The sequence below is a fragment of the Cellulomonas sp. P5_C5 genome (assembly GCF_054049655.1).
Map to the genome: position 1 here is coordinate 1 of NZ_JBFULY010000007.1, position 57671 is coordinate 57671.

At 73.7% G+C, this 57671-nt stretch carries 39 protein-coding genes (1 of these 39 running past the window's edge); 24 read left to right on the top strand and 15 right to left on the bottom strand.

Annotation, left to right across the window (positions count from 1 at the left end; translation table 11 throughout):
* The 3 genes from ACXJKF_RS08215 to ACXJKF_RS08225 all read right to left on the bottom strand — a co-directional run.
* Positions 1–1280, bottom strand: a 1280-nt coding sequence (locus ACXJKF_RS08215) for a helicase-related protein (protein WP_456787248.1), incomplete at its 3' end; no start/stop codon positions are given.
* 17 nt (positions 1281–1297) lie between these two features.
* Entirely contained in the window at positions 1298–2149 is an 852-nt protein-coding gene (locus ACXJKF_RS08220) for a hypothetical protein (RefSeq protein ID WP_456787249.1), read from the bottom strand.
* Positions 2146–3558: a glutamate decarboxylase gene (locus tag ACXJKF_RS08225; protein WP_456787250.1), complete on the bottom strand. Its 1413-nt coding sequence runs from the start codon at positions 3556–3558 to the stop codon at positions 2146–2148. Before ACXJKF_RS08225 ends, ACXJKF_RS08220 begins: the two co-directional genes overlap by 4 nt.
* A 115-nt stretch (positions 3559–3673) precedes the next feature.
* Between ACXJKF_RS08225 and ACXJKF_RS08230 the strand changes: the two genes are divergently transcribed.
* From ACXJKF_RS08230 to ACXJKF_RS08250, 5 genes are all read left to right on the top strand, one after another.
* A complete protein-coding gene (locus ACXJKF_RS08230; RefSeq protein WP_456787251.1) occupies positions 3674–4435 on the top strand; it encodes a hypothetical protein in 762 nt (253 codons plus the stop codon).
* 81 nt (positions 4436–4516) lie between these two features.
* Positions 4517–5974 (top strand): SDR family NAD(P)-dependent oxidoreductase, encoded by a 1458-nt coding sequence (locus tag ACXJKF_RS08235; RefSeq protein ID WP_456787252.1) that lies wholly within the window; start codon positions 4517–4519, stop codon positions 5972–5974.
* 42 nt (positions 5975–6016) lie between these two features.
* Complete coding sequence (locus ACXJKF_RS08240; RefSeq protein WP_456787253.1) at positions 6017–6808, top strand: transglutaminase-like domain-containing protein; 792 nt, start codon at positions 6017–6019, stop codon at positions 6806–6808.
* Between the two features lie 25 nt (positions 6809–6833).
* Positions 6834–7556, top strand: coding sequence for an ion channel (locus ACXJKF_RS08245; RefSeq protein ID WP_456787254.1), 723 nt, complete (start codon positions 6834–6836; stop codon positions 7554–7556).
* A 74-nt stretch (positions 7557–7630) separates the two neighbouring features.
* The gene (locus ACXJKF_RS08250; RefSeq protein ID WP_456787255.1) at positions 7631–10255 is read left to right on the top strand and encodes a hypothetical protein; all 2625 of its coding nucleotides are present in this window, start codon (positions 7631–7633) and stop codon (positions 10253–10255) included.
* On the opposite strand, the gene ACXJKF_RS08255 is transcribed toward ACXJKF_RS08250, so the two are convergent.
* The 3 genes from ACXJKF_RS08255 to ACXJKF_RS08265 all read right to left on the bottom strand — a co-directional run bounded on the left by ACXJKF_RS08255 (position 10192) and on the right by ACXJKF_RS08265 (position 14897).
* On the bottom strand, positions 10192–11541 hold the full coding sequence (locus ACXJKF_RS08255) for a DUF6421 family protein (protein WP_456787371.1): 1350 nt from the start codon (positions 11539–11541) through the stop codon (positions 10192–10194). The two genes, ACXJKF_RS08250 and ACXJKF_RS08255, sit on opposite strands and share 64 nt — an antisense overlap.
* A gap of 564 nt (positions 11542–12105) precedes the next feature.
* Positions 12106–13509: an Hsp70 family protein gene (locus tag ACXJKF_RS08260; protein ID WP_456787256.1), complete on the bottom strand. Its 1404-nt coding sequence runs from the start codon at positions 13507–13509 to the stop codon at positions 12106–12108.
* Positions 13506–14897, bottom strand: coding sequence for a COG1470 family protein (locus ACXJKF_RS08265; protein WP_456787257.1), 1392 nt, complete (start codon positions 14895–14897; stop codon positions 13506–13508). The genes ACXJKF_RS08260 and ACXJKF_RS08265 overlap by 4 nt, the downstream gene beginning before the upstream one ends.
* A 116-nt stretch (positions 14898–15013) precedes the next feature.
* Between ACXJKF_RS08265 and ACXJKF_RS08270 the strand changes: the two genes are divergently transcribed.
* From ACXJKF_RS08270 to ACXJKF_RS08285, 4 genes are read left to right on the top strand one after another with little or no spacing between them, the layout of a single operon-like run.
* Complete coding sequence (locus tag ACXJKF_RS08270; protein WP_456787258.1) at positions 15014–16003, top strand: AAA family ATPase; 990 nt, start codon at positions 15014–15016, stop codon at positions 16001–16003.
* 3 nt (positions 16004–16006) lie between these two features.
* Entirely contained in the window at positions 16007–17149 is a 1143-nt protein-coding gene (locus tag ACXJKF_RS08275; protein ID WP_456787259.1) for a DUF58 domain-containing protein, read from the top strand.
* 40 nt (positions 17150–17189) lie between these two features.
* Positions 17190–19496: a DUF3488 and transglutaminase-like domain-containing protein gene (locus tag ACXJKF_RS08280; RefSeq protein ID WP_456787260.1), complete on the top strand. Its 2307-nt coding sequence runs from the start codon at positions 17190–17192 to the stop codon at positions 19494–19496.
* A 3-nt stretch (positions 19497–19499) separates the two neighbouring features.
* Positions 19500–21971, top strand: coding sequence for a hypothetical protein (locus ACXJKF_RS08285; RefSeq protein ID WP_456787261.1), 2472 nt, complete (start codon positions 19500–19502; stop codon positions 21969–21971).
* An 18-nt stretch (positions 21972–21989) separates the two neighbouring features.
* Here the strand turns inward: ACXJKF_RS08285 and ACXJKF_RS08290 are convergent, their stop codons facing one another.
* The 3 genes from ACXJKF_RS08290 to ACXJKF_RS08300 are packed head-to-tail and all read right to left on the bottom strand — an operon-like array spanning position 21990 to position 27948.
* A complete protein-coding gene (locus ACXJKF_RS08290; RefSeq protein ID WP_456787262.1) occupies positions 21990–24620 on the bottom strand; it encodes a PASTA domain-containing protein in 2631 nt (876 codons plus the stop codon).
* Between the two features lie 59 nt (positions 24621–24679).
* Entirely contained in the window at positions 24680–26146 is a 1467-nt protein-coding gene (locus ACXJKF_RS08295) for a dynamin family protein (protein ID WP_456787263.1), read from the bottom strand.
* A complete protein-coding gene (locus tag ACXJKF_RS08300) occupies positions 26143–27948 on the bottom strand; it encodes a dynamin family protein (protein ID WP_456787264.1) in 1806 nt (601 codons plus the stop codon). The genes ACXJKF_RS08295 and ACXJKF_RS08300 overlap by 4 nt, the downstream gene beginning before the upstream one ends.
* 98 nt (positions 27949–28046) lie before the next feature.
* On the opposite strand from ACXJKF_RS08300, the gene ACXJKF_RS08305 reads away from it, so the two are divergent.
* Entirely contained in the window at positions 28047–28730 is a 684-nt protein-coding gene (locus ACXJKF_RS08305; RefSeq protein WP_456787265.1) for a response regulator transcription factor, read from the top strand.
* Here ACXJKF_RS08305 and ACXJKF_RS08310 read toward each other — a convergent pair whose 3' ends face one another.
* A complete protein-coding gene (locus tag ACXJKF_RS08310; RefSeq protein ID WP_456787266.1) occupies positions 28731–30092 on the bottom strand; it encodes an NlpC/P60 family protein in 1362 nt (453 codons plus the stop codon).
* A 124-nt stretch (positions 30093–30216) separates the two neighbouring features.
* Here ACXJKF_RS08310 and ACXJKF_RS08315 point away from each other — a divergent pair, with 124 nt between their 5' ends.
* The gene (locus tag ACXJKF_RS08315) at positions 30217–30780 is read left to right on the top strand and encodes a DUF4255 domain-containing protein (protein WP_456787267.1); all 564 of its coding nucleotides are present in this window, start codon (positions 30217–30219) and stop codon (positions 30778–30780) included.
* A 3-nt stretch (positions 30781–30783) separates the two neighbouring features.
* Here ACXJKF_RS08315 and ACXJKF_RS08320 read toward each other — a convergent pair whose 3' ends face one another.
* The 4 genes from ACXJKF_RS08320 to ACXJKF_RS08335 all read right to left on the bottom strand — a co-directional run bounded on the left by ACXJKF_RS08320 (position 30784) and on the right by ACXJKF_RS08335 (position 40525).
* On the bottom strand, positions 30784–34686 hold the full coding sequence (locus tag ACXJKF_RS08320) for an eCIS core domain-containing protein (protein WP_456787268.1): 3903 nt from the start codon (positions 34684–34686) through the stop codon (positions 30784–30786).
* Between the two features lie 4 nt (positions 34687–34690).
* Positions 34691–34816: a hypothetical protein gene (locus ACXJKF_RS08325; RefSeq protein WP_456787269.1), complete on the bottom strand. Its 126-nt coding sequence runs from the start codon at positions 34814–34816 to the stop codon at positions 34691–34693.
* A 68-nt stretch (positions 34817–34884) separates the two neighbouring features.
* Positions 34885–38589 carry an eCIS core domain-containing protein gene (locus ACXJKF_RS08330; RefSeq protein WP_456787270.1) on the bottom strand — a complete coding sequence of 1235 codons (3705 nt, stop codon included), beginning with the start codon at positions 38587–38589 and terminating at the stop codon, positions 34885–34887.
* Positions 38590–38593: 4 nt separating this feature from the next.
* A complete protein-coding gene (locus ACXJKF_RS08335; protein ID WP_456787271.1) occupies positions 38594–40525 on the bottom strand; it encodes an ATP-binding protein in 1932 nt (643 codons plus the stop codon).
* A gap of 171 nt (positions 40526–40696) precedes the next feature.
* On the opposite strand from ACXJKF_RS08335, the gene ACXJKF_RS08340 reads away from it, so the two are divergent.
* The 11 genes from ACXJKF_RS08340 (at position 40697) to ACXJKF_RS08390 (ending at position 52287) form a co-directional block, all read left to right on the top strand.
* Positions 40697–42262: a phage tail sheath family protein gene (locus ACXJKF_RS08340; protein ID WP_456787272.1), complete on the top strand. Its 1566-nt coding sequence runs from the start codon at positions 40697–40699 to the stop codon at positions 42260–42262.
* Between the two features lie 27 nt (positions 42263–42289).
* Positions 42290–42730 carry a phage tail protein gene (locus tag ACXJKF_RS08345; protein ID WP_055914089.1) on the top strand — a complete coding sequence of 147 codons (441 nt, stop codon included), beginning with the start codon at positions 42290–42292 and terminating at the stop codon, positions 42728–42730.
* Positions 42731–42737: 7 nt separating this feature from the next.
* Complete coding sequence (locus ACXJKF_RS08350; RefSeq protein WP_456787273.1) at positions 42738–43142, top strand: hypothetical protein; 405 nt, start codon at positions 42738–42740, stop codon at positions 43140–43142.
* A gap of 2074 nt (positions 43143–45216) precedes the next feature.
* Positions 45217–46062, top strand: a complete 846-nt coding sequence (locus ACXJKF_RS08355) for a hypothetical protein (protein WP_456787274.1) — start codon at positions 45217–45219, stop codon at positions 46060–46062.
* Positions 46063–46075: 13 nt separating this feature from the next.
* Positions 46076–46540, top strand: coding sequence for a phage tail protein (locus ACXJKF_RS08360; protein WP_456787275.1), 465 nt, complete (start codon positions 46076–46078; stop codon positions 46538–46540).
* The gene (locus tag ACXJKF_RS08365) at positions 46537–47217 is read left to right on the top strand and encodes a CIS tube protein (RefSeq protein WP_456787276.1); all 681 of its coding nucleotides are present in this window, start codon (positions 46537–46539) and stop codon (positions 47215–47217) included. Before ACXJKF_RS08360 ends, ACXJKF_RS08365 begins: the two co-directional genes overlap by 4 nt.
* Entirely contained in the window at positions 47214–48932 is a 1719-nt protein-coding gene (locus ACXJKF_RS08370; protein ID WP_456787277.1) for a VgrG-related protein, read from the top strand. Before ACXJKF_RS08365 ends, ACXJKF_RS08370 begins: the two co-directional genes overlap by 4 nt.
* An 11-nt stretch (positions 48933–48943) precedes the next feature.
* The gene (locus ACXJKF_RS08375; RefSeq protein WP_456787278.1) at positions 48944–49336 is read left to right on the top strand and encodes a PAAR domain-containing protein; all 393 of its coding nucleotides are present in this window, start codon (positions 48944–48946) and stop codon (positions 49334–49336) included.
* A gap of 19 nt (positions 49337–49355) precedes the next feature.
* Positions 49356–49775, top strand: a complete 420-nt coding sequence (locus ACXJKF_RS08380; protein WP_456787279.1) for a GPW/gp25 family protein — start codon at positions 49356–49358, stop codon at positions 49773–49775.
* Positions 49772–51739 carry a putative baseplate assembly protein gene (locus ACXJKF_RS08385; protein ID WP_456787280.1) on the top strand — a complete coding sequence of 656 codons (1968 nt, stop codon included), beginning with the start codon at positions 49772–49774 and terminating at the stop codon, positions 51737–51739. The genes ACXJKF_RS08380 and ACXJKF_RS08385 overlap by 4 nt, the downstream gene beginning before the upstream one ends.
* Positions 51740–51747: 8 nt before the next feature.
* Positions 51748–52287 (top strand): hypothetical protein, encoded by a 540-nt coding sequence (locus ACXJKF_RS08390; RefSeq protein ID WP_456787281.1) that lies wholly within the window; start codon positions 51748–51750, stop codon positions 52285–52287.
* On the opposite strand, the gene ACXJKF_RS08395 is transcribed toward ACXJKF_RS08390, so the two are convergent.
* Positions 52241–55177, bottom strand: a complete 2937-nt coding sequence (locus ACXJKF_RS08395; protein WP_456787282.1) for a BTAD domain-containing putative transcriptional regulator — start codon at positions 55175–55177, stop codon at positions 52241–52243. The genes ACXJKF_RS08390 and ACXJKF_RS08395 overlap by 47 nt on opposite strands.
* Before the next feature lie 487 nt (positions 55178–55664).
* On the opposite strand from ACXJKF_RS08395, the gene ACXJKF_RS08400 reads away from it, so the two are divergent.
* Positions 55665–56261, top strand: a complete 597-nt coding sequence (locus ACXJKF_RS08400) for a hypothetical protein (RefSeq protein WP_456787283.1) — start codon at positions 55665–55667, stop codon at positions 56259–56261.
* Positions 56262–56836: 575 nt separating this feature from the next.
* On the top strand, positions 56837–57671 hold the 5' portion of the coding sequence (locus ACXJKF_RS08405) for a hypothetical protein (protein ID WP_456787284.1). The gene runs 413 nt beyond the window's last position; 835 of the gene's 1248 nt are visible here — the first part of the coding sequence; its start codon is at positions 56837–56839; its stop codon lies off the right edge, out of view.

Sequence of the window (57671 nt, forward strand, 5' to 3'; positions counted from 1 at the left end):
CGCTCGGTCGGGTGCCCGTCGGCGTCGACGGCACCGAGCGCGGCGAGCGTCGCGTGCGCCGCCGCCATGGCCGCGGCGGGTGGCCGGTCGAGCAGGGCGAGCCCCAGACCGTCCGGGCTCCCCCAGCACGCCAGCTCGAGCGCGAACGCCGTGAGGTCCGCCGTGAGGATCTCCGGCTGCGGGTGCGCGACCAGCCGCGCGTGGTCGTGCGCGGACCAGCAGCGGTACACCGCCCCGGGCCCTTCACGCCCCGCGCGGCCCGCACGCTGCTCCGCGGACGCACGGCTCACCCCGACGGTCACCAGCCCGGCGAGCCCGCGGCGGTGGTCGGTGCGCGGCTCGCGCGAGAGTCCCCCGTCGACCACCAGCCGGACGCCCGGCACCGTCAGCGACGACTCCGCGACCGCCGTCGAGACCACGACCCGGCGCCGTGCACCGGCGGCGAGCGCGAGGTCCTGCGCATGCGTGGGCAGCCGACCGTGCAGCGGCCGGACGTCGGCGCTGCCGAGACCCGCGAGCCGGCGCACCACCCCGTCGACCTCCCCGGCACCCGGGACGAACACCAGGACGTCGCCGGTCCGCTCGTCGAGCGCGCGGCGCACGGTCGCCGCCACGTGGTCGAGGAACGCCGGGGTCACGCCGCGCTCGTCGGTCCGTGCGGTGCGCGCGGGCGCGGGGCACCAGACCTCCTCGACGGGGAACAGTGCACCCGGGACGGCGACGACCGGCGCGGGTCCCGTACCGCCGAGCAGCGCCGCCGTGCGCTCGGCCTCGACGGTCGCGGACATCGCGACCACGGCGAGGTCGTCGCGCAGGTGGGCCCGGACGTCCACCAGCAGGGCCAGGGCGAGGTCGTCGACGAGGTGCCGCTCGTGCACCTCGTCGAGGACCACCGCCGCGACCCCCGGCAGCTCCGGGTCGCGCTGCAGGCGCCGCAGGAGCACCCCGGTGGTGACCACCTCGACGCGGGTCGCTCCGCTCACCACGCTCTCCCCGCGGACGGAGAACCCGACGCTGCGCCCGAGGGGCTCGCCCAGCAGGTGGGCAAGCCGACGGGCCGCCGCGCGTGCTGCGATCCGGCGCGGCTGGGTGACCACCACCCGCCCGGGGAGCGTCGCGGCGACCGCCGGCGGCACCAGGGTCGTCTTCCCCGTGCCGGGGGGTGCCTGCACCACGACGACACCCCGTGCCCGGAGGGCGGCCACGACGTCGCCCAGCCCGGCACGCACCGGGAGGTCGGGCGGGTGGGCGAGGAGCCGGGCGATCGGGTCGTCGTGCACGCCCGCATTCTGCGCGGTCAGGTCGACGATCGCTCCTTCGCCGACTCCACGGGCAGCAGGGCGGCGCCGACGAGGAAGCACACCGCGCCGACGAACGTGCCGAGGTTCACCAGCTCGAGGTTGGCCAGCTCGTCGGTGGACCGCACGTACCGGGCCGCGACCGCCGAGATCCCGAACGCGACCGAGCCGAGCAGGTTGAGCGCGGCGATCCGCCACCCCGTCGAGCGGTCCGACCGCGGCAGGACGCCCCGGTTCACCTCGGCGTAGGCGAACCAGCTGGCGACGAGGAAGCAGATCGACCCCAGCACGTCCGGCGCCCAGACCAGGTGCCGCGCCTGCTCTGTGGTCAGGTCCGCCTGGGTCGCCGAGTACGTGCTGATGTTGAAGAAGACCGTCCCCACCAGCTGGACGAGCACCGCCCAGAAGTCGATCCGGCGTGGCTTCCAGCCCACCAGCGACGCGAGCCGGCTCGGCCGAGCGGACTCCGCGAGCACCCCGCCGGGTGCCCGCAGGGTCTCGTGGAACTGCAGGTAGCCGGCCGACGTGAAGAAGATCGACCCGACGAAGAACGTGCCCGCGACGACCGCCGGGTCGAGCGCGTCGAAGTACAGCGGGACCGACCCGAGGGCGAAGCAGAGCGACCCGATCGCGAACAGGCTCCCGATCCACCAGCTCATGGCGCTGGCACGGCCACCCTCGGCGCGCACGCCCGCGAGCCGCAGCCCGAGGCCCTTGCGGTGCCGCCGCGAGCTCCACTCGACCTCGCTGCCGTCCGGGCGCACGAGCACCGCGTGCGTGACGAAGCCGAGCGGGCCGTGGGTGTGCAGGACCCGCCAGCCCGCGGGCAGGTCCGGGACGGTCGAGGTCACTGGTGCAGGCCGGTGCGCGCCTTGCTCTTCGCCGCGGCGTGCGCGGGTGACGTCCACACGTCGGGCTTGGCGGTGGGGCGCTGCACGGGTTGCTCCGCGACCAGCGCGTCCCAGGCGGCCATCAGGTCGCGCAGGAGCAGCTCGACCATCATGCGGCTCAGGTCGAGCCGGACGACCACGCGCAGCAGGTGCACCGCGTCCGCGTCGGGCGGCAGGCTGTACGCCGGCACGATCCAGCCGTCCTCGCGCAGCCGCGCGGACAGGTGGTAGACGTCGAAGCCCGGGTCCCCCTTGATCGAGAAGGTGACCACCGGCTCCGCCAGGCCGGGGTTGAGGATCTCGAACCGGCCGCTCGCCTCGAGGCTCTCGTTGAGGAACCGGGCGTTGGCGAGCATCGTCTCGACGATCGAGGTGTACCCGCTGCGCCCGAGCCGAAGGAAGTTGTACATCTGCGCCTGGATCATGGCCGACCCGCGCGAGAAGTTGAACGTGTAGGTCGGCTGCGCTCCGCCGAGGTAGTTCACGCTGAAGACGAGGTCCTCCGGGAGCTTCGAGGCGTCCCGGAAGATCAGCCAGCCCACGCCCGGGTAGACGAGCCCGTACTTGTGCCCGGAGACGTTGATCGACGCCACCTGCTCGAGCCGGAAGTCCCAGCGCAGGTCGGGCTCCGCGAACGGGGCGATGAACGCACCGCTGGCGCCGTCGACGTGCAGCGGGATGTCCCACCCCTTCTCGGCCTTGACCCGCACCAGGAGGTCGTTGATCTCCTCGATGGGATCGGCCTCACCGATGTGGGTGGTCCCGAGCACCGCGCCGACCGCGATCGTGTTCTCGTCGATCTGGCCCTCGACGTCGTCGGCGTCGAGCACGAACCGGTCCGCCTTCATCGGGATCTTGCGCATCTCGACGTCGAAGTAGTTGGCGAACTTGTCCCACACCACGTGGGTCTCGGCACCGAAGACCACGTTGGGCCGGTCCGTCGGCAGCCCCGCAGCCTGCCGCCGGTCGCGCCACGCGCGCTTGTGGGCGAGCAGGCCGAGCATGATCGCCTCGGAGGACCCGATGGTGGCCACGCCCACGACAGCCGTGGAGTCGGGGGCGTTGAAGAGGTCGCCCAGCATGTGCACGCAGGCTTCCTCGATCAGCGACGCCGCCGGGTACTCCTCGTGGTCGATGTGGTTCTTGCGGAGCGTGTCGTGGATGAGCTTCTCCGCCTGCGGCTCCATCCACGTGGTGACGAACGACGCGAGGTTGAGCGTCTCCCGTCCGTCGAGCATGAGGCCGGTGTGGATGAGCTCGTAGGCTTCGTCCGGCTCCAGGCCGTGGGCGGGGAACGTCCCGCGGTCGACGTGCTCGCGGAAGCTGGGCCGGCCGTGGATCGGGCCGAACGGGTCGGACGTCTCGCTCACCTGTGCTCCTCCAGTTCATCGGTCCGGAGCTGGCTGACTGCCTCCCCCGGCACGCACCTGCGCGTCGAACGTAGCGCGGTCCGTCCCGAAATGTCCCGCGGGTAGGGTCCGTCGTATGGGCTGGTACGACGCGACCTTCGTCCAGACCGGTCGCTCACCCGCGCTGTGGGCGCTGGTCGGGTTCCTCGTGACGTTCGCCCTGGTGCGGACTGTCACGCGACGGATCCACGCCCGCCAGGACGCACGCGCCGACACCTCCGGCCCCGTCAAGGACGTCTACATCGCCGGGGTCCACGTCCACCACCAGGTGTGGGGCATCCTCCTCGTCCTCGTCTCGGGGCTCCTGACGTTCCGGTTCCGGCCGGAGTCGCCGTGGATCGACGTGCTCGCCCTGCTGTTCGGCGCCGGTGCCGCGCTCACGCTCGACGAGTTCGCGCTGTGGTTCCACCTCGACGACGTGTACTGGTCCACCGAGGGCCGCAAGTCGATCGACGCGGTCATGGTCGGCGGGGCCCTGGGCGGCGCCGTCCTACTCGGCGTCTCCCCGATCGGCAGCACGAACGAGGAGAACCTCCCCGCGTGGCTGTACTCGGCCATCGTCGCGATCCACATGGCCTTCGCGTTGGTCAGCGTGCTCAAGGGCAAGCTCGCGACCGCGATCATCGGCGTCGTCGTCCCGGTCCTGGCCGTGGTCGGTGCCGTCCGCCTCGCCAAGCCCGCGTCGTACTGGGCGCGCCGGCGGTACCGCGGTGACAAGCTGGGACGCGCGCAGCGGCGTTACGGCGCGGCGTACCAGGCCCGGCACGACCGTCTGCGCGACGTCCTGGGCGGCGCCCCCTCCCCCCGGTCCGCAGGGTCCGAGGTGGCCGACGGGTAGGATCGGGCGATCCCCGCCTGCCTGGCTCTCGCGCTCCCCTGCCCGTCAGCCACTCCCTGACGACCAGCTAGGACCCGCACGATGACCGCCCTCACCACCACGCCTCCGACGCTCGACGGCGTCGACCCCGCTGAGCTCGACGTGTTCCTGCGGGTCGCGGACCAGATCAGCCGGCTCCCGTCGGACCACCCGCACCTGGCCCTGGCCCGGCGCGCGACGTCGGCGCTGTTCAAGGCCGCCAAGAAGCAGCGCCGCGCCGAGAAGCGGGACGCCATCAGCGCCGCTGACCGCGCGGTCATCCACGCCACGGCCACCGGCAGCCCGGGCCGCATCGACGACGAGACCCAGGGCATCCCCCTGGTCTCCAGCGCGCAGGGCGCCACGGCCGGCACGCTGCTCAAGGCCCGGCCCTGCTACATCTGCAAGGAGCCGTACGTCGAGGTCGACGCGTTCTACCACCAGCTCTGCCCCGCGTGCGCGCGGCTGAACCACGCCAAGCGCGACGCCCGCACGGACCTGACCGGCAAGCGCGCACTGCTCACGGGCGGGCGCGCGAAGATCGGCATGTACATCGCGCTGCGGCTCCTGCGGGACGGCGCGACGACGACGATCACCACCCGGTTCCCCCGCGACGCCGCCCGTCGCTTCGCCGCGATGCCGGACAGCGCCGACTGGCTGGACCGGCTGAGCATCGTCGGCATCGACCTGCGCGACCCGGCCCAGGTGGTCGCGCTCGCGGACTCGGTGGCCGCGCAGGGTCCGCTCGACATCCTCATCAACAACGCAGCGCAGACCGTCCGCCGCTCCCCCGGCGCGTACACGCACCTGGCCGACGCCGAGCTGGAGCCCTTGCCGGACCGTCCGCTGCCGCAGATCACGACGTTCGGCCGCACCAGCAGCAGCGCGCACCCCGTCGCGCTCGCCGGGTCCGTCACCGAGCTGACGAGCGTGGCGGCAGGCGTCGCGACGCTGGCGCTCACCGCCGAGCACGCCTCGCTGGAGCGGCTCGTGGCCGGCACCGCGATCGACGCGGGCGGCCTGGTCCCCGACACGGCGGAGACCAACAGCTGGGTGCACACGGTCGACCAGGTGGACCCCATGGAGCTGCTCGAGGTCCAGCTGTGCAACCAGACGGCGCCGTTCATCCTGGTCAGCCGCCTGCGCGGGGCCATGAACGCACGCGAAGGCGCCCGCGCGTACGTCGTCAACGTCTCCGCGATGGAGGGCGTCTTCTCGCGCGGCTACAAGGGTCCCGGCCACCCGCACACCAACATGGCCAAGGCGGCGCTCAACATGCTGACCCGCACCAGCGCCACGGAGCTGGCCGGCGACGGCATCCTCATGACCAGCGTCGACACGGGCTGGATCACCGACGAGCGCCCCCACCCGACCAAGGTCCGGCTGGCCGAGGAGGGCTTCCACGCGCCGCTCGACCTGGTCGACGGTGCGGCGCGCGTGTACGACCCGATCGTGCGCGGCGAGGCCGGCGAGGACCTGTACGGCTGCTTCCTCAAGGACTACGTCCGTTCTGCCTGGTAGTCCCCAGAGGCGCGCTGCACATCCGTGCACCACGATGGGCCCGTGCATCGCGACCTCAGTGCCCACCTGTCCCTGAACGTCACCTCGCCGGCGACGCTCGCCTTCGAGCTCGCCGTGTCCACCCAGCTCGTCGCGGACGAGTCGCTGCGGATCACCCTGGACGGCTCGCCGGTCCGCGTCGAGGAGGTCCCCGACCACCACGGGACACGGCTGCACGTCGTCCGTGCGGACGTCGGCCGCCTCGTCCTGGACTACTCGGCGTCCGTCTCCGGCCGGGCCGCGCCGGTGGGCTCCGACGAGGCCGACCTGCTGCGCTACCTGCGGCCGAGCCGCTACTGCGAGTCGGACACGCTCGGCCCCACCGCGTACGCCGAGTTCGCGGGCCTGCGCGGGTTCGACCTGCTGTCCGCCGTCAGCTCCTGGGTCGGCTCCCGCCTCTCCTACGTCCCGGGGTCGAGCCTGCCCACCGACGGTGCGGTGCAGACGCTCCTGGGACGCGAGGGCGTGTGCCGCGACTACGCGCACCTCGTGATCGCCCTCCTGCGCGCCCTGGACGTGCCCGCGCGGCTCGTGTCCGTCTACGCCCCCGGGCTCTCCCCGATGGACTTCCACGCCGTCGCAGAGGCCCACCTCGACGGCCAGTGGTACGTCGTCGACGCGACGACCCTGGCGCCGCGCACGAGCCTGGTGCGGATCGCGACCGGGCGCGACGCGTCGGACACCGCGTTCCTCAACGTGCACCACGGGTACGCCGACCTCGACGAGCTCGAGGTGACCGCGGTGGCGGACGTCCTGCCGGACGACGACGTGCGGGACCTGGTCACGCTCGGTTGAGACGCGCGCTGCTAGCCTCCGGATCGTGACAGAACCGGACGAGACAGGCACGGCGGCCCCGCCCCGTCGCCGCTCCTTCCTCGCCCGCCGGACGGGCACCGACGACTTCGGGATCGTCCTGTCCCTGCTGGTCACGGCGTACGTCGCCTTCGCCCTGAGCGCTGCCCGGTGGGTCGAGATCATCGTCTTCGTGCTCTACCTGTTCACGCTCGGTCTGGCGGTGCGGACCTCCCGCCCGATGCCGCACCAGAAGCGGTTCGTCCGCATCGTGCTCGTCGTCTCGGCGGTCGTCTCGGTGCTGGCGCTCGTCACCCTCCCCGCGGCCGCGGCCGACGGGGTGCTCGACGCGGTGGTCTGCGTGATCCTCATGACTGCGCTGGTCGTGATCCTCGACCGCATCCTGCGCCGGACCGCCGTGACCGTGCAGTCGCTCGCCGGTGCGCTGAGCGCCTACCTGATCATCGGGATGTTCTTCGCGAGCCTGTTCGGCGTCATGGACGCGCTCACCCCGGGGCCGTTCTTCGCGGGCGGCCAGGAGGCGAACTCCCGCTCCTTCCAGTACTTCTCCTACACGACGCTGACCACGCTCGGGTACGGCGACTACACCGCGGCGCTGTTCCCGGGACGGAGCATCGCCACGTTCGAGGCGCTCGTGGGGCAGGTGTTCCTCGCGGTCCTGGTCGCCCGGCTGGTGGCAGCGTTCCACGGCCGCTCGGAGGCGATCATCCCGGAGCGCACCGACGACTGACGTCTCGCGCGTATCTGCCCGCGCGGCGCCGTCCCCTCTCCAGCAGAGCGACCACCCGTGGACCAGGAGGCACCGTGTCGACACCGTCGGGATCCGCCGGGCTGGTGCCCGTACCCGTCGAGCTCGGAGGGCTCACGGAGATCCGCGTGCACGGGGTCGGCGGCACGAGCCCCGAGTCCCTGCTCGGCGACCAGACGCCGACGCGCGTCGCCGGTGACCGCGTCGCCGGCTTCTACCGGACCTCGGACGCCGCCGGGCGTCATCGCGAGGCGTACTCGTGGGGCGGCCTGACCTCGCGCAGCCGCGCGCGTGCGCTCTGGGCGCTCCTGCTGCCGTCGATGCTGGCGAACATGGGCGGGTGGATGGCCCGCCGCTGGGTGACGTCCGGCGCGGAGGAGGTCGAGCGCCCCCCGACGCTGTGGGTGTTCCGGTGGTTCGCGCGGCTGACCGCGCTGGCCCTCACGCTCAGCACCGCCGCGATGGTCACGTACCTCGCCCTCGACGTCCTCGCGTACCAGTGGGGCCGCACCGGGCCGGTCCCCGAGCCGGAGCAGACCGCCGGGGTGCCGAGCGGCATCGCGCACTGGTGGGCCCAGACCGTCGAGACGTGGACGTCGGTCGACCGTCCGGGCAACCGCATCGTGCTCGGCGCCCTCGCCGCCGTCCTGGTGGCGCTCGTGTTCGCGGTCCTCGCACGCCACTCCCGGTCGTCGTACGAGAGCGTCGTCCCGCCGACCCCGATCAGCGCGGAGCCCGGCGCACCCGACGTCACCACCACCACCCCGCCGCCGCCGTCGGTCCGGTGCGCAGCCGCCCTCGACGGGGGCCTGCGCGCCGCCGACTTCTGGGCGGGCCTCGAGTGGCACAAGTTCCTGTCCCGGATCCACCTGACCGCCTGCCTCGGGGTCGTGGCCCTCATGCTCGGCTGGTCGACGTGGGCCCTCGGGGAGGGCACCGGCGCGGGGTCCTTCGGGCAGGTGGCCACCGTGGCCGCGGTCGCCGCGCTGGTCCTCCTCATGGGCCTGCTCGCGTTCGACGACGCGCAGCCGGACCTGGGCTGGATCGCGCTGACGCTCACCACCGCCGCGCTGGTCCTGGCGGGGATCGCGGCGGTCATGCTGCCGACAGGCCCCGGTCCGGAGGGGATGCTGCCCGGCGCCCGCCCGGCACTCAACGTCGTCTGGGGGGTCAGCCTCGCCCTCCTGGCCCCGCTCGCCGCGCAGCAGTCGTTGGCGTGGCTCTACCGGTTGTGGCAGGCGCGCACCCTGCGCCGGGCCGACCAGCCGGTGCCGCGGCTCAGCACCTTCCCGTGGGCGGGGCCGTTCGTCATGAACACGATCGCGATGGTCGTCGCGAACACCGTGCTGCTGTCCGCCATCGTCTACGTGGCCGGCGTCGTCGGCACGATCGACTGGGGGTTCGGCCCGGACGCGGGCACCGGCGCAGCACCCGGCACCATCTACGTCCCCCCGGCCATCGGCTCGCTCGCGTCGATCCTCTCGCTCGGGCTGATCCTGCTGGTGCTCCTGTTCGGGGTCACGTTCGTCGTGGTGCTCCGACGCCGGAGCCGGCGGAACGCCCCGGCGGTCGAGGCGGACCTGCGCGCGCAGTACGCCGAGGCGGGCATCCCCTCCGTCGAGCCCGGCGCGGCCGCCGGGACGGAGGCGGCGTGGTGGCGCTCCGCGTTCGATCCCCCGCTGTGGGGCGTTCGCGGGCGGCAGCGCCAGGGCCGGCCGACACCCTGGGTGCACAAGGTCGCGACCATGCGGTTCGTCGGCGACCACTCGCGCGCCGTCGCCGTGCTGTTCGTCGCGCTCGCCGTCTGCGCGGCGGTCGGGCTCGCGCTCTTCCTCAACGAGGTGCTGCTCCAGCACCGGGAGCCGCCGATGTTCTTCGTCGAGGTCGGCACCAAGGTCGCGGTCGCCTTCCCGCCGCTGTACGTCCTGGTGCTGACCCTCGCGTGGCGCAACGAGCGCTGGCGCCGCGTCCTGGGCTCGCTCTTCGACGTGGGGACGTTCTTCCCACGGTCGTTCCACCCGTTCGCCCCTCCCGCGTACGCCGAGCGCGCCGTGCCCGAGCTGACGCGCCGGATCTGGCGCCTGCACGACAACGGCGGCCGGGTCGTGGTGTCCGCCCACTCCCAGGGCAGCGTCATCGCCGCCGCCGCGCTCGGGCGCACGTCGGGCCGGGCGGGGCAGGAGCCGGCCATCGGGGTGGTCACCTTCGGGTCGCCCCTGGGCAAGCTCTACCGCTGGGCGTTCCCCGCCCTGTTCAGCGACGGGTTCCTCGCCGGGATCACCGACGACCGTGCGGGCATCGGACCGGTGCTGTGGCGCAACGTGTACTACGCGACCGACTACATCGGGGGCGACGTGCGCTCAGGCAGCTCGACGATCTCCGACGGCGTCGACGTCGAGCTCGTCGACCCGCCGACGCACCGCTACGTCGTCGACCAGCCCCTGCCGCGCGTCCTGAGCCACACGGGGTACTGGTACGACGACGCGTTCTGGCGGGAGATCGACGAGATGTGCAGCCTGACCCTGTCCACGGGCGGCCCGCGGCCGGGCTCGGACGTCGACGGCGGCGGGATGGACCCGGTGCCGCCGGACCCCACACTGTCGGGGAGCTACCGCAGTCAGGCGGTGATCCCGCTCGTCGACGCCACGACGTCCCCGATCTTGCGGGACAGCGCCTCGTAGAACATCGACAGCGGGAACTCGTCGTCCAGCACCGCGTCGGTGAAGCCCTTGGGCGGACCGTCCAGCGGCAGGTCGCCGCGGGCCCACGCCGACGCGGGGTGCGGGGTCACGGTGCTGGACACCAGCGCGTACGCGGCCAGCCAGTGCGCGGTCTTCGGCCGGTCGATGGAGCGCCAGTAGAGCTGCTCGATCTGCTCGGCGAGCGCGATCACCGCGTCGGGCACCTGCGGCCAGTCGATCGTCAGGCGCGAGTCCGTCCAGTGCAGGACGTGGTGCTGGTGCAGCCACGCGAACAACAGCTGTCCGCCGAGGCCGTCGTAGTTGCGCACGCGCGTGCCCGTCACGGGGAACCGGAACAGGCGGTCGAACAGGATCGCGTACTGCACGTACCGTGCGTGCGGGACGCCGTCGCCCTCCAGCCGCACCGCCGCGCGGAACGCCGTCAGGTCGCAGCGCAGCTCCTCCAGGGAGTACAGGAAGAACGGCATCCGCTGCTTGATCATGAACGGGTCGAACGGCAGGTCGCCGCGCATGTGGGTGCGGTCGTGGACCAGGTCCCACAGGACGAAGGTCTCCTCGGCGAGCCGCTGGTCGTCCAGGAGCCGGGCGGCATCCGGGGGCAGCGCGAGCCGCGTCGTGTCCGCCGCGGCGCGCACGACCCTGCGGAACCGGGCGGCCTCGCGGTCCGCGAAGATCGCGCCCCACGTGAACGTCGGCACCTCGCGCACGGCGACCGTCTCCGGGAACAGCACCGCGGAGTTGGTGTCGTAGCCGGGCGTGAAGTCGAGGAAGGTCACGGGGACGAACAACGCGTTGCTGAACTGCTCCGCCTCGAGCTGCGCCACCAGGTCCGGCCAGCGCACCTGGAGCAGCACGGCCTCGAGCCGCCGGTCGGTGCTGCCGTTCTGCGTGTACATGGGGAACAGGACCAGGTGGGCCAGCCCGTCGACGCGCTGGCGCTGCGGCTGGAACGCGACGAGCGAGTCGAGAAAGTCCGGTACTCCGAAGCCGGTCTCCGACCAGCGCGTCAGGTCCTTGCCGACGGCCGTCAGGTAGTCCTCGTCGTGTGGCAGGGCGGGCGTGAGCTCGTCGACGGACCGCGTGATCGCGTGCGCCAGCTCCCGGGCACGGGGGTGCTGCTCGCTGTCCGGGACCGACCCGTCCTTGACCTGGAGAGCCTGGAGCTCGGTGACGTCGCGCTTCAACCGGGTCCACGCCGGGTGCGACACGAGCTCGTCGTGGCGATCGTCGGTCGCGGCGGCCGGAGCCGGGCGGGCCGCCCAGATCGCGGCGTTGAGCAGCACCTCCGGGTCAGCGAGCGCGTCGACGCCGAGCACCAGGAGGCGGCCGTCCCCGTCGCGCAGCCCGGCGCCCACCGTCCGGCCGACCGCCTGGCTCCCGGTGGCAGTCCGCAGGAGCGGCACGGCGGGGCCGGCGACCTCGAGGGTCGCGCCCACGGGCAGCACCGCGTCCGTCGTCCACGCGAGGAGGTCGTCGGCCGTGACGTCGGCGGGTACGAGCCCGCTCGGCGGCGCGGACGCCGCGTGCGCGGTGATGCCGTGGTCGGCGAGCAGCCGTGCGGTCTCCGGCGTCTCGGTCCCCGTCGCGAGCACGACGACACCGGTCTGCGCGGTGAACCGCGTCGGTGCCGTGCCCGGCAGGACGAGGACCAGGTCGGGGTCGTCGTCGGGTCCGACGAGGACAAGCCCGTGGAGCTCCAGGTGGGCCCGGTGGGCGGGCGGCAGATCACCTGTCGCGTGGACGGTCGGGAACAGCCTCATGCGTGATCTCACCATTCGGACGGCAGCGTTACTGCACGGTACGTTTCGCGCGCCGCCCGGTCAACGATCTCAGGGGCGCAACAACGTCAGCGCGCTCAGCCCGGCGATCAGCGCCACCGCGACCCCGACGACCACCAGGGCAGCGCGCAGCCCGCGCCGGCTGTCGCCCGTCCACCGGGCCTCGAGCGTGTCCTTCGACGTCAGGTAGCGCAGCGCCAGCCGCGTGCCGGGGGCGGGGGCGACGACGTCGTCGACCGGTGCGGTGATCCCGAGCGCGCGCGGGTCGGCCTGCACCGTCGCGGCCGCACCGTCGTCGCTCCTCGCGAGCAGGTGGCTGAGGTCCTCGACCGGCGGAGCCTGTGCCGGGCCGGGCGCAGGCGTGATGATCGGGGCGTCCACCGGCAGCTCCAGCCGGCTCGCCGCCGTCAGCGCCGCACCCAGGCACACCGCGTACTTCGGGTGCGCGTCGACCACGACCGGGACACCGAGCTCGGCCGCGATGAGCTCGGACACCAGCGGGATCCGGCTCGACCCGCCCGTGAGCAGGACCGCGTCCAGGTCGGCCGGCGCCAAGCCTGCGGACTCGATGGTGCGCGCCAGGGTGTCGATCGTCCGCAGCACGTCGATCCGGATGGCCCCCTCCAGCTCCGCCCGGGTGATCCGCACCTCGCGCGTGATCCCCGGGAGGATGACCGGGATCGTCGCCTCCACGTCCTGCGACAGCGTCTCCTTGGCCAGCACCGCCGCCTCGCGCACCGCCGCCAGCCCGTGCCGGACGGCCGGCTCCTCCACGTCGAGCGACGTCCACGCGCGGCCGAGGGTCGTCGCGACGTGGTTCATCACCACCTGGTCGACGTCCTGCCCGCCGATGTGCTCGTCCCCGCCGGGCTCACCGCGCAGCTCGTAGCCGTCCGCCGTCTTCTCGACGACCGCGGCGTCGAACGTGCCGCCACCGAAGTCGTACACGGCGACGACCGCGCCCGTCGGCACGCGACGCAGCGCCGCGTAGTGCACCGCGGCGGCCACCGGCTCCGCGAGCAGCCCGACGTCCGTCATGCTCGCCTCGCCGGCCGCCGCGACGAGCAGGTCACGACGGAGGTCTCCCCACGCCGCCGGGCAGGTCAGCGTCACGTGCGCCGCGGGCCCGCCCTCGCGGGCGGTCACCGTCTCGACCACCCAGCGCAGCAGCGTGCCGGTCAGCACCTCGGGCGCGAAGCTCTCGTCGCCGAGCAGGAGGCCCGTCGGGTCGCCCATGCGCCGCTTGAACCCGCGGCCCAGCCGCTCGGGCTCCAGCACGCCCCGGCGCACCGCCGCGTCCCCGACCAGGAGGGAACCGTCCGCCCGCAGCAGCACCGCCGACGGGATGGTGTCCGTCCGGTCCCCCAGCGCCACCGTCGCGGCCCGGCCGTCGCGCCAGACCGCGGCGGCCGTGTACGCCGTGCCGACGTCGATCCCGAGCGTGTACGAGCTCACGACGCCCCCTTCTGCCAGATGCACTGGCTCGCGACCGACCGGAACGTGTCGCACTGGGCCTTCGCGGCCAGCTCGTCCGGGAGGCCCTCGGTGAACACGACCCAGTTGGGCACACCGTTGGCGCCCTCGAGGAACGCGGCCGAGTCGGCGCTGCTCTTGAGCTGCACCCCGAGCGCACCCGCCAGCTGGAGCTGCGCGACCAGTGCGTCGGCCGCCCCCGCGTTGGCGGCGTCGTCCTGCGGGAAGTTGCCCCAGCGCACGTACCAGCCCTGCGGTTCGAACGGCGCTCCCGCCTGTCCTGCCGCCGGGGCGGACTCCGTCGGCTCGGGCGTCTCCGTCGGAGCCACCTCCGCGGGGGGCACGACGACGCACTCCTCCTTGCCGAAGCTGCCCGGCACGTCGCCGGCGAGGGCGCGCACCCGGAAGCAGTGCTCGCCCTCCGTCAGCTCCTCCCAGCGGAACGAGGTCTCGCCCGAGTCGTCGACGGGTTCGCTCGACGTCCCCGAGACGCCCTGCATCCACTCCTCGATCCCGTACCCGGTGGCGTACGGGCTCTTGAGCCACACGACCCGCACCTCTCCCGGTCCCACGACCTCGAGCGCCTCGACCTCCACCGGCGGCGGCGTGCCGGCCCGGAGCGCCTCCGCGCCGCCCTGCCCGCGCAGCCACAGGTACCCGAGCACGCCCGCGACGACGAGCAGGAGGGCCAGCACCACCCAGAGCTTGCGAACCACCGCGCGCTGCTCGAACGTGCCGGGCAGCTCTCCGACCCGGTCGGAGCGGCTCACCCGGTAGGTCACCGTGAACGCGTGCGGCACCGGCTTGCCGAGCAGCTTCGGGTTGCGTGCCTGGACCGCGAGGTACGCCGGCACCGTCCGCCCCGCGGGCACCTCGACGACCTGCGGCGCCAGCCCGAAGCGGAGCAGCTCCGCCGCGTCGGCGACCTCCAGGGTCACCGTGAGGTCGGTCGTGCCGGTGTTCCGCAGCTCGACGCGGAACCGGCCCGCGCGGGCACCCTTGGGCCCGTCGCCGCGCAGCCGCACGTCGAGGCCCTGGACCGGGCTGACCACGACGTCACCCTCGACCACCGCGGCGACGTCACGGTTCTCGAGCGAGACGCACCGCACGCCGAACGGGATCGTGCCCACCGGCGCGGCCGGCGCGGGTGGCGGCCGGAACACGATCTCGACGGTCTGCTCCTCGGACTCCCCCGGCAGCACCGAGACGTGCTGCGGGACCACGGTCGACCAGCGGGAGGCCTCACCGAGGACCTCGACGCGGTACTGGGCCACGATGTCGCCGACGTTGCGGACCGTCACGCGCGTGCGCACCTGGCCGCCGGGGTCGGTGGCGAGCGTGTCCTGGGCAAGGACGAGCACGGGGTCCACGACGGGGCCTCCTCCCGATCGGGCAGCGCGCGGCGTATCTCTGGGACGGGTCCCGTCTCTACTATCAACGTACGGATTGTCCCAGTTGTGAATACACGACCGTATCGGGGGATGTCGTGGATCGTGAGGTCGAGGACGGGACGTCGGCGGGCAGGGCTGCCTGGTTCGCCGACCGGTTCGACGCACTGGCGGCGAACGTCGAGTCGTTCATCAAGGGCAAGAGCGACGTCGTGCGGATGGCGCTGATCTGCATGCTCGCCGAGGGGCACCTGCTCCTCGAGGACGTCCCCGGCACCGGGAAGACGTCGCTGGCCAAGGCGATGTCGCAGTCGATCGACGGGTCGATGCGCCGGATCCAGTTCACGCCCGACCTCCTGCCGTCGGACGTCACGGGGGTCCAGGTCTACGACTCGGGCAAGCGCGAGTTCGTGTTCCACCCCGGCGCGGTGTTCGCCAACATCGTGCTCGGTGACGAGATCAACCGCGCCTCGCCCAAGACCCAGTCGGCGCTGCTCGAGGTGATGGCCGAGCGGCAGGTGACGATCGACTCGATCCCGTACCTGGTGCCCCGCCCGTTCATCGTCATCGCCACGCAGAACCCCGTCGAGCAGGGCGGCACCTACGACCTGCCCGAGGCCGAGCTGGACCGGTTCATGATGCGCGCCACGCTGGGCTACCCGGACCACGACTCGGAGATCCAGGTGGTCACCAACGTGACGGCCGGCCGGTCCACCGACGAGCTCCAGGCGGTGATGAGCACCGCGGACCTGCAGCAGATGAACCAGATCGCCTCGTCCGTGCACCTCGCGCCCGCGGTGCTGGCGTACATCGTCACCATCACGGCCTCGACCCGGACGCTGCCCGAGCTGCGGCTCGGGATCAGCCCGCGCGGCACCATCGCGGTGGCCAAGGCCGCCCAGGCGTTCGCCGCCGCCCAGGGCCGCTCGTTCGTGACCGCCGACGACGCGAAGGCCGTCCTGCCGTACGTGCTGCCGCACCGGATGATCCTGCGGCCCGAGGCCGAGCTCCAGGGACGGACGGCGCGCGAGCTGCTCGAGACGCTCGTCGCCTCCGTGCCCGTGCCCCAGGTGCGAGCCGGGGTGTGAGCCGTGATCACCGCGTCGGGCAGAGGGGTCGCGATCGCGGGGGTCCTGCTCCTGCTCGCCGGGTGGTGGCTGGACTACCCGGAGCTGGTCGCCGTCGGGCTCGCGTGCGTCCTGGCCCTCGCGATCTCCGCACTGTGGATGGTCTACCGGCCGTCGCTGGACGCCGTCCGCGAGATCCAGCCGCTGCGCGTCCAGGAGGGTGAGCTCGCCCGCGGCGTCGTCACGCTGACCAACACCGCTCGCCGCCGCAGCCCGCCGGTCCTCGCGCTCGAGCGGTTCGGGACGCGGACGATCACGCTGCCGCTGCCCAGCCTCGCGCCAGGCGCGTCGCACGCATCGACGTATCCCCTGCCCACCGACCGGCGCGGGGTGTTCCCCGTCGGCCCCCTGTCGATCGGGCACACCGACCCGCTGCGCCTCCTGCGCATCTCCCACGACTTCCCGTCCACCGGTGCGCTGACGGTGTATCCCCTGCTGCACGCGGTCTCCGTCCTGCCGAGCGGGCGGTCGCAGGACTCCGAGGGTCCGACGTCGTCGAGCGCACCGCGCGGGGGGATCGCGTTCCACAGCCTGCGCGAGTACGAGCCCGGCGACGACCACCGGCTCATCCACGCCAAGGCCAGCGCACGGACCGGCGTCCTGATGGTCCGCCACAACGTCGTCCCGCAGGAGCCCCGCCTGATGATCGTGCTCGACACGTCGGCCGACCCCTACGACGCCCAGAGCTTCGAGGAGGCGGTCCGCGTCGCCGCGTCGCTCGCCGTGGCCGCCGTCGACGGGCGCTTCCCGCTCGCCCTGCACACGACGGGCGGTGCGGGGGTCGTCGTCGACCGCACGCGCGACCGCAGCGAGGTGCTCGACCTGCTCGCCCGCGTCGAGCCCTCCGGTGACGACCCGGGGCTCGCGGCCCTGCTGCGGCTCACGCCGCGGGAGGAAGGCGTCTCGCTCGGCGTCGTCACCGGGCAGCCGTCACCCGAGCAGCGCGCCGCCGTGTCGCGGGTGCGGGGCCGCTTCCAGATGGTGTCGGTCGCCCAGCTGGGCGAACGGTTCGGTCGGCGGGCCGCCCCGCTCGAGGGGGCGCTCGTCGTGAACGTCGCCACGAGCGAGGACTTCGCCGAGGCCTGGAACTCGCAGATCAGGGGCTGACGTGGCGGACGGGGGGCGATGGAGGGCGACCGCCGGGGTCGTGCTCGAGCTGGTGCTCGGCACGCTGGCGGTGGCCGTCGCGTGCCTCGCGTTCGGCCCGTACTTCGCCGTCACGACGTGGCTGCCGGTGACGATCGGCGCCGTGCTCGTCGGCGTCGCGCTGGCCGCCGCCGGTGCGGTGTGGCACTGGCCGGCCTGGACGCTCGCGCCCGTCGGCCTGGTCGGGCTCTACCTCTACGCGCTGCTCACGCTCCAGCCGTGGCCACCCGACCCGGTCACCGCCGCGCAGGACCTGCTGTCCGGGTGGGACCGCATGCTCACCGTCGCCCTGCCGGCCGACCCGGAGCCACCGGTGCTCGCCCTGCCGGTGGCGGCCGGTCTTGTCGCGTCGTACCTGGTGGGCGTGCTGGTCCTGCGGACGTCCGTGGTCGTCACCCTGTGCCTGCCGCCTCTCGGGGTCTTCGTCCTCGCGCTCACGGTCACCGCCGCGCGTCAGGAGACGCAGCTCGGCGTGACCGTCGCGCTCCTGGCGTGCCTGGCCCTCCTCGTGCTCGTGCGTGCCAACCGGCCCGACCCCGCGGCGGTGGTGAGCCGCGACGCGACGGCCAAGCAGCGGCGGGAGCAGGCGCTGGACGACGCCGTCGGTGCGGACGGCGTCGCCGCGCGGCGCACGTCGGCGGTCGGCCGCGTGCTGCTGGGCGTGCCCGGGGTAGCGCTCGTCATCGTCGCCGCGACCGCCGGGGCCCTCGTCCTGCCCCTGGCCGACGGCTCTGACCGCGCGGACCCGCGCGACTCCCACGAGCCCGACGTCCAGGTCACCGTCGGCCTCTCCCCGCTGGTCGAGCTCAAGCCACAGCTGGTCGGCGAGCCCACGCCCCTCTACCAGGTGACCGTCGAGGGAACACCCCGGACACCGGTGGACCGCATCCGGCTCGCGGCCCTGGACACGTTCGACGGCGCGCTGTGGAGCCAGTCCGGCACGTTCGTCCTGGCCGGCACGCAGCTGCCGCACGCGGAGGAGCCCTCGACGGGCGCGGAGACGGTCGCGCTCGACATCTCGGTCCTCACGCCACGCAGCCCGTACCTCCCGGTCGTCGGGCAGCCCCGGTCGCTGACCGGCACGGCGGCCGCCATCGACGAGGCGAGCGGGTCGCTGGTCCGGGCGGACGCCGACGACAGCCTCACGGGAGCCGTCTCGTACACGCTCACGGCCGACGTCGCCGGCAGGGCCGGCATCGACACGGCCGCGCCACCCAAGGTCGCACCGGCGCTGCTCGCGCTGCCCGACGAGCCGACGTGGGTGGCGAGCGAGGCGCGTGCCGCGCAGGCCGACTGGGTGACGCCGTGGACGCAGCTCAAGAGCCTCGAGGAGTCGCTGCGCAAACGGAGCACCAACCCCGATGCCCTCCCCGGGCACTCGTACGGCGCGGTCGAGCGCGTCCTCGTCGGTCCCGATGCCGTGCCGGGCAACGCGGAGCAGTACGCGTCCGCGTTCGCCATCCTCGCGCGCGCGATGCAGTACCCCAGCCGGGTCGCCGTGGGCTACCTGCTCCAGGAGGACGACCGCGTCGGCGACACGTACACCGTGCAGTCGACGGACGTCCACGCCTGGCCCGAGGTCCTGCTCGACGGGTACGGCTGGGTCGCGTTCGACCCCACGGACACGGCGAACGTGGCCGCCGCGCAGACACCTCAGGACCCCGACGAGCCGATCCTGCCGCAGGACGCCGGCGCCGCCCAGCCCGCGCAGCCGGACACCTCGGAGCTCGACGAGGCCACCGAGGTCCCCGGCGGGACCCTCGCCACCGTCGTGCGTGGCACCGCGTACCTGGTCGCCGCGCTCGTCCTGGCGGCGCTCCTGGCCCTCGCCGGGATCCTGGTGGCGAAGGCTGTGCGCCGGAACGCGCGACGGCGCCGGGGCAGCCCGGCTCAGCAGGTCGGTGCGGCGTGGCGCGAGACGAGCGACCGGCTGCGCGAGATCGGCGCGCCCACCCCGCCGACGTGGACCGCGATCGAGCTGGCCCACTGGGCCGCCCAGCGCGAGGCTGCGACCGGCGGCACCGAGCTGATGGAGCTCGCCCGTCTGGCCACCGCCACGGTCTACTCGCCCTTCGAGCCCAGCCCCGGCGTCGCGGCGCAGGCCTGGGAGCTCGAGCAGAGCATCCGAACCTCGATCTCCCACGGTCTGCCGCTCGTGGTGCGCTGGCGCGCGGCGCTGGACCCGCGCCCGCTGCTCGATCCCCAGGGCCGCTGGGCACGCCGGACGCCGGCGCCGACGCTGCACCCGCTGCAGCCCGAGGCACCGGTCGCCGAGCCCGTGGCCGCCGGCCGATCCCACGAGGGCTGAGCCGTGCTGCGCGACACCCGCCCGCGACGGCACCCCCGCACCCGGAGCGCACTCACGGTGCTCGTCGCGTGCGCCGTCGTCGCCGCACCCGTGGGCCTCGCGCTCCGCCTCGGCCAGGACGCCCCGCTCGACGCACCGCGCCAGGTGGCGGGGCGCGCCTGGGTCGCGTCGCCCGAGCAGGGCACGGTCTCGTTGCTCGACGGTCCGTCCCGGGAGATCGTCGTCTCCCTCCCCGCGCCCGGCAGCCTCGCGGGGGACGAGCTCGCCGTGACCCAGAGCGGCTCCTCCGCGTACGTCGTCGACCGCACGCTGGGCACTGGCGCGCGGATCGACGGGGCGACGTTCGAGGCCGGCGCCGCCGCCCGGCTCGCAGCGCCCGGCGGCCGGCCGCTGGTGCTCGAGGGCGGCGGCGCGGTCTACGTGCTCGACCCCGAGCGGCGCACCGCGGCACGCGTCGACCCCGAGACGCTCGAGGTGCGCACGGAGCTCTCGCTCGCCGCCGAGCCGGGAGACGGGCAGTCCGTCGTGGACGACGACGGCCGGCTCTGGGTCGTCGACGCGACCACCGGGGACCTCACGTGGTTCGACCGCACCAAGCACGTCGACAAGGTCGGGCTGCCGCAGGCGCAGCTCGTCCTCGTCGAGGGTCACGCCGTCCTCGTGGACGTCGAGGGCGGGCGCGTCGTCCAGCTGGGCTCCGACGGGCCCACCGGACGCTGGTCGTGCGTCGGGCAGTGGGACGGGTCCCCCGCGAGGATCCTCGGGTCGGCCACCTCCGACCAGGTGTACTCCGCCGTGCCGGCGAACGGCACGCTCGTCGTGGCGACGGTCGGCAGGGACGACTGCGCGGCGTCCATCGAGATCGCCGAGCCGGGCACCGCCGACTTCGGCCCCCTCGCCCAGGACGGCCGGTACGTCTTCGTGCCCGACCGCACGACGGGGCGCACGGCGGTCGTCGACACGTCCCTGGGCCGGCAGGTGGCCGACCTCCCGCTGGCCGGGCCCGGCAGCCGCATCGAGCTGACGTCGAAGGACGGGATCGTCTTCTACAACGACCTGGACTCCGAGGTGTCCGGCGTGATCTCGCTCGACGGCGACACCTGGTCCTCCACCGAGGTGCAGAAGTTCGACCCGAGCACGGACGAGGGCGTCGCGACCCTCGGGGACTCCGCCGGCAGCGACGACGCGCGGCAGGGCGACGGGACCGCAACGACCGACTGGGCCGCCGTGGCCCCGCAGCGCGACGGCCGCACGGCCCCGTCGGCACCGTCGAGCGCCGTCGAGGGCGGACCGCAGATCGACGGCGTGAGCGTGCGGCCGGACCCGGCGGTGCTCGGCCAGCCGGTGCGACTGGTCCCGGACGTGCGCGGTGCTGTGGGGACCAGCTGGTCGTGGACGATCACCGCCGCCGACGGCACCGTCGTGTGGACCTCCGAGCAGCCCGGCCCGGTCGAGCTGACCCTGCAGGGCACGGAACCCGCGTCGTACACGCTGGTGCTCGAGATCGTGGACTCGGCGGGCCACCACGCGATCAGCAGGAAGGCGATCGACACGGTGCTCGTGCCGACCCCGCACATCGAGGACTTCCTCGTCGACGACACGACACCCGGCACGAGCGAGATCATCCACATCGCGGCCGTCGAGTCCGGCCTGCCGGCGGGCGAGGCGACGTGGTCCTGGAGCGTCACCCACGCGGAGCAGGGGCTCCTGTTCGCCAAGGACCTCCCGCCGGGCGCGCCGTTCCCGGTGCGGTTCCCGGAAGCAGGCGACTACCAGGTCAACCTCACCGTGAAGAGCGGCGGGCTCGAGGACCCCGCGAGCGTGCCGATCGTCGTCGCCGACCGCTGCACCCCGGCGCTGACCGGGCGCCGGTTCATCGACCTTCGCCGGGACGGCACCGGGACGTTCAACGTGACCGCCGACGACTGCTTCGTCGACTCGACGGTCACGCTCGAGCTGCCCCCGTGGCTCGCCGCCGACGCCACGGACCTCGACGTCCTTGCAGGCCCCATCGAGACGGTGGACGGCCTCGAGCACACGACCGACGCGGCACCGGTCCCGGTCGCGGTCCGCGTGACGGGCACTCCCCCGTCGGACGGCGTCGTCACCGGGGCGGTCACCCTGGTGCTCGGTGACCGGCGGGTCCCCGTCGACGTCCGCGTCAACACGCCGCCGGCGTGGACGGCGGACCCGGTCTGCACGCGTGACGAGGACACCGGCCGGGTCACGGTGACCGCGGCGCTCGCCGATGCCGACGCCGGCTCGATCGACGTCCGCCTGACGCTCGACGGCGCGCCGGGAGGCCCGGAGGGTGGGTACCGGATGCTGCCCACCAGCACCCGGGGCGAGTACTCGCTCGTCGTGCCGAGGTCCGTGGACCTCGCGGCGGTGTCCGGCGCGTCGATCCTGCCGACCGACCGGTTCGGGGCGGCCGCGGAGGCCCGACCGGTCGACCTCGCGGCGTGCACGTCCTGAACGGGCGACGGGAACACGTCAGGGCGAGATCGTCGGCGCGAGCCAGACGGCCCAGTCCTGCGCCGAGGTCGCCCCCGCGTCCACCCTCAGCACGATCGTTCGTGCCCCGGCGACGGGCGAGAGGTCGACGTCGATCGCGCGGAGCACCCCGTCAGCGCTCGTGTCACTCACCGCGTACACCTCGACCTCTGTCCCGCTCGGCAGCACCCCGCCCACCCGGAACGTCGCGTCGCCCGCCGAGGCTGCCATGAAGCCCACCGTCGCCCGGAACCGGTCGCCCGCGAGGATCGGTGCGTCGAGCGTGTACCGGCCCTCGATCCACCCGTCCGCCACCCAGTCGGGGTGGGTCTCCAGGGCGAGCGACGTGCTCCCGTCCTCGAGCGCTGCCGCGGACCGCTCGATCACGAAGCCACGGTCGTCGCCGTCGCTCCCGTTGAAGACCAGGTCGCCGGCGCCGCTCGCCCAGGAGGCGCCCGGCGCGCGCTCGTGCAGGTCGACCGGCGGGTTCGGCCCACCCGAGACCACGACCTCGACGGTGTCCCCCACGACGGCGGACCCGCCCGCGCTCGGGTCGCTCCGCAGCACCAGCCCGGCCTCCACGTTGCTCGCCTCGGTCGAGGTGGTGACCCCGAGACCGGCGCGCGCCAGGGTCGCCGTGGCCTCGTCGACCGACACGCCGACCACGTCGGGCACCTGTGTCGAGGTGGCGATCTCGATCGTGGCCTCGTCGACCGAGCCCTTGTACCGGACGCGCAACGTCACCGTGTAGCGCGACGGGCTGGGCACGGTGGTGACGAACGGCTCGGCGGCCGAGCGGACGGTCGGGTTCACCACGACCTCGCCGGTGCCCGTGTCCGCGATGGACCAGGTCCACGTCGCACGCGACCCGACCACGGCCTCGGACGCCGTGCAGGTGATGGCCTCGTCCGGTGCCGGGTGCTCGGGGGTGCAGGCGAGGTCGGCGACGTCGGGCGTGCTGGCCGGGTCCGCCACCAGCTCGATCGTCGTGCTGGACGACGCCGTCCCCGTGGGCCCGACGAGCACGAGCTCGACGGAGTGCACCCCGAGACACTCGCTGGACAACGGCCCGAGCGGGGTGTCGAAGAGCTCCCCGTCCGGCAGCTCGGCCATCGCCGTCGTCTGGGTGAACTCGCAGTCCTGGGCGCGCACGGTCACGGCCCAGTGCGCCCCGCTCGTGTTCGCGACGGGTGCGGTCAGCCGCGTGACACCGTCGGCACCGAGGACCGCAGGGGTCGCCGTCAGCGTGCCGACGGCCAGCTCACCGGGGGCCGGCGGCGGACCCGGCTCGGCACCGGGGTCGGACCTCTTCGGCACGGCAGCGGTCGGCGCGGTCGGGGCCGCGCTCGCCTCGGCCGTCGGTGCGGCCGAGGGCTTGACGGGCTCGGGGGTCGGCTCGGGCGGTGTCGCTGTCTCGGTCGGTGCCGCGGACGCCTCGGGCGCTCCGAGGGCCGGTGCGCCGGGTACGGACCCCGCCCCCGGCCCGGTGGGCGTCTCGACCGTCACCGGCTGCCCGGTGGTGGGGTCGTACTTGTCGATCGCCGGGCCCTGGACCCAGGTGCCGTCCGTGAACGTGAGCACACCGCTGACGTGCGAGTCGAGGTCGTTGTAGAACACCAGCCCGTCCTTGGCGACGAGCTGCACGTCGTTGCCCGGCGGCGTCAGCGGGAACGCGACCAGCCTCGTGTCGGTCCGGGTGTCGACGACGGTGGTCGTCCCGTCGGTGCGGTTCGGCACGAACAGGTACGCACCGCTCTGCGCGAGCGCGCCGAAGTCGTTGGTCCCGGGCTCCGCGACGGACACGACCCGCGAGCAGTCGTCCCGGCCCACGGCGGCGACGACGACGGTCCCGGTGCTCGGCACAGCCGCGTACACCTCGGGACGGGTGTGCGAGCCGAGCGCCCGGACCTGGTCCTCCGGGCGCACGTCGAGGCAGCCCCACTCCCCGACCCCGCCACGGTCGACCGCGGCGACCCGGCGGTGGGCCACGTCGACGACGGCCGGACCACCCTCCACGAGGACGAGGACGCTCTCCGGGTCGACACCGGCGATCACCCCCTGCCGGGAGCCGTCGACCCAGGTGAGCCCGCCGCCGCCCGAGTCGACCACCCACAGCGTGCCCTCGTCGTCGACCACCGCCTGCTCCGGCCCCGGCTGCGCCGCGAGGGACAGCGTCTCGCCCGTCCGCAGGGTCGTGGGGTCGAGGCGTGTCGCGGTGCGCTGCGCCGCGTCGACCACGAACACCGCGTCGCCGCCGGTCAGCACCGTCGTCCCGCCGCCGGGCGTCCCGAGCAGGAACGGCGGTGTCGCCTCGTACGTGGCCCCGTCCACGCGGGTGACGGTCCCGGCAGCGACGTCGGTCACGTAGGCGGCCGCTCCCGCCTGGGTGACGTCGAGCGCGCCGACGGGGACGGCCACCCGCAGCGATGCGGCGACCTCCTGGGAGGAGCCGTCGATCAGGCTCAGCAGACCCTGGTCCGGTGAGGAGATCCACACGGTGCCGGTCTCCTGGTGCAGCTCGCCCACCGGGTTGCCCTGGCCCGCGACCCCGACGAGCAGCAGCGGGACGGCCACGGCCACGGACCCGACGACGGCTGCGGCGCTCGGCCGGCGACCGCGGAAGAGTGGCAACCCGATCGCCTCCCCCCGTCGGCGCGACCCGCCTCCTAGTGCACACCCCTGACGGCGGTTCAGGGAAGGCTGGCGGCCGGCATGCCCGCGACGATGCCCTCACAGCTGCGGGCGACCAGCTCGGCCGTGCGGCGCAGATCCGGTGTGGCGAGCGGGCTCGCGGCCCGGCGGTGCCAGCGTCGCAGCGCCTCGATGGCCGCGGCGCGCACTTCCTCGTCCGGCACCGCCGGGTCCAGTCCCAGGCGTTCGTGCGGCGTGTCCCCGTCCACGCCCAGCAGCCGCTCGGCGTCGAGCGCTGCCGCATCGTCGCCGAGCTGGAGCTCGCCCGTGCGCAGGTCGTCCAGGAGCCGGAGCTCGACGAGCTCGTGCGCGGACGCGAGCACCTCCTCGACCCGTCGGCGCAGGACACCGGCGGCCTCGACGGGCCTCGCTGCGAGCGCCGCCTCGACGGTCCGGACCGCGCGACGCATCTTGAGGACGGTCGCGCGGGCGACGAACCGTTCGAGGAGCAGCCCGCGGACGTCCTCCAGCCCGCTGAGCCTGCGCAGCGCCCCCGCGAGCGTGGCCGCGTCCGCGGCGGACCCGAGCCGGACCAGGCTGACGCAGAGCCGGACGCCGAAGAGCCCGAGCACCTCGAGCAGCTCGGCACGCACCTCCCGCGACGGCCCGTGCTCCGGCAGGGCGTCCAGGAGCCGGTCGGCCGACAGGAGCAGCGACGTCGGTGCGGCGGCCAGGGTGGCGACGGCCGCGTGCTGACGTTCCTGCAGGCCCGTCGACGCCAGGGCGAGGAGGCCCGAGACGGACACGACGGTCTGGACCAGCGAGCGCACGCGCGGATCGGCCGAGTAGGTCTGGGCGATCCGGGCGGCCACCTCGAGCGAGTCCTCACGACCGCCGGCGATCTCGTCGGCCCGCGAGAGGATGCCGACCGCGTTGACCGGGGACACCCCTGCCTCCTGCTCGTCGCTCATCGACTGCAGGAAGCCGACGTCGGCCGTGTGCAGGTGACGCATCAGGTAGAGCACCGCGTCGGCGCCGGAGCCGTCGTCCAGCAGGAACGTGTCGGTGCGTGCGGACACCTCACGCCGCACGGACCCGATGCCGGGCGTGTCGACGAGCGTGAGCCGTTCCAGGCGCCGGTTCGGGGTCTCGACGACCAGCTGCGCGACGCCGTCCGCCGCCAGGTCGCCCAGCTCGATCCTGGTCTGCCCGCCCACCCGCAGGAAGGGCACCTGCACGGGCTCGGCGTCGAACGGGTAGGCCCACGCGCGGGTGGCCGGTCCGTTGACGTAGCTGGTGACGATCCGGGTGCACTCCGTGGCGTCGGTGGCGGCCAGCCGCTCACCGACCAGCGCGTTGAGCAGGGTGGACTTGCCGGCCTTCACCCGTCCGGCGAAGGCCACCCGGAGCGGTCCGTCCCAGCCGTCGAGCACGTCCTGGAGCCCGTCGGCCTCCGGCAGGCCGCGGTACGCCTCGCACGCGTCGGTGAGCAGCCTGCGCACGGCCGTCGTCGTCGCGGTGCTCATGCCGCGACCGGGAGCCGTGCTGTGAGCAGGGCACCGACCTCGCGCTGCAGGCCCCGCAGGACCTCGAGCTCCCGGTCCAGCTCGGCGCGACGGACGGTGCGTGCCTCGTCGCCGCCCGTCAGCGCCGTAGAGAGCGACTCGACGGACCGGTTGGCGGTGGTGAACAGCTCGGCGGCCCGGGCGCTGAACGTCTCGCGCAGCCGACGCTGCAGGCGCCGGACGGCGTCGCGGGTGTCCTTGCGGGCCGCGATGTCGATCTCCTCGAGGTAGGCCGCCACGGCCCGGTCGGTGTCCGCTCGCAACGCGCGCAGCTGTGCCTTCTGGGCGCTCTGCCAGGACTTGCCGGCCAGGACGGTGGACAGCACGAGCGCGGCGGGCAGGACCACCGGGAACGCCAGCCCGAGCACCAGGCCGGCGGCGTGCGTGATCATCGCGCCGGCCGACCCGCCGCGCAGCGCGACCAGGCCCATGTCGAGGCGCGACACGGACTGGGAGCCGGCGGACGCGAACGCGACCTCGCGCACCGGGCCGGCCTCCTCCGTCCCGAGGTCCAGGCCTCGCCGCAGGTCCCGGGCCGCCGACCCGAACTGGTCAGCAACGGCGTCCGCCACCTGGTCGGCCTGGGCGCGGACCACGTTCTGGTGGTCGAGCATCAGCTCCGTGGTTCGCTGCTGGAGCCATGGGCCCAGGTCCGCCGCCAGCCGCGCGGGAGCCATCTGCGCGATCCGCTCGGACGCCTCCCGCCGCAGGGCGCGGATGCGCACCGTGAGGTCGAGCTCGACCTCCGCGCCCACGTCCGCCATCCGGTCGAACAGCACCTGCTGCCAGCGCGAGCTGGCGCTGCGCAGGTCCGCGGCCTGCTCCCGCGCGCGCGTCCACGCCTGGCGCTGCTCCTGCGACGCCGCGTCGGCGTCGAGGGCACGCCGCTGCGCGGTCACCTCGGCGACGAGCTGGCCGACCACGCTCGCTCCGACGGCCGCGGCCGACGCACCACCCGACCCCGAGACCCGCGCGTGCTCGGCGACCAGCCGGGCCGTCAGCTGCGGGTACCCCGACTCGAGCAGCAGGTCCCGGTCGCGCTCCCGCAGACCATGGTGGCGCAGGGGCGCGGACAGCGGCAGCAGGTCGACGTCCAGCCCGGCTGCACGCAGGTGCTCCGTGTCGACGTCGAGGATGCGGCGCCACTGGGGGTACAGGTCGATCCGCGTGACGGCGCCGATGACGACCGGACAGAGCGCGGACGCCTGGGCGAGGAACTCGATCTCCGCAGCACCCAGCTCGGCGCCCGCGTCGGTGACGAACACGAGCACGTCCGCCACGGCCAGCGCGCGCAGTGCGACGCCGGCGTGCGACGACGCCAGCCCGCCGCTGATCCCCGGGGTGTCGACGAGCACGAGCCCGCCCGCGAGGAGCTCCCGGGGCAGCCGGATCTCGAGCGCGCGCGCGGCCGGACCGCCGTGCCCGGTGGCGACGGTGTCGAGCTCCGCGGCCGGCACGGCCGACCCGCGGGCCGACCCAGGGCTCTCCTCCTCGAGCACGTGCGCCTCGAGGCGCTCGCCGTACCGCACGTAGGTGGGCACCGCGGTGGCGACGTCGGCGTCGGTCGCGCACACCCGGGCACCGAGCAGGGCGTTGACCAGCGAGCTCTTGCCCTTCTTGAACTCCCCGCAGACGACGACGCGGCAGGCGGGGTCCGCCAGGCGGACCTGGGCGAGCTCGACGCGCTCGCGCAGGTCGGCCCGGTCGTGCCGCTGCGCGGCCTGGGCGATCGCCGCAAGCACGTGCTCCACGTCGCCCCCCATCTCCGCATTGTCCCTGCTCAGCCCCCCGCCGGGAAGCCGACGGGACGCGTTGAGTTCTCGTTGAGCGGTTGTTGAGCCCTGCTGGGCACGCTGTCCGGGTGACGACGACGACGATGCGGCGGCCGACGACGACCGGGCTCTCTGCGTTCACCGAGCCCGTGCCCCGGGTGCGGCTGAGGATCGGCGTCCAGGGCGGCGACTCGCTGACGCGCGCCGGCCTGCGGTCCATGCTCGGCGAGCTGCACGACCTGGAGGCCGCCGGGAGCGACGGGCACGTGGACATCGGGCTCGTGGTCCTCGACGCGGTCACCCCCCAGGGCATCGCGGCCCTGCACCAGCTGAGCGCCGTCGCCGGGGTCCGGGTCGTGGTGCTGCTGGGCGACGTCAGCACGGAGGCGGTCGCGCTGGCCGTCCAGGCCGGTGCGGTGGGGCTGCTGCGTCGGCGGGAGGTGACCGCGGACAGCCTCGGGCACCTGCTGCGGTCGGTCGCGGCGGGCGAGGCCGTCATCCCGCCGGACCTCCTGGCGGCGCTGATGCCACGGCAAGGTGCGGCTGGTCCGACGGCGACGGCTCCGCGCCTGCTGGCGATGGCGACGCTGACCGACCGGGAGCGCGATGTCCTGCGGATGCTCGGGGACGGGTCGGACACCCGGGAGATCGCGCGGGCGATGAGCTACTCGGAGCGCACCGTGAAGACGATCATCCAGGACATCACCCGGCGGTTCGGCCTGCGCAACCGCTCGCACGCCGTCGCGTACGCGGTGCGCCAGGGGCTGATCTGACTAACCGACGATGTCGTCGACCGTCCCGCCTGCGGGCGCCACGAGCGGGTTGCTCAGCGGGTCCGCGAGGTCGTAGCCGGCGCCGTACTCGGCCTTGTCGGTGAACCCGTCGGCGTCGGAGTCGGTGCCGAACGGATCGGACCGGAGCACGTGCTCCAGGCTGTCGTCGAGGGTGTCGCCGTCGCTGTCGAGCCCGCCGGGCGCGACGCCGTCGAGCGTCCCGTCGCTGTTCGAGTCCGCCGCGAGCGGGTTCGTGCCGAGCCCGAGCTCGGTGGAGTCGCCGATCGCGTCGCCGTCCGAGTCGGCCGTCGCCGCGCCGGTCCCGGTGACGAGCATCTCGTAGCCGTCGGAGATGCCGTCCCCGTCGCTGTCGACCAGGAACACGTCGAGCCCGAGCTTGGCCTCCAGGACGTCGGTGATGCCGTCGCCGTCGGTGTCGAGCCCTGGGTCCACCGGAGTCTGCGCCCCGGCGACTGCCGTGCCGTCGGAGATGCCGGGGATCACGGCCGCGAACTGGAACCGTCGCTCGCTCGCCTCGCCGAACAGGACGCCCTTGGTGGGGTTCATCGCCTCGATGGTCCGGCCGTCGCCCATGCTGATCGCGACGTGCGCGTTCCCGGGCCTGCCGCTCTCGCCGGGCTGGGGCTCCCACGGGAAGTTGAAAAGGAGCGCGCCGGGGGTGTCGATCGCCTCGTCGACGGGCACGACGAGACCGAGCTCCTTGAGCTCCAGGTACTGCTTCCAGGACGCGTGCGGCAGGTCGACGCCGACCCGGCCCGCCGCCCAGCTCACCAGGCCCGAGCAGTCGAACGTGTCAGGGTCGGCGTCGTCGACGTCGACGTTCGCCCCGAAGACGTAGGTGTCCCCCGCCTGCGCGGTCGCGGCGTCGAGGAACTGCTGCAGCGCGTCGCTCTGGTGCCACTCCTCGACGACGGCCCCGCCACCGCCGGCGCCGCCCGCAGGTGTCACGTCGCCGTAGCCGTCGGTGCCCACCCACGACCCGCCGACCGGGTCGCCGTTGAGCTGCGCCGCCACCTCGGCCTCCGTGCGGTAGCTCAGGTAGCGCGCACCGGCGCCGCCGTGCGTGACCGTCCAGGGCGAGATGTCCGCGCCGCCGCCCGACACGTCGAACGCGGCCTTCGCGTTGGCCAGCGGGTCCGAGAGGTCCACACCCTGCAGGTCCGGGTGCGCGGCGACGTTGATCTGCCACAGTCCCCGCGAGTCCTCGCCCACCGGGTTGTGGGCGCCCGTCTCCCCGCCGGACTCCGCCAGGGCGATCGCTGTCATGGTCGCGGCCTCGTCGGGCTCGAACCCGGCGAGGCGGGCGAACCTGTAGATCTCCCGCGCCTCCAGAACGCTCACCCGTCCAGGCTAGGCCGGTCCCCCGGAGGAGTGAACGGCCGTCGCGGGTGGTCTTGCCTGCCCCTTCGGGCACCTCCCGCCTCCGGTGGTGCCCCCCGACGGGTGCCCGGCGGACGATGGAGCGATGATCTCCGACGTCGACGCGGCCCTCAGCGCGCTGCTGCGCGAGGAGGTCCTGCGCGGGCAGAGCGCCGACATCGCGTTCGACGCGCCCACCACCGAGTGGGCCGCCCGTCGCAACGGTCCCGTCGTCGACGTGTTCATGTACGACATCCGCGAGGACGTCGAGCGCCGCGACGCCGCCGCCCAGCCCGTGCGCGACCACCGCGGCCGGATCACCGGCCACCGGCCCGGTCCGCGGTACTTCCGGCTCTCCTACCTGCTGACCGCCTGGACCAGCCGGCCCGAGGACGAGCACCACCTGCTCGGGCAGATGCTGGAGAACCTCGTGCGGTTCGACCGCATCCCCACGGCGCACCTGTCGGGACGGCTGGCCGACGAGCAGGTCGTCCTGCAGGTGGCGCTGCCGCCCGGCGAGGACCGGTCGCTGACCGACCTGTGGAGCGCGCTCGGCGGGGAGATGAAGCCATCGCTGGACGTCGTGCTCATCGCGCCCCTGCAGCCCGCCAAGGAGTTCGTCGCCGGGCCGCCCGTGCGCGAGCGGGACCTGCGGGTCGTGGAGCGCTGACGGTCAGACGTCGAACGAGGCCTGCAGCGCATTGAGCACCATCTGGCGGATGGCGTCCTTCTGCTGCTGCGCCGCGTCCGCGACGGCGGCGTCCCCGGGCACGTGATCGGCCTCGGCACGCCGCTGGCCCCAGGTGGCGCCTCGCCCGCGGACGGCGTCCGGGTCGGTCTGCGCCCAGTCGGCGCGGACCGCCGTCGTGGTCCGGCTGACGGCTGCAGCGACGTCGCCGTCGAGGCGGGCGAACATGGCGTCGACCACGCCTTCGAGCAGACCCGGCCGCACGAACCTCGGACCGTACGGTTCCTCGTCCTCGACGGGTCCGCTGGGTGACGAGCGGCTCAGGTCGCGCGCGATCACCAGCGCGTCCACGAGCTCCCGGGACGCCCGGACCGCCGACGCCCGGGCGGGTGCCAGGATCGCGTTGTCGTCCGGGGTCTTGATGCGGGCGGCGTTGAAGTAGATGACGATCGTCGCCTGGTTCCGGTCCTCGATCTCGCCGCGGATGGTGGGCAGGAGCCGGAGCTGGCGCCACATCTCCCGGCCGAGCGAGAACGGCAGGATGTGCTCGGCCTCGCCCTGCCAGACCGGGTCGTCGCTCGTCAGCGACGCGTGCGTGGGCCGGATCCGCGGCGCCTGGTCCCCGTAGGGCGCGATGTCGCCGATCCCCGGGGCGCTCGCGCCGGGGTTGCCGCCGCTGAGGGTGCGCGCGAAGTCCAGGAGCCGCTGGACGGCGGTGACGAGCTCGCGCCGGGTCAGGCTCAGGTTCTCCGTCGGCCGCGGCAGCGTGTTGTCCGCCCGGTAGGCCGACCACGCCTGCCGAGCCGCGACGAACGCCGCCTTCCTGGTGTCGTAGTCGGTGATGAGCGCCGTCAGGGCGGCCGACGTGGGCGCCATCGCCTGCAACGGCGTGGGCACGCTGTGCATCACGAGGGCGTGGTCGGCGCCGTCGTCCTTGATCGTGTGGTCGGCGCCGTCCACGGTCACGTGCTCGTCGACGGCGACGTCGGCGAAGTCGGCCTCGGCCGGCAGCTCCACCGGCTCCTCGGCACCCCCACCGGCACCGGTCAGGGCGTCCAGCGCTGCCCGCCCGAGCGCCATCGCCTGGTCGAACAGCCAGTCGAGCGCCTGGTCCACCAGCTCGCGCAGGCCGACGATGATCTCCTGCACCTTCTCGGGCACGTTGCCCAGGCCCACCTGGTTGGCCAGGAACCCGATCGCGACCGGCACCGCGCTGGCCAGCCCTCGTTCGAGCATCGCGGCGCCCGGCGCGACGTCGCCGCGTGCGACGGACGCGATCGTGGACACGTACTGGTCCACGATCTCGAGCAGCTCGTGCAGGTAGTCGATCGCGGACTGGACGGCGTTGAAGAACGCGACCGTGCCGTTGATGACGGCCATGACACCCGTCGGGTCGAGCATGGAGAGCAGCCGGGTGACCACGCGGTCGACGATCTCCCGCATGATCCAGTCCTTGGCGGTGGTCAGGATCGTGTCCCACAGGTTGCTCAGCTGGCCCTGGATGAACTCCCAGACCGCGGTGATGCCGCGCTCCTGCACGTCCTTGATGAACGTCCACGCCCCGCTGAGCTGGTCCAGCGCACCCCGGATCTGCGCGACGCGCTCGGGCCCGATCCGCTCACCCAGCTTGGTCCAGAGGGTCTCGGTGGTCACGCCCAGCACCTGGATGACGAGCGTGATGATGTTCTCGACCGACAACGACGTCGGCGGCTCGATGCCCAGGCCGCGCAGCCCGCGGAACAGCCAGCCGCTCAGGCCCTCGAGCAGGTACGTCGCGATGTTGCCGAAGAAGCCCTCGAACCCGGTCTTCATGGCGCGGACGACGTTCTTGAGGAAGCCGACCGGGTCGTTCTTGATGTCCTCGATGGCGGCGGTGGCGTTGGCGATGATGTTCCCGAGCAGCTCCGACGGGAAGTTCATCAGCTCGAGGATCAGCCGGACGACCACCTGGATCACGACGCTGACGAACTCGGCGATCCGGTTCAGCGGGTCGCCGAACGCCGCGACGATCCGGTCGAACGTCTCGATCGGCGACAGCAGGCTCTCCAGGGACACCGTGTTCCAGATGCCCAGGAACGTGCCGGTGATCAGGTCCCAGGAGATGTTCAGCCGCGTCATCGCCGACTCGATCGTCGCGGCCGCGTCGCCGATCACCCCCGACTCCGCCAGCTCGTCGTACATCGCCTCGCCGCCGGGCAGCAGCGTGATGAACCCCTTGATGAGGTTCTCCGCGGTGCGCGGGACCGCCTCGTCGGTGAACGGGTTCCTCTCGAGGATCACCGTGAGCAGGTGGAAGCCGGGGACCTTGTGCGCGTGCTCGCTGGCCCACCCCAGGAGCGACTTCTTCACCAGGTCGAGCACCTCGACCAGGATCGTGGAGGCGAACGCGCCGACGTCCTGCAGGAGCGTGAACGCGCGGTCGGCCAGCGACGTGATGTTCTCGATGAGGTTCGGCAGGTTCGCCGGGCTGATCGCCGCCCACGCGTCGGCGAACAGTGCGCCCGTGCGGCTCAGCAGGTCGGTGAACACCGCCCACTGCTGGTCCAGCCAGTCGGCCGTCTTCTGCAGCGTGCCGCGCTCGGTCATCTGCGCGAGCACCTCGTCGCGCCCCGCGAGCCGGAGGAAGTCCCCGAGGATCTCGACGGTCGGTGCGCTCACGTCCTCGTCGCGCAGCGGGTCGTGGTGGAACACCTTCTTGGCGAGGTTCCAGTACGGCGCGATCTCGGGGCGCTGCAGGAGCGGCTCGGCGACGTCCGCCGCGACCTCCCGGACCTTGGCGATGACGGCGTCGATGACGTCCGAGACGAACGCGCGGATGTCGGCGACGATCGCGTCGACGTACCGCTCGACGATGGCGACGTTGCCGTCGATCCCCTCGGTGATCCCCATCTCGTCCCATGCGGCCGAGATGTCGTGCCCGATCCGGGACAGCGTGAGGTTGTGGGCCGCGAGCGCGTCCATGAGGAGCGTGACGATGTCGCCGAGGACGTCGATGGTCTGCAGGAGCGGTCCGACGGCGGCACCGAACGGTCCGAACGTCAGGAGCTTCTCGACGAACTCCGTGCGGCTGACGGTGGCGGGCTCGTCGGTGAGCGGGTCCTTGCCGGTGATGACGGTCAGCAGGGTGTAGCCGGGGATCTCCTGGGCGGCCGACGTGACGCCGTCGATGATCCAGTCGGGGATGAGGTCGGTGACCTCGAGGTCCCGGTAGACCGCCACGGCCTGCTGCTGCACGACGTGGGTCGCCTCGTGCGCCATGAGCTCGAGGTCCGCGGACGACTCCCCCTCGCCGAGGAAGATGTCCGCGCCGACCGTGAACGCCCTGGCGTGCAGCTCCGCGGCGGCGGCGCCGACCTCGGGACCCTGGTGCACCCGGACGGCGCCGAGGTCCGCGCCGAGGTGCGGCTCGACCTTCGACTGCACGGAGGGGTCCATCGGTGCGCCGGCACCGGGGCTCGCGATCAGCGAGGAGACGGCGGTGGACACCTCGACGTCTCCGCCGGCGGCGATGTCGGACGCGGGTGCGGGCGCGTCCTCGCGCGCGACGACCGCACGCGCGGGACGGTCCGGGTCCGGCTCAACGCTGCGAGCTGGTGACGGTGGTGGTCGGCCGTGCGCCACCCGCGAGGCGAGCGCCTCGGCCTCGCGCTCGGCGGTGTCGTGGGGGTGCGAGACCGCGAGCGTCGAGCGTGCGAGCCGGTTGCCACCCGGGCCGACGAAGTTCGCCCGTGCGGCCGGTGGGGCGTCTCCTCCTCCACGCGCCAGTCGCGCGGTGCCGGAGTTCGATGTGGGCACCCCGCCACGGACGGCGGCCGACGGCGGGTTCCGGGTGCGCCTCGCCTCGGCCGGTTCCCGGGTCAGCGCGTCCCGCGTCAGCGTCGCCGGCATGGGGTCAGCGGCCCGCGCGAACGACGTCGACGTCCTGCGCGGACGCGCTCACGGACCGCATGCCCAGGGCGCCGTCGGGACCGGACCCGACAGGGTCGCCCCTCTCCCGCGTGCCCCGCGCGACGCTCACCCGTCCAGGCTAGGCGCGCCCGTCGCGTTCGTGCCTGCCTCTTGGGGCATGCCGACCGCTGGCACTGCTCATCCCCCGGCCGCTCTCTGCGCCTTCCTCCGGTCGGCAGCCATCTTCTCGATCTGCTTCGCCTGCTCGACTGCTGCCGCCTTGATCTCCGCCCTCGTCGGACTGATCGCGCCGCCACGGACGTCCTTGTTCACCTTGGTCGCAGGCTCATTCGTCGCGAGATCGACCTTCTTGTCACCAGCCTCAGCGATGACTGCCTTGTTCGTTCGAGTAACGGCATCGTCGACGTACGACTCGAAGATCGCTTCCGCCGCGCGGACCCCGTTGACGCGGGCGAGCTCGTTCTTGAGGTCTGCCCTAGCTGAGTGGTCGGTCTGCGTCTTCGCCTCGGCTGCGCGTTCGTAGATCATGATCGTGATCATCGAGTTGTACTCCTGGTCCGTGGTGAACGGCACCTCGTACCACTCGAAGAACGTCGTGATGAACATGTCTGGGACCACGTGCTCGGCCTCGAGCTCCCAGTAGGGCATGTACTTCGCCTGGCCGCTCTGCGGCTGCCACCCGCGTTCCTGGGCATTCCAGGTCGCCTTGATGGCGATGTTCGGGGCGTGACCGATCACTCCGAGCTGGTTCCAGATCTCCGGGTGCTTCTTCAGCAGCGCTTTCAACTTCTTGACCGCCTTGCGGACGGCTGTGTTCCGCGCCTTCTTGGTCTGCTCCTTGGCGTATTCCGCGGTGATCTTCTGGACCAGCTCCTTCGCGTCTGCGGTCGCCTCCGCGACCTTCTGCTTGTTGTTCGAGGCCACCATGACCTCGCCACCCTCGATCGAGATCATGTGCTGCTCGTTCTCGACCTCGAACCCGCCCTCGAACTCCGCGTCACCGAGGCCGTCGTCCTCGTCGTCCTCGTCTCCACCCAGCCCGAGCGCGTCCAGCGCCGCCTTGCCCAGCGAGATCGCCTTGTCCAGGAGCCAGTCGATGGCCTCGTCGATCTTGAGGCGCAGCCCGATGACGATCTCCTTGACCTTCTCGGGCAGGTCGCCGACGCCGGCCTGGTTGGCGAGGAACCCGATGGCGACGGGCACGGCGTTGGCCAGGCCCCGCTCGAGCATCGCGGCGCCGGGGCCGACGTCGCCCTTCGCGATGGACGCGACGGTCGAGACGTAGGAGTCGATGAGCTCGAGCAGCTCGCGGGCGTAGTCGAGGACGGACTGGATGCCGTTGAAGATCGCCTGGGCGCTGCGGACGACCGCCATGATCCCGGTGGGGTCGAGCATGGACAGGACCTTGGCGACGGCCTTGTCGATGATCTCCGACATGAGCCACTGCTTCGCGGCGTCGAAGATGAGGTCCCACAGGTTGCTGAGCTGCTCGCTGATCTTGTCCCAGATCGCTGCCATGCCGCGTTCCTGGATGTCCTTGATGAACGCGAACGCCTCGCCGGCGAGCTCGATGGCGGCGCGGATCTTGGCGACCTTGTCCTCGCCGATCTTCGCGCCGAGCTTGGCCCACAGGGACTCGACGGTGACGCCGGAGACCTGGATCACGAGGGTGATCGCCGCCTGGAGGGTCAGCTCCGCGGGGGGTTCGATGCCGAGGGTGCGCAGTCCCCGGAACATCCAGTCCGAGAGGCCCTTGAGCAGGTAGCCGGCGATCTTGTCGAAGAAGGCGCTGAACCCGCGCTTCATTGCCTCGAGGACGTTGATGAGGAACGCGACGGGGTCCTTCTTGATGTCGTCGATCGCGGCCATCGCGTTGTCGATGATCCGGCCGAGCAGCTCGGGCGGGAAGTTCATCAGCCGCAGGATCAGCTCGACGACCACCCGGATCACGACGGCGGCGAACGTGATGATGCGGTCGAGCGGGTCGCCGAACTTGGCCAGGATCTCGTCGAACGTGGCGAGCGGGGTCAGCAGCTTGTCGAGCGTGACGAGGTTCCAGACGCCCTGGAAGGTGTCAGTGATGAGCTGCCAGGAGATGTTGAGCTCGGTCATCGCGGACTCGATGCGCCCGGCCGCGTCGGCGATGACACCGGACTCCGCGAGCTTCGCGTACATGGCGTCGCCGCCCGGCAGCAGCAGGATGAACCCCTTGATGAGGTTCTCCGCGGTGCGCGGGACCGCCACCTCGGTGAACGGGTCCTTCTCCAGCAGGACGGTCAGCAGCTCGTACCCGGGGAGCTTCTTCGCGTAGCCGGAGAGCCACTCGAGCAGCGACTTCTTGACCAGGTCGAGGATCGTCAGCAGCACGTCCTGGGCGAAGTCGCCGACCTTGTGCACGATGGCGACGGCCTCGTCCGCGAGCGCGGGGAGCGTGTCGAGCAGGTTCGGCAGGTTGCTCGGCGTGAGCGCGGCCTTCGCCTTCTCCAGCAGTGCGCCGACGTCGCCGACGAGGCTGAGGAACTGCCCGATCTTGCTGTCGACCCACTCGGCCGTCTGCGGGAGGATCTTGCGTTCCTCCATCTGGGCGAGGACCTTCTCCTGCCCGGCGACCTTGAGGAAGTCGGTGATGATCTCGAGCGTCGTCGCGTTGACCTGCTCACCGGTGAGCGGGTTCTGGTGCAGCACCTTGATGGCGAGGTTCCACCACGGGGCGACGGTCGGGCGTTCGAGGAGGGGCGTGACGGCGGCGGCGATGACCTCGCGCACCTTGGCCAGGACGGCGTCCTTGACCTCCTCGACGAAGGCCGTGATGTCGCTGACGATGCCGTTGACGTACCGGCGGATGATCGCGAGGTTCTCGTCGTCGCTCTTGCGGATCCCGACCTCGTCCCAGGCGGCGCCGATGTCGTGCTCCAGGCGGGCGAGCGTGAGGTTGTGGGCGGCGAGGCCGTCGCGCAGGAGGGTGACGATGTCGCCGAGCACGTCGACGGCCTGCAGCACGGGGCCGATCGCGGCGGCGAAGGGTCCGAACGAGAGGAGCTTCTCGACGAAGGCCTGCGCCCCGCCGGTCACGGGCTCGTCGGTGATCGGGTCCTTGCCCAGGAGCAGCGCGACGATGGAGTACCCGGGGATCGCCCGGATGGCGTCGAGCACGACGTCCGGTACGACGTCGGCGACACCGAACCGCATGACATCCGCCCGGTAGACCCCGACGGCCTGCTGCTGCACCACGTGCGTGGCCTCGTGCGCCATGAGCTCGAGGTCGGCGGGCGACTCCCCCTCACCGAGGAAGATGTCCGCGCCGACGGTGAACGCGCGCGCCTGGAGCTCCGAGGCGGCGCCACCGACCTCGGGCCCCTGGTGCACCCGGACGGTGCTGAGGTCGGCGCCGAGGTGCGGCTGGACCTTCGCCTGCACCGCGGGGTCCATGGGTGCGCCCGAGCCTGGGCTGGCGATCAGGGACGTGACCTTGTCGGAGACCTGGAGGTCTCCGCCCTCGGCGACCTCCTCCCGTGCGGGTCCCGCCGCCGGTGCGTCCTGCGCGTCGCGTGCGAGGAGGGTCGCCTCGTCGTGGGCCGGCGCCGGCGCGGCTGTGGGCGGTGACCCTCCGTGGGCGACGCGGGACGCGAGCGCCTCCGCCTCGCGCTCGGCCGGGTCGTTCGGGTGCGAGACGGCGAGCGTCGCGCGCGCGATGCGGTTGCTGGTCTTGCCCGCGAGGTTCGCGAGCGCGGTCGGGGGTGCGTCGCCGGAGCGCACGAGCCGCGCGAGCTCCGCGTTCGAGACCGTGCCCGGTGGACGTGCGGCCGCGGCCGGACGGAGGCGCCCTCGTTCCTGGGCTGCGGGTTCCCGGACGACGACGTCGCGTGCGGGCGCCGTCAGCACGTGGTCACCGCCCCGAGCGGACGACGTCGAAGTACCGCGCGAACTCCCCCTCGGTGGAGAGGTGACCGAGCTTGACGAACTCCCGCTGCATCGCGAGCACGAGCCGTTCCATCGTGATGGGGCCACCCTCGTCCGCGGCGGAGAACGCCGCACCGAGCGCCGCGTTGCGGATCACCCCGCCGGTGACCTTGAACTGGCGGGCGAGGAAGTCGAGGTCGAGGTCCTCCACGGGGGCGCTCGGGGGGAACACGAGCTGCCAGATCCGGCGTCGCTGCTCCTCGTCGGGTGCGAGCACGTTGACCGCGACCCCGATGCGGCGCAGGAACGCGTCGTCGATGTTGCGCTGCAGGTTGGTGGCCAGGACCACCAGGCCGTCGAAGGTCTCCAGCCGCTGCAGGAGGTAGGCGACCTCGATGTTGGCGTAGCGGTCGTGGGCGGACGACACCTCGGAGCGCTTGCCGAACAGTGCGTCCGCCTCGTCGAAGAACAGCACCACGTCGCCGGCGCCGGCGGCCGCGAAGATGCGTTCGAGGTTCTTCTCGGTCTCCCCGATGTACTTGCTGACCACGGACGACAGGTCGACCTTGTAGAGGTCGAGGCCGAGCTCGCGCGCGACGACCTCCGCGGCGAGCGTCTTGCCGGTGCCGGACGGCCCCGCGAAGAGCGCGACGACGCCGCTGGACGGGATCGCCGGGAAACCCCACTCGCCGAACACCGTCCGCCGTCGCCGGTATCGCGCCACGAGCTCACGCAGCTGGGACTTCTGCGCGTCGGGCAGCACCAGGTCGTCCCACCCGCGCTGCGCCCGGACGCGCACCGCGAGCCCGTCGAGGTGCCCGCCGGCCAGGCGTCGCAGGTTCGCCTGGATCGCGGCCGGGTCGTCGCCGGCGCCGCCCGCGACCAGCCGGAGCTGTTCACGGGTCAGGCGGGCACCGCCCGAGTCGGCCGAGCCCGTGCGGGCCAGCCAGTCGTCGGGGCCGGCCTCGCCGTCGACGACGTGCACCTCGCGCCAGCGTCGGTCGGGCAGCGCGTCCAGGGGCAGCTCACGCGGTGACGAGAGCGCGAACGTCAGGTGCAGCGCGGCCTCGATGCGCGCCGCGGCGACCAGGTCGGGCGGGCCCGCGACCTCGAGCAGCACCGCGCGGCCGTCGACCGTCGCCTCGCGGACGACCGCCGCCCACTCCGCCGCCGACTGCGGGACGGACGTCACGAGCACCGGCCGGCCCGCGAGCTCGGCTCCCGCCGCCCGTCGCCTGCTCTCGGCGTCGGCGCCGTGCACCAGCAGCAGGGCCGGTGGCGTCGGCCGGCGTCCGCGACCCTTGCCCAGCGCTGCGACACGGCGGGTGCGCGCCGGCAGCTCGGGGTCCGGGGCGTCGACGCCGAGGACGGACCAGACGAGCCGGGGAACCGCACCACACATCCGGATCGCCCACGGCCCGGTGTCCTCGACCGTGACCAGCTCGGCCACCCGCAGCGGCGCGCCGGGTGCGACCGTCGGCGGTCCCGCCGGCCCGAGCACGCGCGCCAGCAGCGCGAGGGTGGGCCGCGGGAGCTGGACCGAGTCCTGCACGTACGCGACGACGCGCTGCCGCTGCGGGTGCAGCTCGACCGCCGTGAGCAGCGCGAGCGTCTCCACGTCGGGCGGGGTCAGCGCGGCGTTGCGGCACGTGCGTGCCAGGGCGTCGCCGCTCTGCGCGCACCACAGCGCGAGCGCGACGCGCGCCTGGACGAGCAGGGGGTCGAACAGGTCCCGCACGGGGGTGGCAGCCTCGGGGCCGGGGCCGTCCAGCCCGGGCAGCGACCGCAGGATCGTGTCGAGGTCGTCGTCGTCGACGTACATGCCCGCGAAGTCCCGTGGTGGCACGCCGGACACCAGGCGGCACAGCGCTGCCTCCCGCTGCAGCACCAGGTCCGCGAAGCGCTCCCAGGGCGTCACCTCACCGTCCTAGCGCACGAGCGAGCGCAGCGGCGCCGGCCGCCGTGGTCACCGCACCGAGTGGTGCGCGATCGGGCAGGCCGCCCGGCGCGATGGCGCGGCGCCCGGGCCCTGTCCGCGGCGACGCGGCGGGCAGAGGCTGGACCACACACGTCGACGGAGGGGAACGCCATGGCCACGCTGAGCAGCATCCGGTCGCCCGGTGTCTACATCCAGGAGCTGCCGGCCGGCTCGCGCCCCATCGAGGGGGTCGGGACGGCCATCGCGGCATTCGTCGGCATCACCGCCGACGGGCCGTACGACCAGGCGATCAAGGTCGCCAACTGGGGTCAGTACACGGCGACCTTCGGCATGTGGGTGGAAGGCGCCTACCTGCCGAACGCCGTCTACCAGTACTTCAACAACGGCGGCGGCTCGGCGTACATCACGCGTATCGGGTCGCTGAGCTCCGACGAGGGTGCTCGTGCCAGCGCCGAGCTGACCAGCGCGCTCAAGGCCGGTCAGGGCGTCTACCGCATCGAGGCGAAGGAGCCCGGTGGGGCCGGTGACACGATCACCGTGACCGTCGAGCCGAAGCACGAGCAGGAGCCGCCGCCCGAGGGCGAGCAGGCACCGCCCGCCGAGGAGGTCTTCACGCTCGTCGTGCAGCGGGGCGACACGGTCGAGCGGTACGAGGGGGTGACCCCGCGCAAGGGCGGCAACAACGTGGTGACCGCGCTGGCGGAGTCGGCGCTCGTGCAGATCAGCGAGCTGGGTGGCTCCTCGATCGTCGAGCGGGTGCCGACGGCGGGACAGCTCGTGCTGTCCGGCGGCGCGTCGCTGCCCGCCCGGCTGACCCCGGACGACTACCTCGGGGACGTCACCGCGCGGTCCGGCATCGCCGGGCTCGAGGCGCTGGACGACGTGACGATCGTCGCGGTCCCGGACCTGGTGGCCGCGTACGAGGCGGGCCAGATCGACGCCGACGGCTTCAAGGCGGTCCAGAGCGCGCTCATCACGCACTGCGAGACGCAGAAGGACCGGGTCGCCATCCTCGACACCCCGCGCGGCCTGAACGCCCAGCAGGTGCTCGAGTGGGTCAAGGAGAAGACGCGCTTCTCGTCGGCGTACGCGACGACGTACTGGCCGTGGCTGTCCTTCTGGGACCCGCTGGCCGGCCGTGCGCGGCTGTTCCCGCCGAGCGGTGCGCTCGCGGGCATCTGGGGTCGCAACGACGACACCCGCGGTGTGCACAAGGCTCCCGCCAACGAGGTGGTCGCCGGTGCGCTGGACGTCGAGCTCAACATCACGCGCGTCGAGCACGACGACCTCAACCCCGCGGGCATCAACGTGATCCGGGCGTTCCCGGGCCGGGGCATCACGGTGTGGGGGGCGCGGACGCTGTCCGACGACACCACCTGGCGGTACATCAACGTGCGGCGGCTCTTCAACTACATCGAGTCGTCGGTGCTGCGCGGGACCCAGTGGGCCGTGTTCGAGCCGAACGACCTCGACCTGTGGCAGCGGATCAAGCGCACCGTCAACGGGTTCCTGCTGGGGCTCTGGCGCGACGGTGCCCTGTTCGGCGCGACGCCCGACCAGGCGTTCTACGTCAAGTGCGACGAGGAGACGAACCCCCCGGACGTCGTGGACGCCGGGTACGTGGTCATCGAGATCGGCATCGCACCCGTGAAGCCGGCCGAGTTCGTCGTGTTCCGGGTGAGCCAGCTGCCGACCGGCGGCGCGGTCCAGGAGTAGTTCCAGGCGCAGGGAAGGGAAGGCACCATGCCCATCGGTGAGGACGCACTCGCGAACTACGCCTGGCAGATCGAGGTCGACGGCATCACGCTCGCCCAGTTCAAGGAGGTCTCGGGCCTGAGCATCGAGGTCTCCGTGATCGAGCACCAGGAGAACAAGCCCAAGGGCATCCCCGTGATGAAGAAGCTGCCCGCGGCCCAGAAGTTCAGCGACATCACGCTCAAGCGCGGCATGACCACCGACAAGGGGTGGTGGGCGTGGGTCAAGGAGGTCCAGGAGGGCAAGATCGACAAGGCCCGCCGGGGTGCCGCGATCGTGCTCTACGACTACGAGCGCGGCGAGAAGATGCGCTTCAACATCACGAACGCCTGGCCGTCGAAGATCAGCATCGGCTCGCTGCAGGCGGGGGGCTCCGAGGTCACGGTGGAAGAGGTCACGCTCGTCCACGAGGGCCTCGCGGTGGCGTGAGGCGTCTGTGAGCACAGTGAGCACCCCCGCGGCCCCCGCAGCCCTCCAGACCGAGTTCAGCTTCGAGTTGCCCATCGGGTACGAGGACGACGAGGGCCGGGTGCACCGCTCGGGGGCGATGCGCCTGGCCCGGGCGCGCGACGAGATCGTCCCGTTGCGCGACCCGCGGGTGCGGGACAACGAGGCGTACCTGACCGTGCTGCTCCTGGCGCGGACCATCACGCACCTCGGGGACATCACCTCGATCACGCCCGCGGTCGTGGAGAACCTCTTCACGCCGGACCTCGCGTTCCTGCAGGACCTGTACCGCCGGATCAACTCCGAAGGGCACACCACCGCGTCGGTGACGTGCCCCTCCTGTCACGAGGAGTTCGCCGTCGACCTGGCGGGTGGTCCGCCGGGGGAATCCTGACGTACGCGACCGCTGACCTGCTGGACGAGGTCGCGTACCTGGCAGCCGTCCTGCACTGGCCCCTCGACACGCTCCTCGATCTGGAGCACCCCGACCGGGCCCACTTCCTGGCGTACGCGCACCGGATCGTCGACGAGGTGGAGGAGGAGCAGTGAGGCGATGGCCGTTCGCTGCGCGGGCCGCCGCGGCTCCCGCTGCCGCACCGCCCGCCGCACCGCCACGGCGCGGGTGGGACGCGGTGCCGCCGCTGGTGCCTCGCGCGCTCACCCTGCAGCCCGTCGCGCGCAGCGCCGACTTCAGCCGCGGGCTGGGCACCCGGCAGGACTCCCCCGTCATCCTGCGGGCGGCCGAGCACGCCCTGACGTCCCACCCCGGCGGGCACGTGGACGGTCTGGTCTCGCACGTCGCCGTCCCCGCCGTGCCCGCTCCGCAGCCGGGCAGCGTCCCGCGCCGGGGCCGGGTCTCCCGCCGACGGCGGTCAGAGGCAGCCGACGAGCCGGGCGCGGCGCGGGCGACCGCGGACGACGACAGCGGCTCGCCGTCCGTCGACGCGGAGCTGCCGCCACCGGCGCTCCCCGTGGTCGCACGCGCGTCGGTCCCGCGTCCGTCCAGCTCCTCTCCCGCTCCGGCGGGTCCGGGTGCGTCGGCAGCACGGTCGTCGGCGAGCTGGCCGTCGCCGGCGGCACGGTCGGTCGCGACGACGTCACCATCGGCACGGTCGGCGTCCGCTGTGTCGGCACCGACATCGCCGACATCAGCCCCGCCGGCAACCGTCGCGCGCTCGGCGGTCCCGTCGTCGGTGCCTGTGCGCCGTGCGTCACCGCCGTCCGCCCCGCCTGCGCAGGCGCCGACGGCCCCGTCGCCCTCCGCGCCTGCGCAGCAGCCGGCGGTCCCGTCGCCCTCCGCGTCTGCGCACCAGCCGGCGGCGCCGTCGCCCGCTGCGTCTGCGTACCAGGCGACGAACCCTCGACCGGCGCCTCCCGACACGGTCGCCGCTCGCACCCTGGACCCCTCGTCCAGCTCGACGCCCCCCACCGCGGCACCGCAGGTCGCCGACGTCCACCGCACCACCCGCACCGGGTCCCCGGACGGCCCGGTCGCGTCGATCCCGCCGTCCGCGGCGCCGGTCGCCCGCCCCCCGGTCGCGATGCCCCCGCTCCCGGACGGCGCGGCCACCGTCTCCCGGACCCCGACCACACCCGCCGGCCCAGGACGGCCCGTCCGCGCGGGACTCCAGCCACCGGTTCGCCGCGCTCTCGACCCGGCGTCCGGCGCCGCACCGCCCGAGCCGTCGAGGCAGGTCGGTCCGGCCACGTCCGCGCCGGGCGTTGCACCCGTGGCCCGCGTAGCGAGCAGCCTGCCCACGCACGCGGTGCTCCCGCCCGCCCACCACACGGCAGCGGTGAGCGAGCCGCGGGTCGACCGGATGCCCGAGCCTGCTGCCTCGTCGGACCACCCGGTCGCGCAGCAGAACCCCGAGTCCCCGTCGGCCGGTCCCGCTCCGCGCTCCGCCGTACCACCGCCCTCGGAGAGCGCGGGTCAGGTGCTTCGCGCCTCGGCACCGCCCCCGCCGGTCCCAGCACGTCCCGTGCATCGCTCGATGGCACCACCCTCGTCCGCACCGGCACGTGCCGTGACCGGCTCCGGCGACCCGAGCCCTGTGCCTCGGTCCACGGCTCCGCTCGCCTCACCGTCGACACGACCGGTGCAGCGCGCGACGGCACCACTCCCGTCCGACGCCGCACCGGCCCCCGTTCCCGTGTGGCGGGCCGCCACGGACCGACCCGCCGGGGCCGTGCGGCGCGTGGTCGCCGATCCGACGAGCGCCACGGCACCGGCCCGGCTCCGACGCTCCCTCGACGCACCCGCCCCGCCGTCCTCCGCAGCACCATCGACCGCCGTCCCGCGTCCGGTCGCCCCAGGAGGTCGGTCCGCCGGGCCTGACCCTGCCGTCGCGCAGACCGCCACCGCCCTCACGCGCACGCCTCGCCCGACCCACTCCCCCGCGCCCACGCAGGCCGGCACCCCCGTCGCACGAGCCGTGGGCCCGGCCGCACCGTCCACCGACGGACCGGTGACGAGGACGACCCCCACACCCGTGCCGCCCGTAGCGCGCCCCGGCGCACCCACCGTCCGCCGCTCGCCCGACGTCACGGATCCGCCGCCCGCAGCGCCTCCGCCCAAGTCCCGCTCGGTCGATGCCATCGTCGCCCGGTCCGCGACGGCGCACCCGACCCCCTCCGCACCACCGGTCACCCCTGCGGGCACCACCTGGGCACCGGGACCGGCCGCCCCCGTGGCGGAGCGGCTCCTCCCGTCCGACCCGCAGGCCGATCGCGTCGCCGGCGTGGCTCGCGCCCTCCCCGTCGCGGCGCCGCCGCGGACCGCCGAACCGGTGGCCGCTCGGTCCGTCGCCCCGCCGCGCTCCGCCGGCCGGGCGCCGCTCGGGCTCGGGTGGCCCCCGGCGGCCCCGGAGGCGGATGCCGCCCCCTCGACCCCGGACCTCGGGGCGGAGAAGATCACCGCCGGCGGCGCCACCCGTGCGGTGCACCGGATTCCCGCGTCGCCCGACCCCGCCCCGGGCACGGCACCCACCGCAGCCGACGCGCCCGACCCGTTCGACGCGGGCGCCGTCGCGGTCGCCGCGGGGATCGCGCGCCGGGTCGACCCGACCGAGGTCCGCTTCGCTGCACCGGGCCACACCCAGGCAGCACCTGTCGCGCGGGCCGCGACCGCGGTGGCGGAGCGGGCGCCCGAGGAGCAGCCGCAGCCCGCGCAGATCGTCGCTGCCGGACCGGCCGCCGCGCCGGCGCAGGACCTGGGCGCGCTCGCGGACGAGCTCTGGGAGCGGCTCGAGCAACGCCTGCGGACCGACCTGATGCTCGAGCGCGAGCGTCGCGGTACCTGGCCGGACGCATGAGGAGGCGACCGAGATGACCATCCAGACCAACCCCGTCAACACGATGCGGTTCGACGTGACGATCGACGGCCTCGAGATCGGCTCGTTCACGGCGATCGAGGGACTGAGCGCGCAGTACGAGGTCAAGACGTACGCCGAGGGTGGCGAGAACGGGTTCGTGCACCGCCTGCCCGGTCGCCTCTCCTACGGCACGATCAAGCTGACCCGCCCGGTGGAGTGGCGCAACGGCAAGCTCGGCGAGTGGTTCCGACAGGTCGCCACGGGACAGGTCGTCGACGAGCACACCGCCGCGATCATGGCGATGAACGACAACCGCGACCTCGTCGTCACGTGGGAGTTCTACGGCGTGTGGCCGGTCAGCTACAAGGGGCCCAGCTTCGCGGCCGAGGGCGGCAAGGTGGCCACCGAGGTGTTCGAGTTCGCCCACAACGGCTGGAAAGAGAAGCCGGCTCCTCCGGTCGGGGCGAAGCTGACATGACCGGCGCAGAGCGGGCACTCGCGGTGCTGGCCGAGGACGGCAACACCAGCAAGAGGCTCGAGTTCCACTTCAACCCGACGACGATCAGCTTCACGCGCGCCGTCCAGTACAACCGCGCCCCGAACCAGGCGAACGACCCGCCGGTGCAGTTCACGGGCGCCGGGCCGACGTCGATGACGCTGCAGGTGTTCCTCGACAAGGTCGGCAAGGGTGACGCGAAGGGGATCCAGCCGGAGATCGACCAGCTGGTGTCGTGGACGACCGTCGCGGACGTGACGCAGCCGGGCAGCGGTCCGCCCAAGCTGATCTTCACGTGGGGCGTGCTGTCGATCAACAAGGAGAAGACGCTCGTCGGCTACCTGGAGAACCTCAAGGTCACCTGCGAGATGTTCGACCGCAACGGCCTGCCGCTGCGCGCCACCATCGACCTCACGCTCAAGTCGGCGGCCGTCGAGCCCAAGGGCACCAACCCGACGTCGGGGTCCGAGTCGTCGCGACGCCGGCACGTGCTGCGCCGCGAGGAGAGCCTGCACTCGGTGGCGCACTCCACGTTCGGGGACGCCGGTGCGTGGCGGGCGATCGCCGAGCTCAACGGCATCGACGACCCGACGCGCCTGCGGCCGGGCCGCGAGCTGCTGCTGCCCGACGTGTCCGAGCTCGCGGCGGGTGCACGATGAGCCCGGTCGCGACGAGCGTCGGCGCGCGGCCCGTGGTCAAGGTCGGGGCCGCGGAGTTGTCCGAGCGGATCGCCGCGGCGCTGCGCACCACCATCGTCGACACCGACGCCGACGGCCCGGACTCGTGCCGGCTGGTCATCGACGACCCGACGCGCGAGCTGCTGGCGGACAGCGACCTCGACCTCGCGGCCGAGCTGACGATCACGGCGGGCCGCGTCGGGGAGAACTCGGGCGACCAGCTGTTCGACGGCGTCGTCTACGCGATCGGCTTCGACTACGACGACCGCGGCGGCTACACCACCGTGACCGCGTACGACCGTTCCTACGGCCTCTACAACGGCCTGCACACCACGAGCTTCCAGAACATGACCGACGGGGACATCGCCAAGCAGATCGCCCGGGACGTGGGCCTGACGGCGGGCGACGTCGCGACCACCACCGTGCTGCACGAGCACGTGTCGCAGGTGAACGAGACCCACATCGAGTTCCTCGAGCGGCGCGGCCGGGAGGTCGGCTGCGTCGTCGTGGTGACCGGCTCGACGCTGCACTTCCGGCCACCCACCCCGGCGGCCGACGCTCCGGCGCCCGGCGCCTACGACTCCGCGGACCGCCTGCAGCTGGTGCCCGGCAAGAACCTGCAGCGCCTGACCGTCCGGGTCACCGCCGCGCAGCAGGTGTCCCAGGTCGAGGTCCGGGGCTGGGACACGTCGACCAAGCAGGCACTCGTCGCCACCACGGACGCGCGCACCGGGACCGCGAGCCTGCGGGACACGCCCGCGTCGGTCGCCGGGCTGTTCGGCAACCCGCGCGGGGTCACGGTCGACCTCCCGCTGGGCCAGCAGGCGGAGTGCGACGCCGTGGCCGCGGCGCGCGCCGAGCACCTGGGCAGCACCAACGTCTTCGCGGAGGGGGTCGCGGACGGCGACCCGCACCTCGTCGCGGGCGCCGCCGTGAGCCTCGGCCAGACGGGCGGCCGGTTCGACGGCAAGGTCACGCTCACCCGCGCCAAGCACGTCTGGGACGACCGCAGCTACCGCACGTACTTCACCGCGAGCGGCTCGCACGACCGCTCGGTGCTGGGTCTCGTGCGCGGGGCCGGCCAGCAGCGGACGGGGCCGGGCGGCCTGGTCGTGGCCCTGGTGACCAACGCGACCGACCCGGAGAAGCGCTGCCGCGTCAAGGTGAAGTTCCCGTGGCTCGACGAGGACTACGAGACGGACTGGGTGCGGGTCCTGCAGCTCGGCGCGGGCGCGGACCGCGGGCTGCAGCTGCTGCCCGAGGTCGACGACGAGGTGCTCGTCGGCTTCGAGCACGGCGACAGCCGCCGCCCGTACGTCCTGGGCGGTCTCTACAACGGGGTCGACGCCCCGCCGAACGACGACGCCGTCGGGTCGGACGGTGCGGTCGCCACGCGGGTGTGGCGCAGCCGCAGCGGCCACGAGCTGCTCATGTCCGACAAGGCCGGCGAGGAGACCCTGGAGCTGCGCACCGGCGACGACAAGGCGAGCGTCGTCCTGGCCACCTCGGACGGCTCGATCACCATCACCGCCGAGGGCGACGTGAAGGTGGACGCCAAGGGCAACGCCGAGGTGACCACGCAGGGCGACCTCAAGGTCGAGGCGCAGGGCTCCGCGACGATCAAGGGCTCCTCGGGCCTGACGCTCGAGAGCAGCAGCACGGTCACGATCAAGGGTTCGACGATCAAGCTCAACTGAGGAGGCATCTGGTGGGTGCGCCAGCAGTCGTCATGGGCGACAAGGTGATGGGGATGTGCGTCGGGCACCTCGTCCCGTCCCCCGTGGGTGCCCCCATGCCCGCGCCTGCGCCGCTGCCGATCTCCGCGCCGCTGACGATGGGCCTGTCGACGACGGTCCTGATCGGTGGCAAGCCCGCCGCGGTCAAGGACAGCAGCGGCTACAACGTGCCGCCGCACGTCGGCCTGCACCCGAGCGACCCCAAGCTCGTCCCGACCACGCAGGAGGCCAAGGTCATGGTCGGCAGCAGCACGGTGCAGTTCGACGGGAAGGCCGCGGCGTACACGGGGTGCACGGTGACGGCCTGCATCGCCCCGACCGCCGCGGTCGTCGGCACCGGGGCCACCGTCCTGGTCGGGTCATGAGCGCACGGGAGGAGGAGCGATGAGCGACGCGAACAGCTTCGTCGGGGCCGGGTGGCACTGGCCTCTGACCACCGACCAGACCGGTGCGGTGGCGCTGGTGCGCGGCACCACCGAGCTCGAGCAGGCGATGTACCTGGTGCTGGCGACCAACCCCGGCGAGCGTCCGATGCGGCCGGAGTTCGGTGCGCGCCTGCGCCAGTTCGTGTTCGCGTCGGGCGACGCCACGACCGCAGGCCTCATCGCCGCCGAGGTGCAGAGCGCGCTCGCCCGGTGGGAGCCGCGCGTGACCGTCGAGCAGGTCGACATCACGACGGACGCCGACGACCCGGCGACGCTGTGGATCGACATCGGCTACACCGTGCGGTCCACCAACGACCGCCGCAACCTCGTCTTCCCGTTCTACGTGATCCCCGCCGACCGGTCCGAGGTGCGCGCATGACGCTGCCCACGCCCCGCCTGGACGACCGGACGTTCCAGGAGCTCGTCGACGAGGCGAAGCGGAACCTGCAGCTGCGCTGCCCGGAGTGGACCAACCACAACGTCTCCGACCCGGGCATCACGCTCATCGAGACGTTCGCCTGGATGACGGACATCCTGCTGTACCGCGTGAACCGGGTCCCCGACCGCCTGTACGTGAAGTTCCTCGAGCTGGTCGGCGTGCGGCTGTTCCCGCCGCACGCGGCCCGCACGGAGATCTCGTTCCGGCTGTCGTCCCACCACGACGACGTCGTCCGGATCCCCGCCGGGACGGCGGTCTCGACGCGCCGGTCCATCTCCCAGGAGTCCCTGGGCTTCACGACGCTGCACGCGCTCGACATCCCGCCGTCGGCGTCGCGCACCGTGCTCACGATCAGCGCCGACGGCGACAGCGCGGACCGCACGGGTGTGCTCGGCCTCGGCGACGGGTTCCCCGCGTTCAGCCCGACGCCGGTCGTGGACGACGCGCTCTACCTGGGGCTGGACCAGCCGGCCCGGTCGTCGCTCCTGCTGGTCCAGGCGGTCTGCTCCCTGGGCGGCTACGGCATCGACCCGCGTCGCCCGCCGCTGGTCTGGGAGGCCTGGACGCCGTCGGGGTGGGAGCCGTGCGAGGTCGAGCGGGACGACACGCTGGGGCTCAACGTCTCCGGCGCCATCGAGCTGCACGTGCCGGACGGGCACGACGAGTCGGTGGTCGCCGGCGTCGAGGCGGCCTGGATCCGCTGCCGCGTCGTCAAGGCCGCCCGGCAGTACCGCTCCTCCCCGCTGATGGTGTCCGTCACGGCCGCGACGATCGGCGGCGACGTCGAGGCGACCAACGCCGAGCAGGTCCGCGACGAGGCGCTCGGCACGTCCGACGGCACGGCGGGCCAGGTCCTGCACCTGGCCTACGCACCGGTCGTCCTGGACCGCGACGAACCCCTCGTGCTGGAGGTCGGTGTGCCGCCGGAGGACGGCATCGGACCGGCGACGTGGGAGGAGTGGTCGACCGTCGAGAGCTTCGGGGCCAGCTCCCCGAGGGACCGGCACGTCACGGTGGACCCGACGACCGGGGAGATCCGGTTCGGGCCCTCCGTCCGGCTGGAGGACGGCTCCGAGCGGCGGTTCGGGGCGATCCCCGCACGGGGTGCCGCGCTGCGGGTGCGCGGCTACCGCACCGGCGGGGGCGCCCGGGGGAACGTCGCCGCGCGGAGCATCTCCGTCCTGCGCTCGTCGATCCCCTACGTGGCCGCCGTGTACAACCGCCGTGCGGCCGCGGGTGGGGTGGACGGCGAGGACGTCGACAACGCCCGCACCCGGGGGCCGCTGGAGCTGCGGGGTCGAGGACGGGCCGTGACGGTCGAGGACTACGTCGCCGTCGTGCACGAGGCCGCCCCCGAGCTGGCGCGTGTCCACTGCGTGCCGGTGACGGACGGGCCGGACGCCGGCTCGGTGCGCATCCTCGCGATCCCGGGCGCCCCCGGCCAGGACGGCCGCATCTCGCTGCGCGACCTCCAGCTCCCCGACGGTGCTCGCGAGCGCGTCCTGGGTGCGCTGGACGCCTCCCGCGTCGTGGGGGTGCGACTGAGCGTCGAGCCGCCCAGCTACGTCGGTATCCGGGTCGACGCCCGGGTGCGGGCCCGCCCCGAGGCCGATCCCGCCCAGGTGGAGCGCGACGCGCTCGCGGCCCTCTACCGCTACTTCCACCCGCTGGCCGGCGGCCCCGACGGCACCGGGTGGCCGCTCGGCCGGCCGGTGCAGCCGGGCGAGGTGCACGGGGTCCTCGGCCGGGTCTCCGGGCTCGACTACGTGGAGGACGTCGTGCTGTTCCGGGCCAACCCGCTGGACCGGTCGATCTCGGCGCCGCAGGACCGGGTCGATCTCGGTGACACGCACGTGGTGCTGAGCGTCGAGCACAGCATCGTCGTCGAGGGCGGTGCCGGGTGAGGGGCGGCGTGGGTGGCCTGGTCCCCCCGGCGACGTCGCTGGTCGAGGGACTGCCGGAAGCCTTCCTCGGCAGCGACTTCACGACGGGTCTGATCGCCGCGTTCGACGACGTCATCGGGTCCGTGGGCGCCACCCTGGACGACCTGGACGCCTATCTCGACCCGCAGTACGCGCCCGACGACTTCGTGCGGTGGGTGGCGTCCTGGCTCTCCCCCGCGATCGCCGCCCGTCGGGACGCCGAGCACCTGCGCTCCCACCTCGGGGACCTGCGCCGGGCGCTGCTGGGCCGCGGGACGCTCGACGGGGTGACCGCGGCCGTCCGCGCGTGCACGGGTCTGGACCCGGACGTGCGCGACTCCGGCGGCGTGTCCTGGAGCAAGCGACCCCAGGGGGCGTTCCCCGGCCGGTCGGCGCCGCTGCTCGAGGTCGACGTGCGGATCTCCGACGACGAGCCCGACCCGGACGCCGTGCTCGATCTCGTGCGGTTCGTCGTGGACGACGTCAGGCCCGCGCACGTACCGGCAGCGGTCCGGCGAGCACCGGCGTGACGGGCGCGCCGACGGGCACGCCGACCGGCATCGGGACGTCCAGCTCCGCGAGCACCTGCGCGTACTCGCGCCGCGCGGCGGCGGCGGCGGCCGGCTGACCGTCCGCGGCGAGCGCGTCGACCAGCCGCATCCAGAGGCTGTCCTGGTACCGGTCGAGCGCGAGCGCGTGGCGCGTGACGTGGATGGCCTCCCGACCGTCGCCCGCCGCGGCGCACAGGTCGGCCAGCGACTGGCACGCCCGCACGACCGAGCCGCGCACCTCGTCGCGCTCGCCGGTGACCCACTCGGCGGGTCCGTCGTCGGGCAGCAGGTCGGCCGTGAGCTCCCGCACGCCCGCTGCGAGGCTGCGCCGCCCGCCGTCGGCGTCGCCCCGCTCGAGGGCCGACCGTCCCGCTGCCAGGTGCCGTTCGACGCGGCGCACGTCGTGGCGGTCGGCCGCCCCGAGGTGCAGTGCGTAGCCGCCGCCGGTGCGCCGCAGCACGGACGTCGCCGGGGTCGCCGTCGCCGGGTCGAGCAGGCCACGCAGCGCGCTGATCGCGACCTGGAGGCTGTGCTGGGCGCGGTCCGGGTCGCGCCCCTCCCAGAACCACTCCAGCAGCCGCTCGCGGTGCACCGGTCGCGGCGCGTGCAGGGCGAGCGCCCGCAGGAGCGCCTGGTGCTGCGGGCGCAGCGCGTCGAGCGGGACCGGGACGCCGTCGCGCAGCACGGTGAATCCCCCGATGCACCGGACGTCGAGCACGGGGGGTGCCGCCACCACCACGCTCGCGGTCGACGAGCGCAGCCCCCGCAGCACGAGGGCCGTCCACGTGGTCGCACCGCAGGTGCGGGCCAGCCGTGCTGCCCGGACGCGCCCCTGGGCGGTGCCCGCGGCGAGCAGCGCGAGCGTGTGCGGGAGCGGACCGACACCGGCGGCGACCCGTTCGACGTCCGCCGTCCCGCCCGCGCGCCGGCATCCGGCCCGCCCGTCCTCGACCGCGGCCATCGTCGAGCACCACGTGGCGAGCGCGGGAGCCCCGAGCCCGGTGAGCTCGGACGCGAGCTCCGCGTGCTCGTCGGCGGTCAGCATCCCCGCGGGCAGACCCGCGACGGCACCGAACAGCCCGAGCAGTGCCGCGCCCCACCGGTCGCCGATCGCGGCGCACCGGTCCCTCAGGTGGCACAGGGCCTCCCGCGCGGTCTCGGGCCGGCACGCGAGGTCGAGCCCGTCGGCGAGCCGCTCGAGAGCCGGTGCACCGAGCATCTTGGCGGCGACGGCCGCGCGCTCGCGGCTCTCCGCGGCCTCCGGCCGGAACGACAGGGACAGGCTCACCGCCTCGCCCAGCAGGGCGACCGCCTCGAGCGCCGAGGGCAGGGTCGGCAGCTCCGAGACCGCGGAGAACTCCCGGGCCGCCGCAGCGAGGTCTCCGGAGGTCAGCTGCGCGACCGCGTACGCGAGCCGGCGCGGGGCGTCCGTGGGGCGCGGCTCCGCGAGCTGGCGCCGGGGAGCGACGAACGCGTCCCGGGTCAGCGTGACCCAGTCGGAGACGACGCCGAGCGGCGGGTTCAGCCAGCTCTGCACCATCCGCAGCTCGTGGGCGGCCAGCGCGCGCCCGGTCGCCGTCTCCACCCGGGACCCGGCCAGCCGGTACGCCTCGAGCGCCTCCTCGAGCACGCCGTCCGCCACGAGCCGACGCGCGAGCGCGAGCGCGACCCACGGGTCGGTGTCCCGGATCGACGGGGGCAGCTCGTCGATCCACGAGCCCGGGCGCTCCGCCAGCTCGCCCCCGCCGATGGCGAGCACCCGTTGCGCGGCGTCCCAGTCGTGCGCGCGGCACGACGAGCGCAGCGCCGCGTCGAAGTCGCCCTCGCGCAGCGCCAGCTGTGCACCCCGCTGGTGCAGCTCCCGCGCGCGGGCACCGCCGTCCCGACCGACGAGGACGTCGAGCAGGTGCGCCCGCATCACCTCGTGGCAGCCGTAGACGGTGGACTCCGCGTCGGCGACGGCGTTCAGCAGCCCGAGCCGGTGGGCCTGCTCGAGGAGGGCGGCGGCGTCCGTGCTGCCCAGCAGGTCGTCGCACCGTGCGGCGGTGAGCGTGGCCAGCACGGCGGTCCGCACCAGGAAGTCCCGCAGCGGAGCCGGCACCTGGTCGAGGACGTGCCGCGCCAGGTAGTCGCTCGACAGCTGACCGCCCCCGGCCCCCAGCAGGCGCGCACGGCTCGATGGCGGCCGCCCGTGCGTGGCCAGGTGGAAGAGCTCGAGCCCCGCAGCCCAGCCGCCGGTCCGGTGCGCGAGGTCTGCCACCTCGTCGGCGCGCAGGCGGGTGCCGTGACAGGTCCGGAACAGCTCCTCGACCTCCCACGTCCGGAAGCGCAGGTCCTCGGCGCCCAGGACCGTCGCGGTCCCGGCGAGGTGCCGCGTCAGGGCGGTCGACGTCACGGTCCGCGAGCCCAGGGCGACGCGCAGGTGCACGGGCTGGTGCACGAGCAGACCTTCGACGACGCCTGCCGCCGCCGTCCCGTCGATCGACTGGAGCTCGTCGAGGACGAGCAGGGCGGGACCGTCGAGCAGCTGCTCGAGCGCCGCGACGGCGTCCTCGGTCGACTGCCACGGTGCCCGCTCGGCCACCCCCGGGACCAGGTCCGCGCACGCGACCTGCAGGTGCGCGAGGACGGCGGTGGCGCTCCCGAGGGCACCGTCGAGCGTCAGCCACGCGACCGGCGCGGTCGCCCGCGCCGCGACGTGCGAGAGGAACGTCGTCTTGCCGCACCCGGCGGCCGCCACGACGCTGACCAGGGGCTGCGCCGACGGACCGACGACCGGGTCGAGCAGCCGGTCCCGCGGCAGCCCGCGGGGCGCAGGGCGCCGGGTGCGCGAACGCAGGACAGTCGGGTGCCCCTCAGCCCCCGACACAGCACACCTGGCTCGACGTCGTCACTCTGCCCCCGCAAGACCGTCGCGTACGCTGACCCTAGCCGTCGGGCGATTCATCCGAAAGGGTGTAAATCCGACGTCGGAGCACGGGGGGTGAGGTCGTACGGTCACGGAGCCTGGGGGCGGGTCCGCGGACGCGCCCGAACCTGCACTCGACGACGAGCTCGCCGACCTGCTCGCGCCTGCCGACCTGGAGTTCCAGGCCGGTCCGACGACACCGATCCGCGAGCCGAGCGCGCCCCCCGCCCGAGCCGCCGGGTCCCGACAGCCCGCCTCGGAGTGCCGGCCCGACGACCGACCGGCATCGCTGCCCGCTCCGGAGCCAGACCTCGAAGCCTCCACGCCCGTGCCGGTGGATGAGGGTCCATCCGCGCGCCCCGGTCCGAGGTCCGACCACCCGTCGCCCGTCGCGCTGGACGAAGGCCCGACCGCCCGCCCCCTACCCAGGTCCGACCACCCGTCGCCCGTGCCGCACTCGGAGGCCGACCTCCTCGCCGGGGTCGACGCGCACCACCGGCCCGCGACCGACCCGTCGGCCCGCGCCACGAGCTCCGCGCCTCCGGTCGACCCGGTCGTGGTCGGGCGGCGCTTCCAGCCCGTCCCCGGCGGCGCTCTGCCGCGCCCTCACCCGAGCGACCCGCTGATGGCCGCCCTCCTGGCCACCCCGGCGGCCCCGGTGTTCGCGGTGACCGCGGGCACGGTCCGACGGGCGCCCGCGCAGGTCTCGGCCGGGGCGGTCGAGCTGCGGGCACCGGACGGCAGCGCGCTCGTGCTGCTGGGCGGGTCGACGGTCGCGTGGGTCGTCGACGACGAGGAGCCCGTCGTCGCGGGTGCGGTGCTGGGGATCGTCGCCGGCTCCCCCGGTGACCCACCCGGCGATCCGCTGCTCGTCCTCGCGATCGACCCGTCGGGGACCCAGGTCGACGCGGTCGAGCTGCTGATCGGCCTGCCCGACCCCGGCGAGCTCGACCTGCTGGGCTCGGACCCCGGGGCAGGCGTCGACCCGTACCACCTCGACCTGGAGCTTGCCGCGTCCGTGCGACCCGTCGGGGAGGCGCCATGATCGTCTGCGCGCGGTGCCACCACGAGAATCCCGACGGCACGCTCCTGTGCGAGACGTGCCGGACGTACCTGGGCTGGTCGGCGGCCGCCCCAGCCACCACGCCCGCCCCCGCGCTCGCCCCGGAGGACGCGGAGCCGCCGGTTCCGGCGGAGGACGCCGCCGCGCCGGCTCCCGCCTCTCCACCGGCGCCGGTCTCAGCTCCCGCCCCTGCCGCTCCACCCGTCTCGCCCCCGCCACCTGCGCCCGTCTCTCGGCCCAGGCCCGTCGCCCCGCCCGCACCTGCGGCCCGGCAGCCGCTCCTGCCGGCCCCCCCGACGGCACCCGGCGCGCCCGCCGTCGCCCCCGGCGCGCCGAAGGCTCCCGCGCCGATCACCGTCCGGACGGCCGGCGGACCCGGCACCCGCCAGCCGGTGACCCCCGTCGCCGTCCCGGCGGCGCCGTCCGGACGGCCCGCCCCCGTCGTCCCGCCGCCCGTGTCGAAGCCCGCACCGGCCCCGACCGAACCCGATCCCGCACCGACGCGATCTGCACCCTCGCCGTCCGCTCCCGAAGCGACACCGACGTCTGCTCCGCCCGTGTCCACCCCGACGACGTCCGCTCCCGCAGCACCGCCGGCCGACCCGGCCGCCCCGCCTGCGCCGCCGGTCCGTCGCCCGCCGACGACCGTGCGACCGGTCCCCGTCGTCCTGAACCCCACGGAGACCGAGGCGCGATCACGCGAACGTGCCACTGCCCGGGAGGCGCCGGAACGCACGATCGGCGTGCGCGTCGCCGCGGGCGAGGCCCGGATCGCTCCGCGCGCACCGACGGACCCGGACCACCCCACGGGCACCCCGACCCCACCGAACGCGTTCGACGCGGTGCTCCCGACCGACGTCGGCGCGTACGGCGGCCCTCCCGACGACCGCCCGGCCGCCCTGGAGCAGCCGGCCCCGGCAGACGCCTGGCAGAGCTTCGAGGACGCGACCCGGTGCCCGGCGTGCGGGCGCGCGATCGCGGTGTCGCGCCGGTTCTGCCGGTGCGGCGCGACGCTGGTCCGGGCGGCTCCACCGAACGTCGACCCGGAGCCGCCGCGGGAGCCCTGGTACCGACGGTTCCTGGGCGGGTTCCGACGGGGACGGGGCTTCTGGCGGCGGATGCGGGCCGCGAACAACGGCGTCCGGGTGCGCTACGACCAGGCCCGGTCGGCGCAGGTGCACCTGGTCGAGGTCACCGCGGTGCTGGCTGCCCTCGGCATCACCGCCGTCTTCGTCCTGCCGAGCACCGCGCAGATCGAGAACCAGGTGGTCGAGCAGGTGACGGCGCTCGACCCGCGCGGGTACAGCGTGATCGAGGACGTCACGGCCACGACCGATCCGGCGACGCCGCCGGAGCCGGGCTTCGACCCGAAGTACGCGGTGGACGGGATGA

What these genes read in the sequence shown, in the direction of transcription:
- ACXJKF_RS08295 (WP_456787263.1), bottom strand. Translation starts at nt 26,146, where the DNA reads ATGAGCACCGCGACGACGACGGCCGTGCGCAGGCTGCTCACCGACGCG.
- ACXJKF_RS08345 (WP_055914089.1), top strand. Translation starts at nt 42,290, where the DNA reads ATGCCCATCGGTGAGGACGCACTCGCGAACTACGCCTGGCAGATCGAG.
- ACXJKF_RS08320 (WP_456787268.1), bottom strand. Translation starts at nt 34,686, where the DNA reads ATGCCGGCGACGCTGACGCGGGACGCGCTGACCCGGGAACCGGCCGAG.
- ACXJKF_RS08300 (WP_456787264.1), bottom strand. Translation starts at nt 27,948, where the DNA reads ATGGGGGGCGACGTGGAGCACGTGCTTGCGGCGATCGCCCAGGCCGCG.
- ACXJKF_RS08370 (WP_456787277.1), top strand. Translation starts at nt 47,214, where the DNA reads ATGAGCCCGGTCGCGACGAGCGTCGGCGCGCGGCCCGTGGTCAAGGTC.
- ACXJKF_RS08315 (WP_456787267.1), top strand. Translation starts at nt 30,217, where the DNA reads ATGATCTCCGACGTCGACGCGGCCCTCAGCGCGCTGCTGCGCGAGGAG.
- ACXJKF_RS08365 (WP_456787276.1), top strand. Translation starts at nt 46,537, where the DNA reads ATGACCGGCGCAGAGCGGGCACTCGCGGTGCTGGCCGAGGACGGCAAC.
- ACXJKF_RS08385 (WP_456787280.1), top strand. Translation starts at nt 49,772, where the DNA reads ATGACGCTGCCCACGCCCCGCCTGGACGACCGGACGTTCCAGGAGCTC.
- ACXJKF_RS08380 (WP_456787279.1), top strand. Translation starts at nt 49,356, where the DNA reads ATGAGCGACGCGAACAGCTTCGTCGGGGCCGGGTGGCACTGGCCTCTG.
- ACXJKF_RS08340 (WP_456787272.1), top strand. Translation starts at nt 40,697, where the DNA reads ATGGCCACGCTGAGCAGCATCCGGTCGCCCGGTGTCTACATCCAGGAG.
- ACXJKF_RS08230 (WP_456787251.1), top strand. Translation starts at nt 3,674, where the DNA reads ATGGGCTGGTACGACGCGACCTTCGTCCAGACCGGTCGCTCACCCGCG.
- ACXJKF_RS08360 (WP_456787275.1), top strand. Translation starts at nt 46,076, where the DNA reads ATGACCATCCAGACCAACCCCGTCAACACGATGCGGTTCGACGTGACG.
- ACXJKF_RS08235 (WP_456787252.1), top strand. Translation starts at nt 4,517, where the DNA reads ATGACCGCCCTCACCACCACGCCTCCGACGCTCGACGGCGTCGACCCC.